Origin of the sequence: Bradyrhizobium zhengyangense (assembly GCF_022012435.1) — a bacterium.
GTDB lineage: Bacteria > Pseudomonadota > Alphaproteobacteria > Rhizobiales > Xanthobacteraceae > Bradyrhizobium > Bradyrhizobium zhengyangense.
In genome coordinates, this window is record NZ_JAKLUA010000003.1 from 397,137 (window position 1) to 452,099 (window position 54,963).

57 protein-coding genes (2 of these 57 running past the window's edge) are annotated in these 54,963 nt (G+C 63.0%); 24 read left to right on the forward strand and 33 right to left on the reverse strand.

The features are described 5' to 3' along the window. A protein-coding gene (locus L6637_RS13335) for an ArsR/SmtB family transcription factor (protein WP_237863996.1) crosses the window boundary here: on the reverse strand, window positions 1-287 show its 5' portion. Its footprint begins 25 nt before the window's first position; the window shows 287 of its 312 coding nt (coding positions 1-287); the start codon lies at window positions 285-287; its stop codon lies beyond the left edge, outside the window. Between the two features lie 96 nt (window positions 288-383). Between L6637_RS13335 and L6637_RS13340 the strand changes: the two genes are divergently transcribed. After that, window positions 384-1,136, forward strand: coding sequence for an SDR family NAD(P)-dependent oxidoreductase (locus L6637_RS13340; protein ID WP_237863995.1), 753 nt, complete (start codon window positions 384-386; stop codon window positions 1,134-1,136). A gap of 261 nt (window positions 1,137-1,397) precedes the next feature. Here L6637_RS13340 and L6637_RS13345 read toward each other — a convergent pair whose 3' ends face one another. Further along, entirely contained in the window at window positions 1,398-1,898 is a 501-nt protein-coding gene (locus L6637_RS13345; protein ID WP_237864360.1) for a hypothetical protein, read from the reverse strand. Window positions 1,899-2,179: 281 nt separating this feature from the next. Here L6637_RS13345 and L6637_RS13350 point away from each other — a divergent pair, with 281 nt between their 5' ends. The 3 genes from L6637_RS13350 to L6637_RS13360 all read left to right on the forward strand — a co-directional run bounded on the left by L6637_RS13350 (window position 2,180) and on the right by L6637_RS13360 (window position 7,256). After that, complete coding sequence (locus L6637_RS13350; RefSeq protein ID WP_237863994.1) at window positions 2,180-5,236, forward strand: ATP-binding protein; 3,057 nt, start codon at window positions 2,180-2,182, stop codon at window positions 5,234-5,236. 269 nt (window positions 5,237-5,505) lie between these two features. Further along, window positions 5,506-6,726 (forward strand): OpgC domain-containing protein, encoded by a 1,221-nt coding sequence (locus L6637_RS13355; RefSeq protein ID WP_237863993.1) that lies wholly within the window; start codon window positions 5,506-5,508, stop codon window positions 6,724-6,726. Window positions 6,727-6,767: 41 nt separating this feature from the next. After that, window positions 6,768-7,256, forward strand: a complete 489-nt coding sequence (locus L6637_RS13360; RefSeq protein WP_237863992.1) for a DUF2059 domain-containing protein — start codon at window positions 6,768-6,770, stop codon at window positions 7,254-7,256. A gap of 6 nt (window positions 7,257-7,262) precedes the next feature. Here the strand turns inward: L6637_RS13360 and L6637_RS13365 are convergent, their stop codons facing one another. The 6 genes from L6637_RS13365 to L6637_RS13390 all read right to left on the reverse strand — a co-directional run bounded on the left by L6637_RS13365 (window position 7,263) and on the right by L6637_RS13390 (window position 16,011). Continuing rightward, window positions 7,263-8,759 (reverse strand): sugar ABC transporter ATP-binding protein, encoded by a 1,497-nt coding sequence (locus L6637_RS13365; RefSeq protein ID WP_237863991.1) that lies wholly within the window; start codon window positions 8,757-8,759, stop codon window positions 7,263-7,265. Next, window positions 8,756-9,853: an SMP-30/gluconolactonase/LRE family protein gene (locus L6637_RS13370; RefSeq protein WP_237863990.1), complete on the reverse strand. Its 1,098-nt coding sequence runs from the start codon at window positions 9,851-9,853 to the stop codon at window positions 8,756-8,758. Before L6637_RS13370 ends, L6637_RS13365 begins: the two co-directional genes overlap by 4 nt. Next, a complete protein-coding gene (locus tag L6637_RS13375; protein ID WP_237863989.1) occupies window positions 9,850-11,973 on the reverse strand; it encodes an ABC transporter permease in 2,124 nt (707 codons plus the stop codon). Before L6637_RS13375 ends, L6637_RS13370 begins: the two co-directional genes overlap by 4 nt. Before the next feature lie 75 nt (window positions 11,974-12,048). Beyond that, window positions 12,049-13,056, reverse strand: coding sequence for a sugar ABC transporter substrate-binding protein (locus L6637_RS13380; RefSeq protein ID WP_237863988.1), 1,008 nt, complete (start codon window positions 13,054-13,056; stop codon window positions 12,049-12,051). Between the two features lie 46 nt (window positions 13,057-13,102). Further along, window positions 13,103-14,074, reverse strand: coding sequence for an ABC transporter permease (locus L6637_RS13385; RefSeq protein WP_237863987.1), 972 nt, complete (start codon window positions 14,072-14,074; stop codon window positions 13,103-13,105). Between the two features lie 41 nt (window positions 14,075-14,115). Next, window positions 14,116-16,011, reverse strand: a complete 1,896-nt coding sequence (locus L6637_RS13390; protein WP_237863986.1) for an AMP-binding protein — start codon at window positions 16,009-16,011, stop codon at window positions 14,116-14,118. Between the two features lie 268 nt (window positions 16,012-16,279). Here L6637_RS13390 and L6637_RS13395 point away from each other — a divergent pair, with 268 nt between their 5' ends. The 3 genes from L6637_RS13395 to L6637_RS13405 all read left to right on the forward strand — a co-directional run bounded on the left by L6637_RS13395 (window position 16,280) and on the right by L6637_RS13405 (window position 19,997). After that, window positions 16,280-17,224, forward strand: a complete 945-nt coding sequence (locus L6637_RS13395) for a helix-turn-helix domain-containing protein (RefSeq protein WP_237863985.1) — start codon at window positions 16,280-16,282, stop codon at window positions 17,222-17,224. Window positions 17,225-17,360: 136 nt separating this feature from the next. Then, window positions 17,361-18,974 carry an acyl-CoA synthetase gene (locus L6637_RS13400; protein ID WP_237863984.1) on the forward strand — a complete coding sequence of 538 codons (1,614 nt, stop codon included), beginning with the start codon at window positions 17,361-17,363 and terminating at the stop codon, window positions 18,972-18,974. A 15-nt stretch (window positions 18,975-18,989) separates the two neighbouring features. Continuing rightward, on the forward strand, window positions 18,990-19,997 hold the full coding sequence (locus L6637_RS13405; protein WP_237870913.1) for a zinc-dependent alcohol dehydrogenase family protein: 1,008 nt from the start codon (window positions 18,990-18,992) through the stop codon (window positions 19,995-19,997). 11 nt (window positions 19,998-20,008) lie between these two features. Here the strand turns inward: L6637_RS13405 and L6637_RS13410 are convergent, their stop codons facing one another. Next, entirely contained in the window at window positions 20,009-21,208 is a 1,200-nt protein-coding gene (locus tag L6637_RS13410) for an MFS transporter (RefSeq protein WP_237863982.1), read from the reverse strand. A 182-nt stretch (window positions 21,209-21,390) separates the two neighbouring features. On the opposite strand from L6637_RS13410, the gene L6637_RS13415 reads away from it, so the two are divergent. The 4 genes from L6637_RS13415 to L6637_RS13430 all read left to right on the forward strand — a co-directional run bounded on the left by L6637_RS13415 (window position 21,391) and on the right by L6637_RS13430 (window position 25,875). After that, complete coding sequence (locus tag L6637_RS13415; protein WP_237863981.1) at window positions 21,391-22,191, forward strand: MBL fold metallo-hydrolase; 801 nt, start codon at window positions 21,391-21,393, stop codon at window positions 22,189-22,191. A 159-nt stretch (window positions 22,192-22,350) separates the two neighbouring features. Beyond that, a complete protein-coding gene (locus L6637_RS13420) occupies window positions 22,351-23,370 on the forward strand; it encodes an alpha/beta fold hydrolase (protein WP_237870915.1) in 1,020 nt (339 codons plus the stop codon). 15 nt (window positions 23,371-23,385) lie between these two features. Then, window positions 23,386-24,357 (forward strand): fatty acid desaturase, encoded by a 972-nt coding sequence (locus L6637_RS13425; protein ID WP_237863979.1) that lies wholly within the window; start codon window positions 23,386-23,388, stop codon window positions 24,355-24,357. Between the two features lie 285 nt (window positions 24,358-24,642). Continuing rightward, window positions 24,643-25,875 (forward strand): EAL domain-containing response regulator, encoded by a 1,233-nt coding sequence (locus tag L6637_RS13430; RefSeq protein WP_237863978.1) that lies wholly within the window; start codon window positions 24,643-24,645, stop codon window positions 25,873-25,875. A gap of 56 nt (window positions 25,876-25,931) precedes the next feature. Here L6637_RS13430 and L6637_RS13435 read toward each other — a convergent pair whose 3' ends face one another. Both L6637_RS13435 and L6637_RS13440 read right to left on the reverse strand, forming a co-directional pair. After that, window positions 25,932-26,165, reverse strand: a complete 234-nt coding sequence (locus L6637_RS13435) for a hypothetical protein (RefSeq protein WP_237863977.1) — start codon at window positions 26,163-26,165, stop codon at window positions 25,932-25,934. A 137-nt stretch (window positions 26,166-26,302) separates the two neighbouring features. After that, window positions 26,303-27,283, reverse strand: coding sequence for a helix-turn-helix transcriptional regulator (locus L6637_RS13440; protein ID WP_237863976.1), 981 nt, complete (start codon window positions 27,281-27,283; stop codon window positions 26,303-26,305). Between the two features lie 86 nt (window positions 27,284-27,369). Between L6637_RS13440 and L6637_RS13445 the strand changes: the two genes are divergently transcribed. Further along, on the forward strand, window positions 27,370-28,014 hold the full coding sequence (locus L6637_RS13445; protein ID WP_237863975.1) for a glutathione S-transferase family protein: 645 nt from the start codon (window positions 27,370-27,372) through the stop codon (window positions 28,012-28,014). A 17-nt stretch (window positions 28,015-28,031) separates the two neighbouring features. Further along, a complete protein-coding gene (locus tag L6637_RS13450; RefSeq protein ID WP_237863974.1) occupies window positions 28,032-28,466 on the forward strand; it encodes a DUF6157 family protein in 435 nt (144 codons plus the stop codon). Window positions 28,467-28,469: 3 nt separating this feature from the next. Here the strand turns inward: L6637_RS13450 and L6637_RS13455 are convergent, their stop codons facing one another. From L6637_RS13455 to L6637_RS13470, 4 genes are all read right to left on the reverse strand, one after another. After that, complete coding sequence (locus L6637_RS13455) at window positions 28,470-29,255, reverse strand: enoyl-CoA hydratase/isomerase family protein (RefSeq protein WP_237863973.1); 786 nt, start codon at window positions 29,253-29,255, stop codon at window positions 28,470-28,472. Window positions 29,256-29,266: 11 nt separating this feature from the next. Then, window positions 29,267-30,376: a cyclic nucleotide-gated ion channel gene (locus L6637_RS13460; RefSeq protein ID WP_237863972.1), complete on the reverse strand. Its 1,110-nt coding sequence runs from the start codon at window positions 30,374-30,376 to the stop codon at window positions 29,267-29,269. Between the two features lie 131 nt (window positions 30,377-30,507). After that, window positions 30,508-30,726 carry a hypothetical protein gene (locus L6637_RS13465; RefSeq protein WP_237863971.1) on the reverse strand — a complete coding sequence of 73 codons (219 nt, stop codon included), beginning with the start codon at window positions 30,724-30,726 and terminating at the stop codon, window positions 30,508-30,510. A gap of 112 nt (window positions 30,727-30,838) precedes the next feature. Further along, window positions 30,839-32,287, reverse strand: a complete 1,449-nt coding sequence (locus L6637_RS13470) for a TAXI family TRAP transporter solute-binding subunit (RefSeq protein WP_237863970.1) — start codon at window positions 32,285-32,287, stop codon at window positions 30,839-30,841. A gap of 405 nt (window positions 32,288-32,692) precedes the next feature. Here L6637_RS13470 and L6637_RS13475 point away from each other — a divergent pair, with 405 nt between their 5' ends. After that, complete coding sequence (locus L6637_RS13475; RefSeq protein WP_057746865.1) at window positions 32,693-33,040, forward strand: DUF3307 domain-containing protein; 348 nt, start codon at window positions 32,693-32,695, stop codon at window positions 33,038-33,040. A 207-nt stretch (window positions 33,041-33,247) separates the two neighbouring features. Further along, entirely contained in the window at window positions 33,248-33,646 is a 399-nt protein-coding gene (locus tag L6637_RS13480; protein WP_237863969.1) for a hypothetical protein, read from the forward strand. Here the strand turns inward: L6637_RS13480 and L6637_RS13485 are convergent. Continuing rightward, entirely contained in the window at window positions 33,643-33,966 is a 324-nt protein-coding gene (locus L6637_RS13485) for a YkgJ family cysteine cluster protein (protein ID WP_237863968.1), read from the reverse strand. The two genes, L6637_RS13480 and L6637_RS13485, sit on opposite strands and share 4 nt — an antisense overlap. Continuing rightward, window positions 33,963-34,661 (reverse strand): helix-turn-helix transcriptional regulator, encoded by a 699-nt coding sequence (locus L6637_RS13490; RefSeq protein ID WP_237863967.1) that lies wholly within the window; start codon window positions 34,659-34,661, stop codon window positions 33,963-33,965. The genes L6637_RS13485 and L6637_RS13490 overlap by 4 nt, the downstream gene beginning before the upstream one ends. 113 nt (window positions 34,662-34,774) lie before the next feature. Here L6637_RS13490 and L6637_RS13495 point away from each other — a divergent pair, with 113 nt between their 5' ends. Both L6637_RS13495 and L6637_RS13500 read left to right on the forward strand, forming a co-directional pair. Beyond that, entirely contained in the window at window positions 34,775-35,038 is a 264-nt protein-coding gene (locus L6637_RS13495; RefSeq protein ID WP_237863966.1) for a hypothetical protein, read from the forward strand. 38 nt (window positions 35,039-35,076) lie between these two features. Continuing rightward, on the forward strand, window positions 35,077-35,805 hold the full coding sequence (locus tag L6637_RS13500) for a glutathione S-transferase family protein (RefSeq protein WP_237863965.1): 729 nt from the start codon (window positions 35,077-35,079) through the stop codon (window positions 35,803-35,805). A 78-nt stretch (window positions 35,806-35,883) separates the two neighbouring features. Here the strand turns inward: L6637_RS13500 and L6637_RS13505 are convergent, their stop codons facing one another. The 9 genes from L6637_RS13505 to L6637_RS13545 all read right to left on the reverse strand — a co-directional run bounded on the left by L6637_RS13505 (window position 35,884) and on the right by L6637_RS13545 (window position 44,688). After that, complete coding sequence (locus tag L6637_RS13505) at window positions 35,884-37,035, reverse strand: ABC transporter substrate-binding protein (protein WP_237863964.1); 1,152 nt, start codon at window positions 37,033-37,035, stop codon at window positions 35,884-35,886. Window positions 37,036-37,124: 89 nt separating this feature from the next. After that, window positions 37,125-37,544: an acyl-CoA thioesterase gene (locus L6637_RS13510; protein WP_237863963.1), complete on the reverse strand. Its 420-nt coding sequence runs from the start codon at window positions 37,542-37,544 to the stop codon at window positions 37,125-37,127. Between the two features lie 12 nt (window positions 37,545-37,556). Further along, a complete protein-coding gene (locus L6637_RS13515; RefSeq protein ID WP_237863962.1) occupies window positions 37,557-38,318 on the reverse strand; it encodes an SDR family NAD(P)-dependent oxidoreductase in 762 nt (253 codons plus the stop codon). A gap of 24 nt (window positions 38,319-38,342) precedes the next feature. Continuing rightward, the gene (locus L6637_RS13520) at window positions 38,343-40,226 is read right to left on the reverse strand and encodes a feruloyl-CoA synthase (RefSeq protein ID WP_237863961.1); all 1,884 of its coding nucleotides are present in this window, start codon (window positions 40,224-40,226) and stop codon (window positions 38,343-38,345) included. Beyond that, window positions 40,223-41,032, reverse strand: a complete 810-nt coding sequence (locus L6637_RS13525; protein WP_237863960.1) for a crotonase/enoyl-CoA hydratase family protein — start codon at window positions 41,030-41,032, stop codon at window positions 40,223-40,225. The genes L6637_RS13520 and L6637_RS13525 overlap by 4 nt, the downstream gene beginning before the upstream one ends. A gap of 259 nt (window positions 41,033-41,291) precedes the next feature. Then, the gene (locus L6637_RS13530; RefSeq protein WP_237863959.1) at window positions 41,292-41,753 is read right to left on the reverse strand and encodes a DUF3237 domain-containing protein; all 462 of its coding nucleotides are present in this window, start codon (window positions 41,751-41,753) and stop codon (window positions 41,292-41,294) included. 12 nt (window positions 41,754-41,765) lie between these two features. Beyond that, window positions 41,766-43,085: a TRAP transporter large permease gene (locus L6637_RS13535; protein ID WP_237863958.1), complete on the reverse strand. Its 1,320-nt coding sequence runs from the start codon at window positions 43,083-43,085 to the stop codon at window positions 41,766-41,768. 2 nt (window positions 43,086-43,087) lie between these two features. After that, entirely contained in the window at window positions 43,088-43,597 is a 510-nt protein-coding gene (locus L6637_RS13540) for a TRAP transporter small permease (protein ID WP_007605289.1), read from the reverse strand. Window positions 43,598-43,671: 74 nt separating this feature from the next. After that, on the reverse strand, window positions 43,672-44,688 hold the full coding sequence (locus L6637_RS13545) for a TRAP transporter substrate-binding protein (protein ID WP_237863957.1): 1,017 nt from the start codon (window positions 44,686-44,688) through the stop codon (window positions 43,672-43,674). Window positions 44,689-44,939: 251 nt separating this feature from the next. On the opposite strand from L6637_RS13545, the gene pobA reads away from it, so the two are divergent. Both pobA and L6637_RS13555 read left to right on the forward strand, forming a co-directional pair. Then, on the forward strand, window positions 44,940-46,109 hold the full coding sequence (pobA, locus tag L6637_RS13550) for a 4-hydroxybenzoate 3-monooxygenase (RefSeq protein WP_237863956.1): 1,170 nt from the start codon (window positions 44,940-44,942) through the stop codon (window positions 46,107-46,109). Window positions 46,110-46,281: 172 nt separating this feature from the next. Continuing rightward, window positions 46,282-46,701: a PaaI family thioesterase gene (locus L6637_RS13555; protein WP_237863955.1), complete on the forward strand. Its 420-nt coding sequence runs from the start codon at window positions 46,282-46,284 to the stop codon at window positions 46,699-46,701. Window positions 46,702-46,703: 2 nt separating this feature from the next. Here L6637_RS13555 and L6637_RS13560 read toward each other — a convergent pair whose 3' ends face one another. After that, window positions 46,704-47,588, reverse strand: a complete 885-nt coding sequence (locus tag L6637_RS13560) for a LysR family transcriptional regulator (RefSeq protein WP_237863954.1) — start codon at window positions 47,586-47,588, stop codon at window positions 46,704-46,706. 124 nt (window positions 47,589-47,712) lie between these two features. On the opposite strand from L6637_RS13560, the gene L6637_RS13565 reads away from it, so the two are divergent. After that, entirely contained in the window at window positions 47,713-48,342 is a 630-nt protein-coding gene (locus tag L6637_RS13565) for a pyridoxamine 5'-phosphate oxidase family protein (RefSeq protein WP_237863953.1), read from the forward strand. Here L6637_RS13565 and L6637_RS13570 read toward each other — a convergent pair. Together L6637_RS13570 and L6637_RS13575 are read right to left on the reverse strand one after the other, a co-directional pair. Next, on the reverse strand, window positions 48,339-49,424 hold the full coding sequence (locus L6637_RS13570; RefSeq protein ID WP_237863952.1) for an AbrB family transcriptional regulator: 1,086 nt from the start codon (window positions 49,422-49,424) through the stop codon (window positions 48,339-48,341). The genes L6637_RS13565 and L6637_RS13570 overlap by 4 nt on opposite strands. 100 nt (window positions 49,425-49,524) lie before the next feature. Then, window positions 49,525-49,806 (reverse strand): PsiF family protein, encoded by a 282-nt coding sequence (locus L6637_RS13575; RefSeq protein ID WP_237863951.1) that lies wholly within the window; start codon window positions 49,804-49,806, stop codon window positions 49,525-49,527. A 186-nt stretch (window positions 49,807-49,992) separates the two neighbouring features. On the opposite strand from L6637_RS13575, the gene L6637_RS13580 reads away from it, so the two are divergent. After that, on the forward strand, window positions 49,993-50,493 hold the full coding sequence (locus L6637_RS13580; protein ID WP_237863950.1) for a hypothetical protein: 501 nt from the start codon (window positions 49,993-49,995) through the stop codon (window positions 50,491-50,493). 106 nt (window positions 50,494-50,599) lie between these two features. Here the strand turns inward: L6637_RS13580 and L6637_RS13585 are convergent, their stop codons facing one another. Further along, window positions 50,600-51,148: a TetR/AcrR family transcriptional regulator gene (locus L6637_RS13585; protein ID WP_237863949.1), complete on the reverse strand. Its 549-nt coding sequence runs from the start codon at window positions 51,146-51,148 to the stop codon at window positions 50,600-50,602. A gap of 107 nt (window positions 51,149-51,255) precedes the next feature. Here L6637_RS13585 and L6637_RS13590 point away from each other — a divergent pair, with 107 nt between their 5' ends. The 3 genes from L6637_RS13590 (at window position 51,256) to L6637_RS13600 (ending at window position 53,036) form a co-directional block, all read left to right on the forward strand. Next, window positions 51,256-51,684 carry an acyl-CoA thioesterase gene (locus L6637_RS13590; protein WP_237864359.1) on the forward strand — a complete coding sequence of 143 codons (429 nt, stop codon included), beginning with the start codon at window positions 51,256-51,258 and terminating at the stop codon, window positions 51,682-51,684. Between the two features lie 3 nt (window positions 51,685-51,687). Beyond that, window positions 51,688-52,164, forward strand: coding sequence for a PaaI family thioesterase (locus L6637_RS13595; RefSeq protein WP_237863948.1), 477 nt, complete (start codon window positions 51,688-51,690; stop codon window positions 52,162-52,164). A gap of 212 nt (window positions 52,165-52,376) precedes the next feature. After that, a complete protein-coding gene (locus tag L6637_RS13600; protein ID WP_237863947.1) occupies window positions 52,377-53,036 on the forward strand; it encodes a DsbA family protein in 660 nt (219 codons plus the stop codon). Between the two features lie 83 nt (window positions 53,037-53,119). Here L6637_RS13600 and L6637_RS13605 read toward each other — a convergent pair whose 3' ends face one another. From L6637_RS13605 to L6637_RS13615, 3 genes are all read right to left on the reverse strand, one after another. Further along, on the reverse strand, window positions 53,120-53,326 hold the full coding sequence (locus L6637_RS13605) for a hypothetical protein (RefSeq protein WP_237863946.1): 207 nt from the start codon (window positions 53,324-53,326) through the stop codon (window positions 53,120-53,122). Window positions 53,327-53,411: 85 nt separating this feature from the next. Then, complete coding sequence (locus L6637_RS13610; protein ID WP_237863945.1) at window positions 53,412-54,482, reverse strand: carboxylesterase family protein; 1,071 nt, start codon at window positions 54,480-54,482, stop codon at window positions 53,412-53,414. Between the two features lie 20 nt (window positions 54,483-54,502). Beyond that, a protein-coding gene (locus L6637_RS13615; protein ID WP_237863944.1) for a S1C family serine protease crosses the window boundary here: on the reverse strand, window positions 54,503-54,963 show its final stretch. 529 nt of this gene lie beyond the right edge of the window; only the last 461 of its 990 coding nucleotides appear in the window; the start codon falls outside the window, past its right edge; it ends in the stop codon at window positions 54,503-54,505.

The window sequence follows — 54,963 nt, forward strand, 5'->3', positions numbered from 1 at the left end:
TTGAGCAGCTTCGGAAATCGCGCGTTGATGTCTTCCTCGCGCAGGACGTTGCGGTGCTGGACGCCTTGCTTTGACGTCCGGACCAGGCCGGCCTCCCGCAGAATGCGAAAATGGTTCGATAGAGTCGACTTCGCCATATCGGGGCAAGGCGCCGCCTCGGTGCACGACATGCAATCCTTCTGCGCGGCCAGACTCTTGACGATACGCAGCCGCTTGGGATCCGCGAGCGCGCCAAGCACCCCCGCCAGTGTGATCTCCTCCCGCGCCGGGTGAACGAACTGCGCCATGCCCAAAAATATAGCACGTCCCTTGAATGAGTTCAATAGTTCACTAGTATTGAACTATTGAATGTCGGCATCCCGCCGAACAATGGAAGACATGCGATGACCAAGAGACTCGAAGGCAAAGTTGCGCTGGTGACCGGCGCATCCAAGGGCATAGGTGCCGAAATCTCCGCCCGGCTTGCGGCCGAGGGTGCGGCGGTTGCCGTCAATTACAGCTCGAGCAAGCAGGCCGCGGACCGGGTGGTCGCCGCCATCATCGCTAAGGGGGGCAAAGCTGTCGCGGTCCATGGCAATCTGGCCGACGCCAAGGACGTGAAGAACGTTGTCGCGGAGACGGTGAAGGCGTTCGGTGCGATCGACATCCTCGTCAACAACGCGGGCGTCTACGAGTTCGCCCCGCTCGAGGCCATCACGCCTGAGCATTTCCACAAGCATTTCGACCTCAATGTGCTCGGCCTGCTGCTGGTCTCGGGTGAAGCGGCGAAGCACTTCAACGCCAATGGCGGAAGTATCATCAACATCAGCTCCGGCGTATCGACCATCGCACCGGCAAACACCGCCGTGTACACCGCGACCAAAGCCTCGGTGGATGCGATCTCCGCCGTGCTGTCGAAGGAGCTCGCGCCGCGCAAGATTCGCGTCAACGCCGTTAATCCCGGCATGATCGCAACCGAAGGTGTCGTGTCGGCGGGCCTGCACGAGGGCGACATGCGCAAGTGGATCGAATCCACCACCCCGCTTGGCCGCATCGGCAACGTCGAGGAGATCGCTGCCGCGGTGGCCTTCTTCGCATCGGACGATGCGTCCTACGTCACCGGCGAGACACTTCACGTCACCGGCGGCCTTCGCTAGCGAGGGGATTGTCCCGCCGAGGAGACACCCTCTCCCCAACCCTCTCCCATAAGCGGGTGAGGGAGCAGTGCCGATGTCGCCGCGTCGTGCAATCATAAGCGATTGCCCTGCATGACGGGGCAGGCATGGAGACATCCCGCCGCACCGCGATGTGGCGGGTGCATCGATCGCACGCAGCAAAAACGCGGGCCGGCGAAATGCCGTCCCGCGCAATTCAGATCAGATGATGGTGCTGCGATCCAACCCTGGATCAGCTCAAGCTCAGCCCTTCTCCGGCCTGTGCGGACAGACCATCGTCAGGTGGAGCAGCGTCGGCTTGTCCGAGCCCCTCTTGTATTCCCACTCCAGCCGGATCTCGTGCCGGTCTGCCAGCGCATCGCTCGGTGCGTGCATAATGATGTTGGTCTTCATCGGGATCGGCGGCTCTGAGTTGAAGCACTTGCGGACGCAGGCATCGAGCAGGTCGCATCGCGTCAAGGGAATCACCCCGGGCTCGTCCCTGGACAGGGGTACCGTGTTCAGCTGGGCGCTGAGGTCGACGCGAGCGCGGCCCTTCTCCTTGTGCCAGTGCTTGGCGCTGCCCTCGGGCCACTTTGAGGCCGGCGTCAGAATCAGGTGGTACTGGCCGTACTCCAGCGTCGGCACGTCGATGTCGTCGGAAGCCTTGAGCTTGGCGACGCTCTTTTTCATGTTTGCCAGAGGGAAGTAGTTGCTGTTCATCAAATCTCTGAATGGCTTGCCTCTGTAAGGTCTCGAGCCCATCGCCTTGTCCCTCAAAATGTCATTGGCGGCGTGAAAAATACATACAGCTCCGCCACGCTGGCCGGCCTGGCTGACCATGCGCTGCCGAAATATATGCCCCCTTGCCGGGATTTTTTGACGCTACCACTCAGGGCTGTGTTTCGTCCAGATCGCCAACTGTGCTGTGCCCAGCTTCCTGCGAGCAGCGGGCCGGATTGCTAAGTGGTTCTCGATGGGTATTCTCGTCAAAGTCGCTCGCGGATTCTGATCGACAGACGGGCCGCGACCTTTGAGGCGCAGGAATGCATTGCTTCGCATGTCAGTCCGCGATCGATCCGGACGATAGCTGGTGCTCCAAATGCGGGGCTGCAGTGCGTCAACGAGTCGATCCCGACAGCGAACGTCGATTTGTGACGATTCTGCGCGCTGACGTCATCGACTCCACGGGTCTGGTTGCTGAATTGGAGCCGGAGGATGCCGTCTCGCGGCTCGAGCCTGCGCTGGCAGCCATGAGAGCCTCCGTACGTCAGTTCGGCGGCATCGTCAGCAAGGAGCTGGGAGACGGACTCGCGGCGGTCTTCGGCGCCCCGATTGCTGACGACAACCATGCGCCGCTGGCCTGCCATGCGGCCATCGAGCTGGTCCGGCGCGTCGCCAGTCTCGGCGATCCCGGGCTTCAGGTCCGGGTCGGCCTGCATTCCGGCCATGTCGTCGCCTACATGGTCGCCAGCGAATTTTCCAAGGTCTACGAAATCGGCGGCGCCGCCCAGCATCTGGCCGCGCGGCTGGAGCAGGTCGCCGAGGCGAATCAGATCTACGTCTCGGAGGCCTGTCAGAATCTCGCCGACGGGCATGTCAGGTTCGAGCATCTCGGCAGCAAATCCCTGCGCGGCTTCAGCCAGCCCGTGCCGGTCTACCGGATCGTGGGTGCCAGCGACCTGTCGAGCTGGCGCGTGCGACGGGCCCGCAGCGTCTCCCGCTTCGTCGACCGTGCGATCGAGCGGGCCTTGCTGGATCGCAGCGCCGGACAGGCTCGTGCCGGCCGGCAGACGGTGCTGCTGCTGGGCGATGCCGGCATCGGTAAATCGAGGCTCGCGCATGAGTTCGCCCAGAAGCTCAAGGGCGAAGGCTGGCGGTTGATCGACGCCGAGTGCAGCCCGAATCTCCAGGGGGCGCCGTTCAGCACGCTCAAGCGAATCCTGTTGTCGGCCATGGACGCGGCCGCAAAGGACCCCGGCAATCCCCGCGATCCCCGGGCCGAGCTGTCCACGATTCAGCAAAGCGCCCTCGATGCGGTGCTCGATGTGCCGATCTCGAACCCGCAATGGGACGAGCTCGAGCCGCATGCGCGGGGGCGCGTGATCTCCGACGCGAGCTGCGCCGTCATCCAAAGCGTGGCCAGTCGCCAGCCGACGCTCCTCCTTCTGGAGGATTTGCACTGGATCGACCGGGCCAGCGACGTCGTCGTCGCGGCCATTGCCGCGCTGGCGGTGCCCGGCCTCCTCGTGCTTCTCACCACCCGCCCGAACGGCATGCCGGTCTGGATTGCGCGCTGCCACGCCGAGGTGGTCGCGATGCGGCCGCTCGACGACGATTCCGGGCTGGAAATGTTGTCCGACATGCTCGGGTCCTCACAGACCAATGCCGATCTGAAGAGCCGGATCATTTCCCATACGGCCAACGTGCCGCTGTTCATCGAGGAGGTCTGCCGCGGGCTGAAGGACAGCGGCACCTTGCGCGGCGAATGGGGCGATCTGGCGCTGATGCGCCCGATCGACGAGCTCGGCATTCCCACCAGCATTCAGGGTGTGATCGCGGCGCGCCTTGACCGGGTGTCGCGGCAACAGCGTCTGGTGTTGCAGGTCGCGGCCGCTTTGGGGCCGCGATCGAGCGAAGCCGTGGTGCGGAAAGTCTCGCAGTTGGCCGAAGACGTCCTTCAGGATTGTCTCGTGTCACTCGACCGGGCCGAGCTGCTCGTCAGGATCGATAGCGACCTCGAGAACTCGCTCGAGTTCAGGCACGAGATGGTCCGCCAGGTGACCTATGAGTCGATGGTCGAGAAAGTGCGCGAGAGCATTCATGCGCGCGTGCTTGCGGCTTTCGAAAGCGACGAAACGTGGCGAGATGATCCCGACGCCCTCTGTTACCATGCCATGCGCGCCAAGGACTGGGCCAAGGCATTCAACTACGGGAGAAGTGCCGCACAGAAATGCCTCGCGCGCTCGGCCTATGCCGATGCGGTCGACTACTTCCGGACCGCAATGAATTCGCTCGACAAGACGCCGTTGACGCGCCCGCGGGAGACCAACGCGATCGATCTGCGGATGGAGGCGCGCATGGCGTTTCAATGGTCCGGTCGCGTCGCCGAGTGGATCGATCTCGGAAAGGAGGCCGACCAGCGGGCCAGCCAGATCGATGATGTCGGCAGAAAGATCGCTGCCATGACGGTCATGGCGGGTGGACAGAACTTCTATGGGACGCCGGCCGAGGCCGTCGTTCTTGGCGAGGAAGTCGTCGGCCTCGCCGAGCAGTCGGGCAATCCGGGGTGGCGCAACCTTGCGCAATACAATCTCGGACAGGCTTATTTTCTTGCTGGGCGGTATCGCGAGGCCGAGCAGACTTTCGCACGGGCCCGCGCACATCTCATGGAACCAGAAGCGAGCGCGCCGTACGGCACGCCGCCGAAATACACACTCCTCCTCTGCTGCATGATGAAGAGCTTCACCCACACCGTCATGGGTGAGTTCGATGCCGCCGAGCAGCTTCAGCGCGAGGCTGCCGCGATCGCGGACGAGACCGGCCGTCCCCATGACCGCGTCGCTGCCGCCTCTGGCAGCGGCTGGCTGATGCTGGGACGGGGCGATCCGGCCGCGGCCGCCGCCGTTCTCGAAGGCGGTCTTGTGCTGGCGCAGAAGCATGGCATCCGGCTGTTCGTGCCGGTGCTCGCCTGCCATCTCGGCATGGCCTATCTTGAGCAGGGCTTGTTCGATCGGGCCCGCCGCATGCTGACTGAAGCGCGCGAAGAGGCACGTGCCGTCGGCTATACCTCGGCGGTGCTGCGCTCCTCGATCTACCTCGCCTTGGCGGTCAATCAGCTTGGCGATGTCCGGGCGGCCCAGAACATGCTGCGCGAGGCGCGCAACACCGCGCGCCAACAGGGCTTTTCCGGCCTCGAGGCTGAGGCCCTGTTCGGCGAGGCCGTGGTGACGCCGCCTGCGAGCGGTGACAACCGGACCATCATCCTTGCTGCGCTCCGCGCCGCGATCGCGATCGCCTCAGAAAGCGGTGCGAGGCCGCTGCGGGAGAAAGCCGAGGCGATGCTGGATCGCATGTTCGCCGGAGGCGATCAGCCTGCCTGAGGCGGAATCGGGCCTCGCCGCGCTCTCGCCCGACGGACCGAACGATTTTTGCAAGCGATGCAAGGGTTTAGCTACTGTGCATGGGGTTGTTCTGACTTTTCGCGACGCGGCCGAGGCGCTGTGACGACAAAGTCCCTTGCGCGAGCGAAAAGGTCGGCTACCGTTCGCGCTCTAACCGCAGGGTTAGGTGACCTTTTGATTGATTCTTTTTAGCATCCGATTTCGCCGGCGCCGCATTGGCGCGACGCCCACCAGACGAGGCGGGGGCCATGATCATACGGGACCAGGCAGCACTGTTGGCGCCGGTCGAGCGCGATTTGCGGCTCGACCTGTTCCGCGGCATCGGCTTGTGGATGATCTTCCTCGATCACATCCCGCACGACGTCGTGGCCTGGCTGACGCTGCGCAATTACGGCTTCAGCGATGCCGCCGAGTTCTTCGTCTTCATCTCCGGCTATCTGGTCGGCTGGATCTACGGGCCGATCGTCGCCGGCGGCTGGTTCCTCGCCGCGCTGAAGCGGCTGTGGCGGCGGACGGCCGAGATGTATGTCGCCCACATCATGCTGTTCCTTCTGTTCACGGCGCAGATCGCCCGCACGATCAGGAGATTCGACAACCCGATGTATGCGGACGAGTTCAACGTCCACAACTTCCTCGACCATCCGGACATCCTGATCGGGCAGGCGCTCACGCTGCGCTACAAGCCGGTCAATCTCGACGTGCTGCCGCTCTACATCACGCTGATATTTGCCTCGCCCTTCATCGTCTGGTGCCTGGTCCGCCGGCCGAACCTGACGCTTGCGGTGTCCGTGGTGCTCTACGTGCTGTCGCGCTGGTTCGACTGGAACGTCGCCTCCTACCCGCCGGGCACGACCTGGTATTTCAATCCGTTCTGCTGGCAGCTCATGTTCGTCGTCGCCGCGTGGTGCGGTGTTGGCCAGATCGAGAAGATCGCCAAATGGGTCTGGTCGAAGCCGGTGATGGCAATCGCGGCGGCTTGGATTGCGTTCGCCCTTCTGATCGTGATGACATGGCACATTCATGCCCTCGAGGCGCTGATTCCGAAATGGATGATCAAGGCGATCTATCCGATCGACAAGACCGACCTCGACATGCTGCGCTTCACGCATTTCCTGGCGCTGGCGATCTGGGTGACCTATTTCGTCCCGCGCCGCTGGAAGGCGCTGCAATTGAAATGGCTGCGCCCGCTCATCCTGTGCGGCCAGCATTCGCTGCCGATCTTTTGTCTCAGCGTGTTCCTGTCGTTCTCGGCGCACTGGATCCTGATGCAATACACCAGGGGCGCCTGGGAGCAACTCGCCGTCTCGTTCGCCGGCTTCGCCATCATGGTCGGCGCCGCGTGGCTGCTCGACCGCGCTGGGCGGGTGCCCAGCCTCTTCGTCAAGGTGACCGATGTCGACGACGAGCCGGGGCCCGCTGCCGAAGGCGCACCGGTTAAGGTCATCGCCGCAGCTCCCGCTAGCCGCTGAGGGTCCATCGCGTCGCGCGGACGATTTTTCAGGAGATATCCATGTCGAGACGCTTGTTGACGATTGCCGGCGCCCTGCTGCTCCTCATCAGCAACGCGTCGGCACAGGCGCCGTCGCCCGAGGCGATGGATGCTGCGCGCAAACTCGTCACCACGCTGAAGATCGCGGATCAGTATCGCGCGGCGCTTCCGCAGCTCATGCTTAAACTGAGACCCGTGGTCGCGCAGGACCGACCGGAGATCGAGCACGAATATGATGCGTTGACCGCGCCGGGCTCCGACATCTACGCACCGTTCGCCGCCACCATGATCGACCAGATCGCCGCCCTCTATGCCGCCAGCTTCACCGTGGAAGAGCTGCGTCAGATCGAAGCGTTCTACGTCCAGCCGGCCGGCCGGAAGCTTTTGGAGAAATCGGATGCGCTGGCGCAAGCGAGTGCGCAGATCGGCCAGGACGCGAACCAGAAGGCTGTCGATGAACTGAAGCAGCGCCTCACCGAGGCGCTGCGCCAGAAGGGGCACAAGCCGTAGGCGCCTTCAGTGGATCGCGGCGTACATGATCTTCTCCTCCGTCGCTTCCAGCGCGGAGAACTCTTCCACCACCTTGCCCTGGCGCGAGACCAGGATGCGGTCTGACAGCGCCATGATCTCGGGCAGATAGGACGAGATCACCACGACCGCCTTGCCCTCATCGGCGAGCCGGTTGATCAGCTCGTGGATCTCGACGATGGCGCCGACATCGACGCCGCGGGTCGGCTCGTCGAAGATGATCAGGTCAGGCTCCTGCACCAGCGATTTCGCGATCACGACCTTCTGCTGATTGCCGCCGGACAGCTCGACCACCTTGCCCTCGTCGCTGATGGCACGAACCTTCAGCCGCTCGATCCAGGTCTTGCCGACCGCATCGGTCTCCCGCCGGGACAGCATCATGCGCCCCCGCGGAAACTTCGAGAGCAGGCCAAGATAGATATTGCGCGCAATGGAAGAGGTCTCGAAGAAGCCCTCGACCTTGCGGTCCTCCGTGACATAGGCGATGCCGGCCTTCACCGCCGGCGCCGGCACACGGTAGCGCACCGGCTGGTCGTGCAGCAGGATCTCGCCGCCGTGGAAGAAGTCGCGCTTGAGCACGCCGGCAACGATCTTGAAGGTTTCGGTGCGGCCCGCGCCGACGAGACCGAACACGCCGGTGATCTGCCCTGAAAACACCGATAGCGAATTGTTCTTCACCATCGGCGCCATCTTCAAGTTTTGCACCGTGAGCACCCGCGCGCCGGCCGGCCGCGCGCTGCTCTTGCGTGCGCCGTAGAGCGTGTTGGAGAGGTCGCGCCCGACCATGGCCTGCACGATCGCGGCGCGGTCGAACCTGGCGACATCGTCGGTGACGACATGCTTGCCGTCGCGCAGCACCGTGATGCGGTCGGCGAGCAGCAGCGCTTCTTCCAGAGCGTGCGAGATGAAGACGATCGAAACGCCGCGCTTCTTGAGATCGCGGACAAGGTCGAAGAAATACTTCTTCTCCTCAGGCGTCAGCGATGCGGTCGGCTCGTCGAAGATGATGACCTTGGCACGGTGCAGGACCGCGCGCGCGATCTCGACCATCTGCTTCTTGGCTGCGCCAAGACCGCTGACGGTCGCCGTCGGCGTCACATCGAAATTGAGCGATTGCAGAAATTGCTGCGCGGCGATGTAGATGCCGCGCAGGCGGTTGTAAAACCTTTCCTGCCCCAGAAACAGGTTTTGCGCGACCGTCATGGTCGGCACCAGGCTGTTCTCCTGGAACACCATGGCGATACCGAGATTACGCGCCTCGAGCGGAGTCTTCGGCGCGACCTCGGCGCCGTCGACCGTCATGGTGCCCGAGGTCAGCGTCACCACGCCCGCCATCACCTTGGTGAGGGTCGATTTGCCGGCACCGTTCTCGCCGACCAGCGCGTGAATTTCGCCGCGGCGCAGATCGAAGTCGACCCCGTCGATGGCGGGGACGCCGGCATAGAGCTTTGTCGCCTTGCGCAGCGAGAGTGCGATGTCGCTCATGCCCGAAACTCCTCGGCAAGGCCGGCGAGGGCCAGCTTCAGGACTCGGCCCGGTCCCTTCGCGATCAGCACGAGATCGCCACCCATCTCGACCGCCGCGACGACGCCGTGATTGATGCCGTCGACCCGGCTATGCAGCGAATAAAGCGGTTGGCCGTCAGCGTCGAGACGGATGACGAGGCCGTAGGAGCGCGGCGGCGCCCAGGGCTTGATGACGCCCATGGTCTTGATATGCGCGCCCTGCATCGGCTCCTTGAACGAGCGCCCGGAGCGCAGCCGCGGTGCAACCCAGTGTTCGGGCGCGATCTCGGCCATCATGCGGCGGCGATAGCCGGGCTCGCGCAGCACGAACTCGACCAGCTGCGTCCGAGCGGTGAATGCGGTGAGCCAGTAGCCCCCGCCTGAAGCCTTCGACAGCCGTGATGGATAGACCGGCAGGTGAGCGAGCACGATCTTCGGCGTTGCGCCGGGCGAGACAAGAACGAGGCGATGGCGCCAGCTCTCGCTGACCAGCATGGCGCTACCATGCGCGCAGGCACCGAAGGCATAGCCGAGGCCCTGGGCCAATCGCGTCACGGTCCTGCTGCCGGGATCGAGCCGGTACACGCGGCCGCTCCGGTTGAGCTCCAGCAGGTCACGCGCCCAATCGTCGACGCCTGACGTCGCCGAGCCGTCCGTCGCAATCAGCGAGTTGTCACCCGCCAGCGCGAGCGCATTGATCGCATTGAACGCCGCATCGGCAAAGGTTGCGCTCGGCTGCTCGGCCGAGGGGCCTTCGTAAACACGCACCTCGCGCCCACCGAGTGCGACAGCAAGGCCGCCGCCGGGCAGGGCACAGAGTGCCGAGATCGGTTGCTCGAAGCTGCGCAATTCCGAGGCCGAGCCGTTGTTCAGCAACAGCAGTCTTCGCCCGTCTGCAATAAAGAGCTTGCTGCCGTCAGTTGCAAGATCCGCGGGCGAATCGCAGGTCAGCAAGGTCTCGGCGGCTTCCAGCTTCTGGTTCGGCTTCAGCGCGCCGTCGAAGGACGGCACGGTGATGGTGGCGTCGCCGCGCCCGAGAAATCGGTTGGCGAAGTCTTTGACGGCCGCGATCACGACTGCTTCCCCCACCTCTTGTCATACTGGACGAAGTTCGGATCGGCATTGTCGAGCTTGTAGCGGCCGATCCGGTTGTTGAGAATGCCGCCGAGATAGAGATAGCCGCGATGCTCGCGCATCGAGGTGATCATCGGATGGTTCTCGCCGTGCAGGTCCCAGAACGATTCGACGATCTTGCCCTGTTCGTTGAACTTGACCACGCAGCCAGTGTTGATGTTGGGGAACAGCCATTCGTCGACCGGCACGCGCTTGGCCATGCGGCGGCGGAAGCCCGGCATCTTCCAGGCGAGGTCGAGCGAGGGACTGCGCATACCGACCAGTGCCAGCCAGTAATTGCCGTCGGAGGCGAGATTGATGTTGTCGGGGTATCCAGGCAGATTGTCCATGACGACCTCGACCGCGCCTTTCTTCGGCCCAGCAAACCAATAGCGCTTGATCGAGCAGCCAAAGGTTTCGGCGAACAGGATCGACTGGCCGTCACTGGCGACGCAGATGCCGTTGGGGAATTTGAGTCCGCGCAGCTCGGTGCGTGTCGTGCCGGTCTTGGTATCGTAGGAGATGATGCGGCCGTTGCCGCGTGCCTCTAAGCCATCGATGGGCCATTCGTCCATCTCGTAACGGACCGTCGCTTCGGAGAAGAAGATCAGGCCATCGTCGGTGATATCGAGGTCGTCGGCAAGCCGCAGGCGGCTGTCGTCGTTGACCGAGCGCAGGCTGCGGTTGGTCTCGTCGGTCGCCTTTTCCACGGTGCCGTCGGGCTTGATGCGATAAAGCCCCATGCCGCCGATGCAGACGTAGAGATTGTCCTCGCGATCGAAGGCCATGCCGAGCGGCTGGCCGCCGATATGGGCGAACACCTCCATCTTCTGATAGTCGGGCGCGAGGAAGCGCATGATGTCGCCGTGGCGCGAGCCGGCATAGAGATTGTCATGGCGATCGAGGATGACGTCTTCCGGCGCCTCGATGCGGCCAAGGCCGATCGCCTCGACGTCACGCAGCTTGTCGTTCTGCTCGAATGGCCCGCCCTGTCCGATCTCGGTTGGCGGCGGCGGCGGCAATTCGTGATAAGTCGGCGCGACATAGACCTTGCTGATGATGCGAGTCCGGTTCTTCTGCCAGCGGATGTCGACCATGGCCGCGACAAGCAGAATGCCGGCCAGCGCCATGCGGTTGACGCCCCCGCGCGCGTTCATGGTGGTGAGGCCGTTGGTGATCAGGAGTACGATCAGCACGCCCACTGCCGATTTGGCGACAGAGCCTTTGCCACCGCCGAGCGTGATGCCGCCGAGTACGGTCGCGGTCAGCACGATCACCTCGAGGCCAACGCCGATGTCGCCGCCGACGGTGCCGAGCCGGGAGGCGAAGAACAGCGCGCCGATGCTGGTCAGCACGCCGCTTGCGACGTAGCAGAGCGCGATGGTGCGGCGAACGGGAATGCCCGAATTGTAGGCCGAGCGGCGCGAGCCGCCTATTGCGGTGATGTGCCAACCTGGGCGCAGCCGCGTCATGAAGATGTGGCCGAAGATCGCGATGACGATATAGGCCAGCGCCACGGTCGGAATGCCAAGGACAGAGCCGGCGCCGATGAAGTCCCAGGACGGGATGTCGGGGAAGGCCGAAGCGATCGCGTTGGAGTAGCGCTGGATCAGAAGATCGTAGGCCGAGCGGTAAATGATCAGCGTGATCAGCGTGGTGATGAAGGCGCGCAGTCGCAGATATCCGACCAGGATGCCGTTGACGGCCCCGAGCAGTGCGCCACACAGCAGCGTGGCGACCACAACGGCCGGAACCGGCCAGCCGGCGACGTCGAGCAGATAGAGCGCACAGAAATCGGTCAACGCGAAGATCGACCCGACCGAGAGATCGATGCCGCCGACGATGACGACCAGCGCAAGCCCGAGCGCAATGAAGCCGATCTCGCCGGCCTGGCGCGCGGTGTCGGCGAGGCTTGCCGGCGACAGGAAGTTGTCGATGGACCGGCTGAAAGCGAAGCCGACAATCAGGAGAAGGATGACCGGGATGGCCGTCTCGGTCCATCGCTTGGACAGGATCTCACCGAGAAGATGATCAGGCCAGTAGCGGTAACGCAGGCTTGTGATTGTGTCGCGCATCGGCATTCCAGCAGGACATGGAAACTGTTGAGAGCGTGATCCCCGGACATTGATCCCGGGGATCACGAGCGTCAGCGCGGACTATTTTTTGAGATCGCTGAGATTCCAGCAGGCCGTCGGACTATCGGCGTTCTCCTTGGTGATCGGAATCAGCGTGGTGTATTCCGAACCTTTGATCGAGCCAGGCTTGGCACCCGAGGACAGCAGCCACTTGATCGTACCGGCCATCTGCGCAGCCTGGGTCGGCACGTCGTAGCTCATGTTGAGATCGAATGCGCCTGACTTCACCAGCTCGCAGGCACCCTTGCGCTCGCCGCCGCCCGATGTGGCGAGGAACACCTTGCCGGTGAGGCCGGCTTCCTTCACCGCGGCGGCCGTGCCGATATCCATGCCGTCCCAGAAGCCGACGATGCCGCAAAGATCGGGATTCTGCTTCAGCACCGTTTGCGTGATCGCCTTGGCCTTGGCGGCATCCCAATCGGCGGCCTGGCTCGATACCACCTTGATCTCCGGATGCTTGGCGAGGACGTTCTCGACCCCCTTGAGCGTATAGGCGCTCGCCGCCGCCGACAGCGCACCCTGGATGATCGCGATCTTGTTCGACTTGCCTTCGCAGGCCTTGACCACGCCTTCGGTCTGGCGCTCGCCGATCTCGACCCAGTTGGCGCCGACGAAGGCGGAGCTGCGATAGGCTGAGCCCATGTTGATCTGGATGACGTAGATGCCTTCGTTCTCGGCGCGCTGGAGCAGTTTGGCGTAGGTCTGTACGTCAGGATTATGGACGACCATCACCGCCGGCTTCTCGGTAATCAGCGAGGTCACGGCCTGCGCGCCGGCATTGGTGTTCCAGTTGGCGTCGCGGATCACGAACTTGACGCCGTAGGGCTCGAGCTCCTTCTTCAGGCCGGCATACCAGCCCTCGGTGAGGTCGAAGTTCATCGCGACCGGCACATAGGCCACGGTCTTTCCGGCGAGCGCTTCCTTGAACGGTTTCTGAAACGGCTCGTCCAGGCCCTGCTGAGCGAGAGCGGGTCCAGTCAGCGCCGCGAGTGCCAGTGCGGCGAGCGTTGCCTTTGTCGGGTTGTTCATTGCTTCCTCCTTGGTTGTAGTTGCCGTTATGGTTCTTGTCGGTCGTTCAGATGTCGCCCTGCTGTGCCGTTTCTTCGTTGCGCGGATTCAGGAAGGAATCCGTGATGACGGCGAGCAGCAGGACCACGCCCTTGATGAGATTTTGCCCGGCGTAGGAGATGTCCATGATGGTCATCCCGTTGAGCATGGTACCGATCAGCAATGTGCCGATGATGACGTTCAACACGCCGCCACGGCCGCCGGAGAGTCCGATGCCGCCCAGCACGACCACCAGGATCACGTCGTAAATCAGCGTCGAGTTGAAAACGCGCGTCGGCATCGAATTGACTGATGCGGCCATCACCAGACCGGCGAAGCAGCCGATCAGGGCCGCGATCACGTACTGCAGCACGATGATCGGGCGGGAGGGAATGCCGGTGACACGCGCGGCGTAAGGGTTGTCGCCGATCGCGTAGATGTAGGCACCCCAGCGCGTCTGGCGCAGCAGGAAAGCCACCACGATGCAGGCGACCGCGAACATCACGATCGAGGTGGGAATGCCGAGAATGGTGCCTTGTCCGAGCCGCTCGAAGCCGTTCATGCCCTGGCTCCACTGCACGACATCGAGCTGGAACAGCGCGGCCTGCCCGAGACCGGCGAGCAGCAAGCCGGTTGCCAGCGTCGCAAACAGCGAGGGCACCTCGGCATAGGCGATCAGCCAGCCATTGATAAGGCCGAACGCGATCGTGATCAGCACGGCGATCAGCAGCGAGAACGGCAGCGAATGGCCGTTCTGCACCATTTGCAGCACGAGCCCGGGCGGCACCGCGAGCGCTGCGATCAGCGAGATGTCGATACCGCGGCCGATCACGACGATCGCCATGGCGAGGCCCAGGATGCCGAGCACTGCCACGTTCTGGAGCAGCGTCAGCATGTTCTCGGCCGTCAGGAAGCCATTCAGGAAGATCGAGAATACCAGGAACAGCAAGGCGAAGACGGCAAAGACGATCTCTTGTTGATTGAACCGAAAGCGCTTCATCCCTTCGTTGCCTTTCTTCGACCTCGGGCTCTGCGGGTCCGTTATGACGATCGGGTCTCGATGCGGTAGGTCTGTGGAAGCAGTGTCAGGCTCTCAGTGAGCGCCTTCACCCGGTCCTGGTCGTTGGAGACGATCGAAACGGTGACCAGCGTAGTCAACCTGACGTCTTTGTCGACGACAATGTCTGCCCTGGTGGCTGGACCGAAGATACGATCGATCTCGGTCCTGACTTTCTCCTGGATAGCGAGGTCGCGAAGCGTGGGCTTGAATATCTTGCCGACCGCGGTCACGGGAAGGGCCTCGAGCAGGACGACGCGCTTGGGCCGAGCAGGAGGCTCATTGACGTTGCGTTCGAGATGCTCGCATAGCTGCGGAAGGTTGATGATTTTTCCGGGAGACGGAACGACGAACAGAATAGGCACCTCGCCGGCGTAGGCATCCGGCATGCCGACGGCCGAGCTCATCTGGACACCGGGGAAAACATTCGCGACGTCCTCGATAGCGGCGGGATCGATGTTGTGGCCGCTGCGGACGATCAGATCCTTCTCGCGGCCAGTGAGCACCAGCCGCTGATCGGCCGTGAGATAGCCGACGTCGCCTGTGACAATCCAATGGTCGTCGGTGAGCACGCCCTTGTTGTGCCGGGGATCGAGATAGCCTGGAAACACCTGCGGTCCCCTGACGAGGACGAGGCCGCTGGTAAGCGGCGGACACTCCGTCCTGAGGTCGATATCATCAAGCGCGACGATTTTCGTCTGTGCAAACGGCGCCCTGAAGCCGACGCTGCCTTGCATGGGTGTGCCGCGGCCGGGATTGAATGCAATCGCGGCCGCGGTCTCCGTCATGCCATAGGTCTCGAACAGCGTGATGCCAGTCCGGGCCTGAAACCTCTCGCTGACGGCTTTCGGCGCCACTGCCCCACCGGTAAGGGCCATGCGAAGGGAGCTGACATCGGATGAGCCGATCGGCACTTCGGCCAGCGCCGCGATCGAGGTCGGCACGCCACTGACGATGGTCGCGCCAAACCGTTCGACGGTGTGCCAATAGTCGCGGATCGCATCCGGGCTTCTGAGGCTGTAGGGCGAGGGAATGATCACATGGCCCCCGGCCGCCAGGATCGATAGGCCGATGGTCATGGTGCCGCCGACGTGAAACAGCGGGAAGCCGTTGATGGCGGCATCCAGCTCATCAAGTCCATGAACCTGCGCGAAGCTCCAGGCTGCGTGGATCTGGTTGCCATGTGTCAGGCGGACGAGTTTGGGTCGTCCGGTCGTGCCGCCGGTGTGGAAAAGCGCACAGACCGTGTCACGATCCCGCGATGGCGCGAAGTCCATGGTGCCGCGCATCGTCGCGACCGCCTCGTCGAAGCTGAGGGCACGCCCGGTCAGGCGACCTTTCGCGCCGATCACGACAATCGTCTTGAGCGAGGCGACGCGGCTCGCGACATTGGCCGCCTTGGTCCAGATCGCGCGATCGGCCGGTTCGGAAGCAACCACGAGAACGGTCGCGTTCTGTGCTTCGAGCAGGTCGGCAATGGCATCTTCGTTCAGGAGATAGTTGATCGAGCTGGCGACGCCCGCGATCTGGGCGCCCAGCAGAGCCGGGAAGAGCTGCGGCAGGATCGGGCAGAGAAACGCGACCGTACCTCCGTTCAGGTTGATGCCGAGCGACCGGAAGAGGTTTGCCGCCCGCATGATCTCCGTACGCAATTGCCGATGCGTCAGCGTGACATCGCCGGGCTCGCGCGAGCCCTTGGTCAGGACCGTCAGTGCGGGCCGGTCGGGATGCAGGCGCGCGGTGGCCTCGAACAGATCATGCAGATTGTGGGCAGGGATGAGGGAATCGTAGGGCAACCGTTCCAGCGCCTCGATATCGGCGATGGTTTCGATCGGCTGCGTGAAGCGCGTCGTGATCGGTGGGGGCGATGTCGTGCTCACGGACGCCGCCATTCAAGCGGCACGGTGAATTGCGCAGCAGCTGATCTGTCCTGACGCAAGCGAACGTTTCCTGCCTGGCTCGTTGACCGATTTTTGTTCTTCATAGGCCACATGCCCGCAGCCTGCTTGCTCCGGAGCGCAAAGCTTTTGCTTGTCCGCGCAAACCGGTCTTGCGTGTAGGCGGCGGCCATCTAGAATCCCGCCGGCGGGCCAGCTTGTGCGATGCACAAACGGCGTTCATCATGGCTGTGCGACGGGTGGGCGGACGATGAACCTGGTATTCTCGACAGACGATCTGGAGCCGTCGAAGCGATATGCCGCCTGGCAAGGCGCGATCTGCGATGTCTACGTTCATGTCGACGTCAATGCCGACGAGCGATCCGACTACCAGGGCTTCATCCGCGAGGCGCATTTCGGCGCCGTCACGATGACGGACGTGCTGCTGTCGGAGCAGCGCATCTCGCGGCGCGAGCGGCACATCGCAAAACTCGACAAGGATTGCTACTACGTTGAATTCGTCCAACAGGGCCGGGTCAACGTGCTGCAGGCCGGCCAGACTTTGCTGTCGAATCCGGGCGTCGGCGCAATTTTTTCGGCGTCTGAAGCCTATGATCTCGAATGCGTCGGCAAGGTCCGGTCGCTCTATCTCGAGATCCCACGCACGGAGTTTTCGGCCCGCTTCAGCGAGGGGCGCCTGCCGGTCGTGACCACGATGGCGACGGGCCGCGGTCTCGGGCGCATCGCTGCCGAGTTCTGCGCGACGCTCGCCGCGGAAGGTGCTTCCCTGGATGAGATCGCCAGGACGCGCCTTGGCGCTGAACTGATGGATGTGCTGGCGTTGACGCTCGACATGGGCGACCGGGACGAATTCTCCGAGGATGCAAGCGCCCAGCAGGCACGCCTGCGCTCGGTCAAGACCTGGATCGAAGCGCATCTCACCGACGCCGATCTGTCGCTGGAGAGGATCGCGAAGAGCAACGGCGTCTCGCTCAGGCATCTGCACTATCTTTTCCGGCTCACCGATGTCTCGGTGTCCGAATGGATTTTGGATCGCCGGCTTCAGCGTTGTTACGACGTCTTGACGCGTCCCGAGTTACGGTCCCTGTCGATCACCGAGGTTGCCTATCAGCTGGGCTTCAGCTCATCGTCCTATTTCAGCACGGTGTTTCGCAGGAAGTTCGGCCACAGCCCGTCGGACCTGCGGCGCCGCTAGCAACACGCGAGGCCGTGCCAGGTTCGGCGTTGGCGGCGGGTACGCCCACGCAGCTCGGCACAGATGCCGCAAACCCACAAGACGCAAGATTTCAAACAAGAAATCGAACAAATCAAGACATCACACGGAGGGACACATGACCGGCGACATCGCAGCCACCATCTCGAAAGCGCGCGAGCATTCCATCGGCGATCTTCTGCGCCGTTCGGCGGCCCGCGAGCCGGCCAAGCTCGCGGTGAGCTGCGGCAGCGTGAGCTGGACCTTCGCGGAGATGGACGCGGTCTGCAACCGGCTCGGCCGCGGCCTGCTCGGGCTCGGCGTGAAAAAGGGCGACCGCCTCGCCGTGCTCTCGCGTAATTCCCACGCCTTTGCCGCGCTGCGCTTCGCCGTGGCGCGGATCGGCGCGGTGCTGGTGCCGATCAACTTCATGCTCAATCCGGACGAGATCAATTTCATCCTGAAGAGTTCCGGCGCCAAGCTGCTTGCGGCCGGCCCTGACTTCGTGGAGCCTGCGAAGGCCGCAAGCGCGAAGGATTGCGCCGTCGAGAAGATGATCTGGCTGCCGGGCGAGGAGCCCGCCATGGCGCCCGCGGGACTCACCACCTTCGACGATCTCCTCCACGCCGATGGATCGTACCTCGAGGCTTCCGTCGATAGCCGCGGTCTCGCGCAGATCGTCTACACCAGCGGCACGGAATCCCTGCCCAAGGGCGCGATGCTGACCCATGAAGCGGTAATGTGGCAATATGTCAGCTGTGTCATCGACGGCGGCATGAGCGTGGACGACAAGTTTCTGCACGCGCTGCCGCTCTATCACTGCGCGCAACTCGACGTGTTCCTCGGGCCGCAAATCTATCTCGGGGCCTCCGGCGTCATCACGGGCAAGCCGACTGCCGACAACATCCTGGCGCTGATCCAGGCGCACAAGATCACGTCGTTCTTCGCGCCGCCGACCATCTGGATCGCGATGCTGCGCTCGCCGAACTTCGACAAGACCGATCTGTCGACGCTGCAGAAGGGCTATTATGGCGCCTCGATCATGCCGGTGGAGGTGCTGCTTGAGCTCCAGCGCCGTCTGCCAAATGTAAAATTCTGGAATTTCTACGGCCAGACCGAGATCGCGCCGCTCGCGACCGTGCTGCGGCCGGAGGACCAGTTGCGCAAGGCCGGCTCGGCCGGCAAGCCCGTGCTCAATGTCGAGACGCGGGTGGTCAATACGTCGATGGAGGACGTTAGGGTTGGCGAGGTCGGCGAGATCGTGCACCGCTCGCCGCATCTGCTGTCGGGCTATTACAACGATCCCACGAAGACCGCAGCGGCTTTTTCGGGCGGCTGGTTTCATTCCGGCGATCTGGCCACCGTCGACGAAGAGGGCCACATCACCGTGGTCGATCGTGTCAAGGACATGATCAAGACCGGCGGCGAGAACGTCGCCAGCCGCGAGGTCGAGGAGATGGTCTATCGTATTCCCGCGGTCTCCGAGGTTGCCGTCGTCGGCCTGCCTGATCCGCGTTGGATCGAGGCGGTCACGGCTATCGTTGTGGTCAAGAGCGGCGAGAAGCTGGATGAGGACACCGTCATCGAGCATTGCGCCGGCCAGATGGCGCATTTCAAGGTGCCGAAGCGCGTGATCTTCGTGGATAGCCTGCCGAAGAACCCCAGCGGCAAGTTGCTCAAGCGCGAGCTGCGCCAGCGCTTCGTCGGCGGCGAGACACTCGACAAGGCCATCCAGAAGAATTTCGGCACCTGAGTTGGAGTGATCGCCATGAAAGCCTGGCAAGTCGCGCGTGACTGGTCGATCGAGGGGATGGAGCTGGCCGACCTGCCTGAGCCGGTACCCGGCCCGGGCCAAGTTGCAGTTCGGATGAAGGCGGCGTCACTGAACTATCGCGATCTGCTCACGATCCAGGGTAACGGCGGCGTCACCCGATTGCCGCTGATCCCGTTCTCTGACGGCGCGGGTGAGGTGATCGCGATTGGTCACGGCGTCAGCCGCGTCGCAGTCGGTGATCGTGTTTGTCCAATGTTCTTCCAGTCCTGGATCGATGGAAAGGTCTCGGCGAGCAGCCGCCGCTATGCACTCGGCGGCACGCGGCCGGGGGTGTTGCAAGAGGTGATGGTGCTCGATGCCGAGGGCGTCAGCCGCATTCCAGCGCATCTCTCCTTCCAGGAAGCCGCAACGTTGCCCTGCGCCGGGCTTACTGCCTGGCGCGCACTGTTCGAAGAGGCAGGAGTGCAGCCCGGCGATACGGTGCTGGTGCAAGGCACCGGCGGCGTCTCGATCTTCGCGCTGCAATTCGCAAAGCTCGCCGGCGCGAGCGTGATTGTGACCTCGTCGAGTGATGCGAAGCTCGAACGCGCCAAGGCGCTCGGCGCCGATCACACCATCAATTATCGGTCGGTGCCGGAGTGGGGCAAAGCGGCGGCGGAATGGACCGGCGGCGGTGTCGATCATGTCGTCGAAGTCGGCGGCAGGGATACGTTCGGGCAATCGCTCGAAGCGGCGCGCGTCGGCGGCACCATTCTCGTGATCGGCGTACTCTCGGGCTTCTCGCAACAGATCGCGATCCCAAGCTTGTTCTCCAAGAATTTGCACGTCATCGGCCTGTCCGTCGGCAGCCGCCGAATGTTCGAGGGCATGGCTGCTGCCATCGGACGCAATGCGATGAAGCCGGCGATCGGTCGCGTGTTCGGCTTTGATGCCGTGCCCGAAGCGCTGCGGCTGATGCAGCAGGGCGGACACTTCGGCAAGATCGTGGTGGAGTGTCCGTAAGGCCTATCGCCTCAATACTTCTTCACGTGCGCGCCGAACGCTAGCCACAATGCCATCGAGGCGAGGCCAAAGCTCCCGAGCAGCAAAAACGTCGGGCCGTAGCCGATCCATTGCGCGATCCAGCCGCCGAGCGCGGGGCTCAAGCTCGCGCCGACGCCTTGCACGGTGATGACGGCACCTTGACCGAGGTTGATGCGACCAGTGCCGTCCAGCGAGCGCGCGACCATGCCGGGGACGGCGACCGTCTGTAGTCCGGTGCCCATCCCGTCCAATACCTGCATGGGGACCACGCCCCACCATCCCGTCACGAAGAACGCAAGCACGCCGCGTACGGGTAAGAACATGAAGGAGACCAGGATCACCGGCCAGTAGTTGCGCTTTCCCGCGACTTGCATGGCAACCAGCGACGTCACCACCATGACGCCCTGCGCAATGACCACGGTGGTCGCAACGAAGCTCGGGCCGTTGGCCTGTCCTTTGGCCACCGCTGCAAGGCCATAGAGCGGGACGATGGCTGCATTGCCGAGATGGAAGATGGCAAGCGCAAGCGCCAGTACGAGGAGCGGCTTGTGCTTGAGGAGGACGGACATGGCGTCCGGTGGATTCTTGCTCTCGTCCTCCTTGCTGCCGCGCGCCTGACGATCATCGATGGCCTTGGCGGGGATCATCAGCACGCAGGCGATCGCGATGGTGCCGAACACGGCCGCCAGCACGAACACCGCGACATAGCCGAATTTGTAACCGAGATAGCCCGACAGCGCTGCGCCGACCATGTTGCCGGCGTGGTTGAAGGCCTGGTTGCGCCCGTTCAGCGCATTGAAGCCCTTTTGCTTGGCGATGCCGAGCGTGATGCCGGTCACCGCCGGCACGATCGCAGCGCTCGCCAGCGATTGCGCGACTTGCGAAAACGTCACCGCCCAGAAATTTTGCGAGATCAGGATGATGGCGGAGGCAAGGACTACAAAGATTCCGGGAATGACCACCCACAGCCGCTTGTTGCGGCTGGAATCGATGAAGCCGCCGATCGGCGTCGTGACCAACATGCCCGCGACATTGCCGATCGTCAGTGCTGTGCCGATCAAGCCGGTGGCCCATCCGCGTTCTTGCAGGAAAACGCCGACGAATGGCCCGATGCCCGACTGCATGTCGGCCATGAAGAAGTTGACGGCGTAGAGAGGCCAGAGACCGGGTGAGGATGGGCGCGATGTCATCTAGACGCTGGACGGGATGCTGCCGATCGAAAATTGTCTCGTGCAGGTGGAAATGGCCGGTCATTGTGCCGGAACGGACTGAAAACTAACATGTGCTGTCAGCGTTGGTTCCTCCGGACTTGCGACCGGAGGGCTGCGATGTCACCTCACGGGTGTCCCGCTCTCAATTCTGGATTATGGCCATGCCTCTCTGGACGTGCGAAACCTGTGGCGCGCAATTCCCGGATAGCGGGACGCCCATATCCTGCCCGATTTGCGAAGATGAGCGGCAATATGTGAACTGGAAAGGTCAGGCCTTCCTCACGCGGGATGCGCTGGCAGAGCGTCACCGTCTCCTCTGGCGCGACGATCTCGGCCTGACCGGCATCGCGCTCGAGCCGAGCTTTGCGATCGGCCAGCGCGCGCTGCTGGTCCCGGATGGCGCGGGCTACGTGATGTGGGACTGCATTCCGCTGGCAACGCCGGAGGCGATCGCCCATGTCAAATCGCTCGGCGGCCTGACGGCGATCGCAATCTCGCATCCGCATTACTATGGTGCGCTTGCGGACTGGAGTGAAGCGTTCGACGGAGTGCCAGTCTATCTGCACGCTGACGACCGCCGATGGGTGACACGTCCGCATCAGTCCATCGTGCATTGGACCGGCGATCAGCATCGCATTTCGGACGATGTGCTGCTGTTGCGGACCGGTGGCCATTTTGCCGGCGCCACCATGTTGCACGACGCGCGCGGTGCCGACGGCAAGGGCGCACTTCTGACCGGCGACATCGCGCAGGTCACGATGGATCGCCGCTTCGTCAGCTTCATGTACTCTTATCCGAACTACATGCCGCTCAACGCCGCCGCGGTACGGCGGATTGCGGCTGCGGTCGAGCCTCTCGCCTTCGACCGCATCTACGGCGCCTGGTGGGGGCGCAACATCGCCAGCGGTGCCAAGGCCGCCTTCGCGACATCGGTCGAGCGATACATTGCCGCCATTGCCTGAGCTGGCCGGCGGCCGGAATACTGTTGCCTTTCGCTAATAAATGTACTACTAGTACAGATATTAGGCGCGACGCAACGATGCGTTTGCTGGTCCGGCACGATCAATGCATCGTGGTTTCGGCGGCCGCGTTGTGTGGCCGTGTGAGAGGGAGCCGGACGCATGACCGGACAGCGCGACTACGAAATCTTTGAGGCCGGCAACGTCGTGCTTCAGTCCGGCGCTGTCTTCCCCGCGATGAAACTCGCCTACAAGACTTATGGCGCACTAAATTCGGCCAAAGACAACGTCATTCTCTATCCGACATCGTTCAGCGCGCAGCATTTCGACACCGAGTGGCTGATCGGGCCCGATGGTGTGCTCGATCCCACCCGCTATTTCATCATCATCCCGAACCTGTTCGGCAACGGTCTGTCGTCGTCGCCATCGAACTCCGGCAACGGTCCATTCCCGCAGCTCACCTATCACGACGCCGTTGCGGTCCAGCATCGCCTGCTGACCGAACGCTTCGGCATTACAAAGCTCGCGCTGGTTTACGGCTGGTCGATGGGCGGCATGCAGGCGTATCACTGGGCCGCGCTTCACCCCGATTTGGTCGAGCGGGCAGCGGTCGTCTGCGGCAGCGCGCGATGCGCCGCCTACAATTACGTGTTTCTGGAAGCCGTGAAGGCTGCGCTATCAGGCGATCCTGCCTTCCGTGACGGCCGCTTTGTCGAAAGGCCCGTTGCCGGTTATCGCGCCATGGGGCGTGTCTATGCCGGCTGGGCCATGTCCCACGGCTTCTATCGCGACGAGATCTGGCGCGAGGCCGGCTTCACCTCGCTCGAGGACTATCTCACGCGTGGCTGGGATACGACCTTTGCCCGGCGCGACGCCAACGATCTGCTGGCGCAGATCAGTATCTGGCAGGCTGGCGATATCAGCCGGTGCGCTGCCTTCAGCGGCGATTTCGATCGCGCGCTAGGGGCGATCAAGGCGCACATGCTGCTGATGCCGGGTGCCACCGATCGTTACTTCGACGTGCGCGACAACGAGGATGAGCTCGGTCGCCTCGTCAATGCAAAATCAGCCGTGCTGCATCCGATCCCGTCGCTGCACGGTCATCGCGCCGGCAATCCTTTCAACAATCCGCGCGACCAGGCCTTCCTGAAGGCCGAGATCGCAGAACTTTTCAACAAGTAATGCAGGTCCCTGATCATGACTGACGCGACCGTTTCCGTTTCAGAGCCTGGCCATCGTCTGAAGCCGTTGACACCGGCGATGCTGCGCGAATTGTCTGAACGCTCCGATCACAAGGGCGCGGTGCGCAGCCTCTGCCACTACGCCGTGGTCGTTCTGGTCGGGGCGTTGATCTGGAAGGTGAGCTCGAGCTATGGCGTGCTTTGGGCGTTGCCGCTGATGGTGATACAGGGCTATTTTCTCGCGTTCCTGTTCATGGCGTTGCACGAGACCGCGCACAAGACTGCGTTCAGGAGTCGCGGCCTCAACCTCGCGGTCGGCTATCTCTCGGCCTTCATCATCGGGCAGCCCTATGAATATTACTGCCTGTTCCATTGGGACCATCATCGCTACACCCAGGATCCAGAGAAGGACCCGGAGCTGATCGTCGGCGTGAAGCCGAAAACCGACACCCAGATCGCGCTTGCCTATAGCGGTCTGCTCCAGGTTGCGGGCCGCCTCCGGCTGATGCTTGGACACGCCGTCACTGGCAGGGTCACGGTGCCCTGGATCCCCGAGAACAAGCGCGCCATCATCGTGACCGAAGCGCGCGTCTATGCCGCTCTCTATGTCCTGCTGTTAGCGCTCTCCCTGTGGTTCTCCTCGACGTTGCTGCTCAAGGTTTGGATCGCCCCTCTGGTCATCGGGCAATTCTTCCTGCGGCCCTATCTCCTGGCCGAGCACACCGGCTGCGAGCGCACCCGCAGCGCCTTCCAGAACACCCGCACCACCTACACCGGCGCGATCGTCAAATGGATTGCGTGGAACATGCCCTATCATGTCGAGCACCACGCCTACCCCTCGATTCCATTTCACGCGTTGCCGAAGTTGAACGAGATCGTCGATGGCGAGATCGTCCATCGCGGTAACGGCTATATCAGGACGACACTTGAGACATGGGCCTGGTTTCGCCGGCAGCGGAACGGTGACTCGCAAAAGGTGCTCCAGTAGCGGCTCTTTCGAGGCCTGTCGTGCGTTTGCCGGCTTTCGATAGAGGGCTTTACTGCGTGTTCATCGCATGTGCCGATGGCGTGGATCACTCCCTTACCGCGCGGCCACACCAGGTCGAGCGAAGCAAAAATGCCGATTGAAATCAATCATTTGGCCGCCGCTAAAACATGACTAACGAGTCCTTCCAGATCGAGAAAGTTTTAGCAGTCTTGTATTCACCGCGAGGTGAGCCCGCCGGCCTAACGTTGTGTCCATCGAAGCATCCGGTAGCGGGAGAGATGGGCAATGAGCGCGATGGGAAGCCGCCTTCTGGTGGTTGACGACGACCTGGTGCAACGGGTCCTGATCAGCAAGATCGGCGCGAAGCTCAGCTACGACACTGTTGTGGCTCCGTCCTTCGAGGCTGCAACCGAACTCCTGGACCGAGAAGCCTTCCAGACCATGGTGCTCGACCTGTCACTCGGAGAGCGGGACGGGGTAGAGCTGCTGCGCTTCGTTGCCGAGCGAAACCTCAAGGCGATGTCGATCGTGATCATCAGCGGTTGCGATGATCGCATCATGAAGGCGACGCGCCGGGTCGCAAACGGCCTGAAGCTGTCGGTCGGCGGCTGCCTAACCAAGCCACTCGATCTCAATCGTCTGCGGAGCGCGCTCGAATTGCCTCAGCGCTCGCCGTTGGCTGCAACAACTGCTTCACCGTTGCTCCCGATCACGCCGGACCGTATCGCGCAAGGTCTCGCCGCCGGCGAGTTTTTCGTCGAATTCCAGCCGAAGATCGCACTCCAGACCGGGAGGGTCATCGGCGCCGAGGCGTTGGCGCGCTGGCGCAGCGCTGATTTCGGCATGGTGTCGCCGCTCGTCTTCATTCCGATTGCCGAAGAGGCCGGTCTCATGAGCGAGCTGACCGACTGCATCCTGTCATCGGCGATGTCGCAGGGCCGTAAGCTGATCGAGCGCAATCCGGGCTTCACCATCGCCGTCAATATCTCGGGCTCGCTGATGTCGGATCTGGCGCTGCCCGAGCGGATCGAGGAAATCCTGCGCCGCGAGAACATCCCTCCATCTGCGCTGACGGTGGAGATTACCGAGACAATTGCGATGGCCGACGTCGATCGCGCCAACGATATTCTGGTGCGGCTGCGGATCAAGAAGATCGGCACGGCCATCGATGATTTCGGCACCGGCTATTCGTCGCTTGCGGCGCTGGCGCGGCTGCCGTTCAGCGAACTCAAGATCGATCAATCGTTCATCAAAGGCTGTGTATCCGACGAGGACATGATGAAGATCGTCGATGCCTCGGTCGCCCTGGGGAAGGCGTTCAACATGAAGGTGGTGGCCGAGGGGGTCGAAAGCCCCGAGGCCCTCGAGATCATACGCCGCGTCGGTTGTGACGTCGCCCAGGGTTTCTTCTTTGCGCCTTCGCTGCGGCGCTCGCGCGCGGAGCGATGGATATCGCAGCGCAATTCCAGTGCGAACGGGCTGATCGCGTCGCCAGCGGAGACCGCGCTTGCGAGCTGAGACGACGAACCCCGGCCGCGAAGCAGCCGGGGTTACGCCAATCGAAGCAGTCGCGCTCAGTAGACGGTGTAGCCGCAGACATTCACGACGCGGACACGCATGCCGTGACGGGTCTGGACGACGCGCTCTTGATAGCAGTTGTTGATGCCGGTGTTGACGTAGACGCCGCCAAAACCCCAACCGGGACCCCAATAGTGGTGGAAGCCGTGAGCCGAAGCGGCGGTGGGCACGAGAGCGGCAGCGCCGAGCGAACCGGCGGCGATCAGACCAATTGCAAGCTTACGAAACATTCTCATTCTCCAGTGTGGCGCGAGGCCGTTGTTGTGTCCCTGCTTCTCGGTCGAACCGAAGCGCGATTGCGTTCACGCGGCGAGGTGAGAATCGTGTTTCAGAATTGTTTCGTCAGTCGCGGCGAAATGCGCCGCCGTTAGGCTTTGCGCGCCGCGCGATAGCGTGCCGCCATTGCCTGCGCCATCTCGGCCATCTTCTCGCGGAGATCGGCGGGCTCCAGCACTTCGGCTTCCGCGCCGAGCCGCAACAATTCCGAGGCGGCATGCCATGACGTCTTGCCCGTCGGGACTCTGGCGATACGCCAGCCGTCCGCATCAGCGGCCTCTTCAATCTGCATGCGCGCCCTGACGTAAGGTTGGCTCAGCGCATCGAGCAGTTTTACGCCGAACGGCGAGAGTCGCACGACCGCGACATTCGGGTGCATCTCGGTCTCTAATCGCAGCGTCGCATCCCGCCAGTAGGCTGCGAGATCGAAATCGGCGGGGCGATCGAAGCGGTCGTCGAGCGCCGTGCAGTCGAGCACGCGCGCGACACGATAGGTGCGCACGCTGCCATCGACTTGGCCTGCGAGATACCAGCTGCCGCCCTTGAGCACGAGGCCGAGCGGAGCGACGTGGCGCTGCTTCTCGGCGCGCCAACTCTGGTAGCGAATCCTGATCAATGTTCCGCGCAAAGCGGCACCAGCAATGACGCGCAGATGCTTTGGTTCCTCCGTTTCGCCAAACCAGCCCGGCGCGTCCAGATGAAAGCGTTCCTGCATCCGGCCGGCGTCTTCGCGCAAATTTGCGGGCAGTGCGGCCATCAACTTGTTCTGTGCGGCGATCATCGCTGCGTCCAGCCCCAGCGCTGCTGCCGGCCCCGGGAGCCCGGCGAGGAAGAGTGCGCCCGCTTCGCTCTGCGACAGCCCGTTCAGCCGCACGCGATAGCCGTCGAGCAGGCGATAGCCTCCCTCCGCACCACGGTCGGCATAGACAGGGACGCCGGATGCCGCGAGTGCGTCGATATCGCGATAGATCGTGCGCACCGAGACCTCGCAGGCTTCTGCAAGCTCGGGTGCAGTGACCTGTCCCTTGGCCTGGAGGGTGGTGAGGATCGACAACATTCGGCTCGCGCGCATGATCCCTTAAACCATACCTGACACAGGATGTCAGGTATGGTTCGCTACAAGGTGCCTATCGAAAGCCGATCCGAGGGAGACCCGCCATGACCGATCAGAACCGCGTCACGCTGTATTATTCGCCGCAGAGCCGGGCCACTGGCACACGGGTGCTGCTGGAGGAGCTGGGAGCACCCTACGATCTTCATGTCCTCAACATGAAGGCAGGCGAGCAGCGAAGACCTCCCTACCTCGCCATCAATCCGCTCGGTAAGGTGCCGGCTGTCAGGCACGGCGAGGCGCTCGTGACCGAGCAAGTCGCGATCTACGTCTATCTCGCAGACCTTTTTCCTCAGGCGGGCCTCACGCCCGCGCTGAATAACCCGTTGCGCGGTCCTTATCTGCGCTGGATCGCCTATTACGGCTCCTCCTTTGAGCCCGCCTTGATCGACAAGTTCATGCAACGTGAGCCCGCCCCGATCACCCAGTCGCCCTATGCCGATTACGACACCATGCTGGGAGCCCTCGAGGCGCAGCTCTCGAACGGGCCCTATCTTCTCGGCGAGCGGATGACCGCCGCGGATATCCTGTGGGGTGTCGCATTCAGCTGGACCATGATGTTCGGCATCGTGCCCAAAAAGGACGTCTTCGTTCGCTATTGCGAGCGCATCACCTCGCGACCGGCGTTCCAGCGCATCAGCGCGGCGGACGATGAGATGGCCGCGCAGCATGCTGTGGCCGCTGGAGGATGAAGGGGCCTGAACCTCGCATGACCAAGCCGATCCATACGACCAACTGTGTCGACACGTTCATCCAGGTTGCCGAGGACTGTCCGGCGCGCTCCGGTGAGGAGCCGCCGCCGCGCGCGGGACGGCCGACGGTGGCCGGACTGCAATATGCGATGATCGCGAACGCACCATATAGGTACACGTCCGACGACGTGATCTTCGCGACCTCAGCGCCGGGACGCGAGCTTGGCGCCAAGGCGACCAAGTCGGAAAGGAACGCCGCACGCGCCGCGTTCTTCTCGCGCGGACAGGCCTGCATGCGGGCCTCAGGCCTCGGCAAGCGCTACGGCTGGGGTGTGCATGCCGACAAGGAAGGCCGTATCGCGATCTACGCTGTCGAAAGCAACCGCTATCAAGCGCTGTCGCACGATAAAAAGCTCACACAAACGCGCGCGATGCGGTCGAAGCGGAGATGAGCCTCAAAACCGAGGTGCCCGCTTCTCCGCGAACGCCTTGATGCCTTCCTTGATCTCGTGGCCGCGCATGCTGTCGCGGTGACGCTGGTCGGCGGCAGCTTCGTCCAGTTCGCCGCGGGCGAATTCATTGATGGCGCGCTTCATGCCGCGCATCGCGTTCGGTGCATTGCCGGCGAGGATGTTGGCGAGCTTTTCGACTTCCTCGTCCAGAAACTCGACCGCCACCATGGCGGTGAGGTAACCGATCCGCAGCATCTCCGGCGCGGTTATCTTTTGAGCGGTGAGGAACAGCTTCTTGGCATTGTCGACGCCAAGCCGGGTTACGTAGCGTTTGATACCGCTCCTGTAATAGTGCAGCCCGAGCCGGGCCGCCGGCATGAACATCTCCGCGGTGTCGACGCCGATACGAAAATCACAGGCGAGCGCGAGGTCGGTCGAGCCGCCATAGACGCCGCCATTGAGCCGGCAGATCGTCGGTACGCCGAGATCTTCGAGTCTGTTAACGACGACCTCGAAGGCCGAGCCCGCGCTCTGCTGCTCGTTGGCGCTGACTGCGCGCTCGGCGACCGAATTGAGGTCATAGCCGGCCGAGAAGGCGCGTCCCGTGCCGGTCAGCACGAGGACGCGGATATCGGGATCGGCCTCGACGCGGTCGAACAGTTTTAGCAGCTCGCCGAGATCTTCAGCCTGGAGCCGGTTGAGATGCTTCGGCCGGTTGAGGCGAATGGTCGCGCGGGCACCGTCGATTTCGAGCACGGGGCCAGAGGCTGCGTCGGCTGCATCCGACATTCTTGTCTCCATTACCTGTTTTCGAGCGTGCGCCGTTTGGCTTCGGCGTCGATGGTCTCGGCGAGATCGGGATGCCGTGCCATCAGCACGCGGAAGTCGACGAGGTCGAGCACGAGGAGCCGTGACACTTTCGTGGTCGAAACGTTGGCGCCGCGCATGTTGTTGCCGAGCAGCGCCATCTCGCCGAAGAAGGCGCCTTCCCCGAGTTGGACTTTCTTGCCGGGCAGGTCGACCTCGACCTCGCCGGCGGCAATGAAATACATGCAGTCGCCCTGCGCACCCTTGCGAATGATCATGGTGCGCGCCGGCAGCTCCATGGTGCGCAGCATGTGTGTGACGTCGGCGATGGCTGCTGGCCCCAGCGCCGCGAAGAACGGCACTTTGCTGACGGATTCCCAAGTCTTGAGGAAATTGTCACGGCGGGTCTCTGCCGCAAACCCGGTCGCCAGAATACCGGTCCAGAGGCCGAACACGCCGAGGCCGGAGATCATCACCAGCGCCGCCACCACGCGGCCGAGCGGCGTGACCGGCACGACGTCGCCATAGCCTGTCGTGGTCAGCGTGACGACCGCCCACCACAGTGCGGCGGGGACGCTGCCGAACGTTTGCGGCTGCACGTCCCGCTCCAGGAAATACTCGGCGACGGAGGCAAGAAAGACCACCATCAGGAAGATCACGAGCACGCTGAGCAGCGGCCCCGATTCCAGCACCAGCACGCGGCGAAGCTGGCGCAGGCCGGGAATGCCCGGCACGACCTTCAACACCCACAGCACGCTCAGCAGCCAGGCCGTCTTGGGCTCGGCGCCGAGGACCAGCGCGATCGGGACGGCCAGCGCCCCGACGGTGTCGACCAGCCCGGCGGAGGAGGACATATAGAGTCCCAGCCGCCCTTGACGCTTCATATGGCGCAGCCGGACCAACCATTCGAACACGAAATAGACGAGGCTGGCCCACAACAGAAAATCGACCCAGCGGTGCGCCGTCTCATAGGCCGGGTCGAGCGTCAGCAGCACCATGCTGAGCACGCCGACGGTCACGGCCACATAGGCCGCCTTGGTCATATTGCGGCCGGCGGTCGCGGCCACGAACTGGGCCAGGGCGGGAAACATCGGCTTCGGCATGCGGGATGGCGGCTCGGTCTTGGCTCTTGCAGGGCCTGGAACTTCGGCGCCAAAGTGCCCGTCCGCACGGAGGCCGTCAACGACAGGCGCCGGCCTTCGATGCAAGTGGCTAATCCGGGCAGGTCAAGCCGTTACTTGAAATGGGGTGGCTCGTCATAGCCGCGGCGGCTGCTTAAGAATAGCAGCATCATCAAGCCGATGCCGACCACCACGGAGAACCCCGCTCCGAGCGCCAGTGCCACATAACCTTCCGTCGGGATCGGGTCGCCTCCGACTGACATGGCCGAGTAAGCGAAGTATCCAACCGCGGCCAGCATTCCCAGCAAGAGGATGAGGAGGAGCATACGCATGGTGCGTTCTCCGGTTGTACTCCTAACCAACGGTTGCGTAGGGGCACAGTTCCGCAGGAGGCCGGCCGCGATCAGCCAGAAAACACCAGCGCGAGGGGCGCGGATCGATAGGTCAGGCACTCTGAGCTGTCTTCACGGTCACGACGTTGGTGTCGTCATTCGGGGGAGGGAGGGCCTGACGGGTGGCCTTCTCGAGCTCGCTGGCGTGGCGCTTCAGGTAGTCGCGACGCATGCCGATCTCGTCGCGGACAAATTCGTAACCGAGCTTGAAGGTATCGAGCCCGTCGGTACTGATCGTGCCGTCGCGCAAGCCGATGACCGCGCCGCGCAAGATGCTCTCAAGCTCGTCCTGGAGGCATTCGAGCTGATCCAGCGAATGGGCGTGCTCGATGCGCTCGCCGATGCAGAGGATGGCAGTGGAGAGCTCGCTCGCCTTCTCCGGCGCGATGCGGGTGATCTTGGCGTAGATCGCAGCGAAGATCGAGCCGATGACGCTGAGCGCGGCGGCGCCCAGATACATCATGTCGCTGTATTTATCCATGAACGACTTGGTGTCGTCGTTGATGTAGTCGGCCGCACCCTGATGCGCCATCACGTAGGCGTCCTTCTCGACGGAGGCCGGTTCAATGTGGGTCGCAAAGCCGTTGTCGAGCCCGAGCGCGGATTTGTTCTCGTAGACGATGCGCGCAATGTCGCCGGCGGTGCTCCCCGACATTTTGGATTGCGCGACCAGGAGCCATTCGAGTCCGATGGTGTCGAGATCGTCGTCGGGAATTTCGGGCGACGCAGACAGCGTGCCGGCCGTCAGAGTCTCGTCGGAAATGCCCGGGAATTTGCGCGCCAGCGCCTTGGCTTCATCGATCGCATTCAGCGTGAAGCCGCCGCGCTTGGCGACCTGCTCATAGGCCTTGTCGCGCACGGCCCTGGAGGCGTGGACGATGGCGATCACTGCGCTGAAGCCACTGGCCGGCGCGAATAGCTTGTCGAGGGTCGCGCCCTGCGGCGCCATTTGGATCTTGGCGGCGTCGGGACTGTCGGGGGCGATATCGAGGAGGTTGCGAACGAAGGCGAGCGATGATTCGCCGTCGGCGAGAACCGCAACCTTCTTCTTCTTCAACTCGGACAGCGACTTGATCTTTTTGTTGCCGGGACCGAGCAGAAGCACGAAATCGTGCTCCAGCAGTGCCAGCGCGCGTGCCCGCACCGGCACCCTGGCGTCGGTGCGCAGGATGGCGAGATCGGCCTGCCTGCGGTCGAATTGCGCGATTGCCTTGGCGTTGTCGGGGTTGTTGACGATCTTGATCCGGAAACGCGAGCCGTTGTTCTTCAGCAGCGTGGCGAGCTTGTTCGCGAACAGGGCCTCGTCTCCGTTGGGGCCGCCAACAGCAAAGGTCAGCGTCTCCGAGTTGTGCAACCAGGCGCGCCCCGCCCAGACGGTCGCCAGCGACAGTAGCAGGGTCAGCACGACATACAGCAGGACCTGCTGCTGATTGGTCTTGATTACTTTGGGACGCCGTGGCGGCGGGGGTTCGGTCGACGAGGTCGGGCCTTCAGCACTCATGGCGGCACCTGGCCTTATTCCTTGAATGGCGGGCGAGGCGACCATTGCCGGCGGCCCACGCGAAAATTTCGGTAAGCGTTTAAAAAAGAACGATAATCCTCTACCCTAGGATGATAGCGCTCCAGTTCCGGAAAGCAAATTCCGCGCCGGAGGTAACCTTACTCGGGGCGAAGCCGGGCGTTGTCGATCCTATCACCGTTTAGCCACACTTGGCGATTTTCCGGTTCCCCCGGCTGCATTCCGGCGCGGGAAATGTCATAAATCGTCGGTCCCGACGGTTTTGACGGGTCCAAGAAGAAGTTGCGCTGAACGCTCCATTTTTTTCTTTTCGAGTCAACGAGGGCGTCAGCTTTGTCGTTTCCACCCCTGTCATCGGCGGTTCCGGTCGAAGCGCTCATTGGCTGGATGCTGCTGCTTACCTTCAAGCACATCATCGCCGACTTCGTCCTGCAAACGGCCTGGATGGCGCACGGCAAGGACCAGAAGCACGGCTGGGCTTTGCCGCTCCTCGTGCATTGCCTGATTCACTTTGCGGTTGCGTTGCCGCTGATCCTGATCGTGGCGCCAAAGTTCTGGTTCGTGGCGCTGATCGATTTCGTCATCCACATCACGATCGACCGCGCCAAAGGATTTGTGTCGGCCAATTTCGGCGTCAACCAGGAGCACCCCTGGTTCTGGACGCTGATCGGCGTGGACCAGGCGCTGCATCACCTGACTGGCTTCGGCCTCTCCATCTTCATGGCGGCGAACTGAGGCTCAGGCCTCTATCCTGAGGCGCCCGCCAGTGGCGGGGATCGTGAAGGACGGCCGCAAGGACGCCCCCACCCCCGTATTCAACCCGGTAGGGCTGCGCTCCGATTCGCGGCATAAGGGCAAGGACACCGGGTGACTACCGCCCAGGGTGGTTAACCTTTCATTAGAGAATTGCGCGGCATCTTCCTGACACGAGGGAGAACTGCAATGTTTTCAAGCCGCGACGCTTTTGAAAGCGATTTCTGCCCGGTTCGTGACGAGCTTCTTGGCGAGATGTACCGCGCCAATGAAGGCGGCCTGCCGAGGCTGGTTGAGAGTGTTTCCCCTGACGTCCGCGCCAGGCTGGCGCTGTTTTGCTATCGCCGTAGCCATCTGCACTCATTGGCCGTCGCGATCGCGAGCAGCTGCAGCGAGCGCGACCTGATCGAGCACGGTGGTCGTGTCGGCTCGACGCTCTACGCGCTCTCGCGCGAAGGCTCGGCCAAATCGTCGCCGTCGCTGTCGGGGGGCCGCAAGCCGATCACACTGTCGACCAAGCCGCTCTCGGTGCTCGCACCGCTGGACGACGAAATCGACGACGAGATCAGCGAAGCCATTCCCGCTTAAGCGCTCTCGATAACAGGTAGCCCGAACTTCCGCCGCGCCATCGCGCATTCGGCGTCGCCGGGCATGCAGGTGCGGCACACCTCCGGCCGCACAGCATAGATGCCGCACTTGGTCGACTTGCCGATTTCTCCCTGCAACGCGGAACAGCGATCGCCCTCGCAGCGCATGCCGGACTGGCGCGCGTTGACGAGCCCTTCCGGGATCAACGCAAGCTCCTCGTCGCTCTCGATCGAGAAGCGCGGCCAATTCTGCGAATAACCGCAGCAGGCGCCGCAGCTCTGGCAGTAGCTCGACTGATCAATCTCCTCCGTTGGCATCATGTGTCTTTCGGCGGGCCCCAGACCAGGCTCTGCCGCCATTTCGCGCGCAGCACGTCGCGCCTTTCCGGATATCTTTCGTCGAGATAGGTCGCCTCGACGACGCGGTCGGTGCGGAAGCTTCGGAAATCGCTGCGTAGCTCGCACCAGGCTGCGAGCAGGCGCACGGCTTCGAGATAACCGACCGAGATCGGCCAGATCATGCGCTCGCTGGGGCGCCCTTGTTCGTCGCGATAGCGCAGCATGATCTTCTTGCCTTCATGGATCTGCGTTCGCGTGCGCGCCATGTCCAGGCGGTCAGGCTCCCTGTTCCAGCTTGGCCGCGCGCGGCTCGCCGGCTCCAGCACGAAGGGTCGCAGCCGCTCAGGCACGGTGTCGGCGATCTTGGCCATCAAATCTTCGGCCGCGCGCGCCAGCGTGGAATCGGCGTGGCCCGCGACCCATTGCGCGCCCAGCACCGCCGCCTCGATCTCGTCGGGTGTCAGCATCAAGGGCGGCAGGTCGAATCCTTTTTCAAGGATGTAGCCCATGCCGGCTTCGCCACGGATCGGCACGCGCTGGCCCATCAACGTTGCGATGTCGCGATAGATGGTGCGCTTCGAGGTCTCGAGCTCGGCCGCAATCGCGTCCGCCGTCAGCGGCTTACGGGTGCGCCTCAGCACCTGGATGATCTGAAACAGCCGGTCGGCGCGTCTCATGACAATTCTCTCATCAAACGGCGGATCAGAAATCGGCGCGCGGCTGCTGACAGGATGTTGGCAGCAGGGGAGTTCTATACCGGGACAACACATCGACTGAAGAGGGTTTGTCCATGATCACTCCAATCCATCTTGGCCTGGTTGGTCCGCTGTGGCGAGCGCAGGCCTCGTTGCATGCCAGGGTCTACGGCCGCTTCACGTTTCTCGAACTCACTGCCGTCGACCTCCGCCTCGCGCTCGCGACCGTATTGGCACGTTCGCTGATCCAGGCTGCGGACGCGCTGGTCCGCCACGTGATGGGCCGCGCCTGGCGGGGGGCCCGTTTCGCAGAAGATATCACGGCTGCTGCCACCATGGTGGCAGCAGCGCGGCACTAGGTTCCGTCAACTCTTTCGGCAGGTTCAGGAGAGCTCGCATGATCACGCTTTACGGCTTTGGCACCGGCTTCGGCCTGCCGGAAATCAGCCCCTTCGTCACCAAGACCGAGGTGCAGCTCAAGATGGCGGGACTGCCCTACCGGAAGGAGCGGGCCATGCCGCCGGCGTCACCCAAGGGGCAGCTGCCATTCATCGACGATGGCGGCGAGGCGGTGGCCGATTCGACCTTCATCCGCGCCCATATCGAGCGCCGCTATGGATTCGACTTCGATGCCGGCCTGTCATTGGCGGAGCGTGCGCAGGCCTGGGCGTTCGAGCGCATGATCGAGCATCACGTCTATTGGGCACTGGTCGGCGCCCGCTGGGTCGATCCGGTCAATTTTGCCAAAGGGCCTGCGCATTTCTTCGACGGAGCGCCGGAGCACAATCGCGAGAAGCTGCGCGAGGATGCGCAGTTCCGCGTCGCCGAGAACTATCTGCTCTCCGGTCTTGGCCGCCATGGACCAGACGATGATGTCGATCTCGCGGTCCGCTCGCTGTTCGCACTGTCGGTGCAGCTTGGCGACAAATCCTATCTGATGGGCAACAAGCCCAGCGGTGTCGATGCGACCGCGTTCGGCGCGCTCGCCGGCATTTTGACGCCATTCTTCGAGTCCAGCCTGCGCGACCGCGCCGAGGGATTTCCGAACCTCACCGCCTATGTCGACCGGATGATGGATACCTACTATCCCGAGTTCGCCTGGACGCCGCTGCGGCAAGCGGCCTGACGTAAGCGCGCGGAACGCACAAAAGAAAAGAGCCGGCCTGATGGGCCGGCTCTCGTCATTTTGGAAACCGTAGCCGCCTTACCTCACCAGCGCGTACTTGCCATTCTTCACCGTCAGCAAGATGCGCGAGCGCTCGTCGAGGCCATAGCGATCCTTTTCGGTGAAGTTGTAGACGCCCTGGCTCGCGGCCAGCTCCTTCTCGGACAACAGGGCCTGGCGGATCGCTTCGCGGAATTCCGGCGTGCCGGGTTTTGCGGTCTTCAGCGCCGTCGGGATGATGCGCTTGAGGATCTCGAAGGCATCGTAGGAATGACCGGCGAACTGGCTGCGGCTGTTCGGGCCGTACTTGGCTTCATAGGCCGAGTTCAGCGCGAGGCCCGGCTTCTTGGTGGCGGCTTCGTCCGGCTGGTCCTCGGGGTCCATGACCGGGCCCGACGCCATCAGCACGCCTTCGGCCGCCTTGCCGGCGATGCGGATGAAGTCCATGCTGGCTGCGCCGTGGGTCTGGTAGATCAGGCCCTGATAGCCGCGCTCGCGCAGTTCGGTCTGTGGCAGTGCGGCCGCGGTGCCGGAGGCGCCAACCAGGATCGCATCGGGATTGGCGGCCACGAGCTTCAGCACCTGGCCAGTCACCGAGGTATCCGGACGGGCGAAGCGCTCCTCGTCGACGATGGTCATGCCCATCGGCACGGCCTGCGCCTTCAGGTCGTTGAACCAGAGGTCGCCATAGGAGTCGGAATAGCCGATATAGCCGAGGGTCTTGATGCCCTTCGACTTCATGTGCTCGTACAGCACCTTGCCGACGATCGGGATCGGCTGCGGCATCGCCACCGACCACTTCATGCGTTCGGGCGTGATCGGGAAGGGGGCCAGACCAAAGTGCGGAATGCCGGCTTCATTGGCGACGTTGGAGACCGCGATCGTCGGCGGCGTCAGCGCCGAGCCCATGATGATGTCGGCCTTGGATTCCGTCACAAAGCGGCGGGCATTGGTGGTCGCGGTGGTGGGATCGCCGCCGTCGTCGAGCACGATCACTTTCAGCGGAACGCCAGCGATTTCCTTCGGCACGAATTCCAGCGCGTTGCGCTCGGGGATTCCGAGGGCGGCGCCCGGGCCGGTCGTGGTGGTGGTGATGCCGATGGTGATTTCGGCGGTCTGAGCGAGCGCGGGCAAGGCCGGCAACGCCAGCGTTGCAGCCGCGATGGCGGCAGTCAGGTAAAAGCGTTTCATCAATTCCTCCCTTGACGTTTTTCTTTGAAAGCAGAAATCGGGGATGAATTCAGCCCCGTCTTTTGGCGATGCGGCGATTTAGCTCCGGATTATCTCCCTGTGAATTTGGCTACCATTTCCGGAGGGAATGGTGCCGATTTCAGTTTGTCGGGGTTAACGGGGTCGCGGCCGACCAGAACGCGCGTCTCAAAACCTTCGATGGCGAGCGCCTCGCCCTTGTAGACGTTGTGCTTCACCTCGAAGCTCGAGCGCTTGATGCTCTCGATCTTCGTTTCGATGGTGATCCAGTCGCCATAGGTCGAGGGGATGTAGAACTTGGACCGCGTATCGACCATGGGGATACCCACCAGGCCGTATTTGCGGACCAGGTCCTGCTTGGAGAAGCCGGCGACCTCGAACAGGGTCGACGTCGAATCGTCGAACATCGCGAAATAGCGCGGATAGTAGACGATGTTAGCGGGGTCGCAGTCGCCCCACTGGATCTGAACGTCACGCCGGTTCACGAACATGCGTTGAGCGCCTTATTTCGGCGCCATGCGCAGCGAGCCGTCGAGGCGCACCACTTCGCCGTTGAGGTAGGAGTTCTCGACCATGTGCAGCGCGAGCGCAGCGAACTCGTCGGCGTTGCCGAGGCGGCGCGGGAACGGGATCGCGGCAGCGAGCGAGTCCTGCGCTTCCTGCGGCAGATTGGCGAGCAGAGGCGTCAGGAACAGGCCGGGCGCAATCGTCAGCACGCGGACGCCGAACTGGGCGAGTTCGCGCGCGATCGGCAAGGTCATGCCGACGATGCCGCCCTTCGAGGCTGAGTAGGCCGACTGGCCGATCTGGCCGTCATAGGCGGCGACAGAGGCCGTGTTGATGATGACGCCGCGCTCGCCGCTCGCCTGCGGCTCGAGCTTGGACATCTCGGTCGCGGCAAGGCGCAGCATGTTGAAGGTGCCGATCAAATTGACCTTGATCACCTTGTCGAAATCGGCGAGCGCCATCGGGCCGTCGCGGCCGACGACACGCTTGGCAACGCCGATGCCGGCGCAATTGACCAGCACGCGGGCCGGGCCGTGGGCCTTGGTAGCCTGTGCGATCGCAGCTTCAGCAGAGGCCGCGTCGGAGACGTCGCAGGTGACAGCGACGCCCTTGATCTCGGCGGCAACGGTTTCCGCGAGCTTGGCATTGAGATCGAACACCGCGACCTTGGCGCCCTGCGCGGCCAGTTTTCGTGCGGTGGCAGCGCCCAGTCCCGATGCGCCGCCGGTGACGATGGCTGCCTGATCCTTCAACAACATGGCGTTCTCCTTCGATGAGCTTCTTTAGCCGACCGATATCACACGGTCGGACGGATTGGCAGCGTAGAGCTCTTCGATCAACGCGGTGCGCTGCTCGAGCACGGCGCGCTGGTTGATCGAGCCCTTGTCTGTGACTTCGCCCTTGTCGATCGAGAGCGGGGTGTCCATCAGGATCGCGCGCGTGACCCGTGTCGAGGAGCCGGTGGCCTGGCCGAGGAAGCGCGTCAGCCGCTCGCGAAAAGCCTCCCGTACCAGGCGGTCGCGCGCAGTGACGGTGAGATCGTCAGCCGGCAGCGTCGGGTTGACAAGGCGGCAGCCGTCGAGGTCGAGGACGACGAGGGCGGAGATCTCGTCGCGGTTGATGCCGGCGATGACGACGTCGCGCACCAGCGGCGCGCAGGCCGCGGTGAGGCGCGCACGCAAAGGCCCGACGCTGACCCAGGTGCCGCTCGCGAGCTTGAAATCCTCGCTGACGCGGCCGTCGAAATCGAAGCCGGCGTTGAGATCGTCAGGGTCGGACGGCTTCAGCGCATCGCCCATCTTGTAAAATCCTTCCTCGTCGAAGGATTTTGCGGTGATGTCGGGCTGGCGCCAGTAGCCGGGCATCACGTTCGGTCCCTTGGCGCGCACTTCCATCTTGCCGTTGTTGGGCACGAGCTTGGCGTCATTGCCCGAGACCGGGAGGCCGACATGGCCGGAGCGGCTGGTGCGCGGATTGACCGACATGAAGAACGGCGCCGTCTCGGTCGCGCCAAGGCCCGTGAGCATCGGCACGCGGTAGCCTTTTTCCTTCACCGCGAGCTCGTCGAGACTGTTCCAGACGAACGGCGACAGGGCGGCGCCGGAGAAGAACATCGCATGTAGCCGGTCGAAGAATTTCGCGCGCAGGCCCTGGTCGTCGCGCAAGTACGGCAGCAGCGATTCATAGCCCTTGGGCACGTTGAAATAGACCGTCGGCGAAATCTCCTGGAGATTGCGCACGGTCTCCTCGATGCCGCCGGGCACCGGCTTGCCGGCATCGAGATACATAGAGCCGCCATTATACAGCGTCAGCCCGATATTGTGGTTGCCGCCAAAGGTGTGATTCCAGGGCAGCCAGTCGATAATGACGGGCGGCTCATCCTTGAGGAAGGCAAGCGTCTCGCGCAACATCACCTGGTTGGCGCAGATCATGCGCTGGGTGTTGATGACGGCCTTGGGATTGCCTGTTGAGCCCGAGGTCAGCAGGAATTTTGCGATCGTGTCGGCACCGATCTTCTCATGGACCTCGTCAAGATCGCTACGGATCGGCGTCGCCATGAGGTCGGCGAGCAGGGTGACGTCGCGACCCGGCACATGGCCATAGGACGCGGCGATCTCGGTGCCGAGCGAAACATTGGCGGCGAGCGCATCCGCGAACTTGTCGGCATCCTCAGCGAAAACGAGGCCGGGCGTCAGCAGCTTCATCAGATAGGACAGCTTGCCGTAATCCTTCGACACCAGCGAATAGGCCGGCGACACCGGGCAGAACGGAATGCCGGCATAGAAGGCACCGAAGGCGAGCAAGGCGTGGTCGATCGAATTGCCGGAGAGGATGACGACCGGCCGCTCCGCCGACAAGCCGCGCTGGATCAGGCCTGAAGCGATATGTTGGCTCGCGATGAGCAGCTCGGCATAGGTGATCTTTCGCCAGCCGCGGCCGCCTTCGCGCTCGGCCATGAAGATGCGGTCCGGCGTCGTCGTCGCCCAATGATGCAGACGATCGGTGATGCGGACGGGATAGTCGCCGAGCGGTTGCTTCGGCCGCAGATAGATCGTGCCATCGGCGCGACGCTCGACGTCGACGACGGGGTCTCCGAACGAGATCGGCCGCAGCGGAGAATGGCTCACGCCGCGCTCTGTGCTGGAAGAGGACGGCTGTGCGCTCATGACTTCGGCTTTACCTTGGCGGTCTTGTGCTCGAGGAATTCACGGATCCTGCGTTTTGCTTCCTTGTCGCTCTGCGCAACGGTGGCCATCAACGATTCCATCAGAAGGCCCGTCTGCGGATTGGCTTCCGCGATCATCGGCAGCGCCTGGAGCACGGCGAAATTCGTCAGCGGCGCGTTGGACGCGATCTTGGTCGCAAGCTCCAACGCCTTGGAAAGCCCGTTGCCAGCCTCGGTGACATATTGCGCAAAGCCGTAGGACGCGCCCTCGGTCGCGCTATAGACGCGCCCGGTCAGCATCATGTCCATCATCCTGGCAACGCCGATCAGCCGCGGCAGACGCACTGAGCCGCCACCGCCAACGAAGATGCCGCGTTGCCCCTCGGGCAGGGCGAAATAGGTCGAGGGTTCGGCGACACGGATGTGCGCCGCGCAGGCAAGCTCCAGCCCGCCGCCGATCACGGCGCCCTTCAGCGCGGCGATGACGGGGACGCGGCTATACTGGATACGATCGAACACCCGGTGCCACATTTGGGAATGGAGAAGGCCGCCGGTGGCGTCGTGGTCCTGAAGTTCGGAGAGGTCGAGGCCGCTGGAAAAATGATCGCCGATGCCGTGAATGACCACCGCGCCGATATCCTCGGGCAGGGACGCAAAGCATTCGCCGATTTCGAGGATGATGCCGTCATTGAGCGCATTGCGCTTGGCCGGCCGGTTCAGACCCACGGTCAGAACCCGGTCCACCCTCCCGATTTGAAGCAGCCCGGAGGCGCCCGCGCCAGCGGTCTCGGCGTTTCCCTGTGTCATTTGCGTCCTTGTCAGAATAGTTATGTTGTATAACGAATTTGGGAGGAGTCAAGGCGGAGGCGCCTTCGTCGTTCCGGAAACCGCTGGTCAGGAGGGCAAAATCCGTCCTCAAATTCGGTGTCGTCCCTGCGAAAGCAGGGACCCAGAGCCCTAGGGAGTGATTTGGCGAAGACTCGCGGTCCGGCACTCAGACCGTACAAAATCGACAGATCGCGCGGTATGGTCCCTGCTTTGGCAGGGACGACAGCGAACTGTGTGCTCACACCACCTGATGCACGTCGATTACCACGCGATCTGCGTGCCGCGCTGCTGAGCCAACAAAGATGTGCTCCATCAGCCAGCGATAGTCTTGGTGCCCGGTCTCGAACTTCGGCACCGTGCGGAAATAGATCAGCTTGGGATCGACCGGCTCGCCGCGTTTGAGCTTTTGCAGCAGCTCGACCGGGCCAAAGCGCATGCCCTTGTTCTCGACATAGACGGTGGCGCCGTCGTCGGTCTCAAAGGCGTATTTGGCCTCGAGATCGATCAGCTCGTTGGGTCGGATGGTCTGGAAGTCGGCGCCAAAGGGAAGCACCTTGCCTGATATCGCGCCCTTCACCTCGCCGCCGATGATCGGGATGATGCGGCGGACGCCGATGCCGGTCTCGCCGACGGTGATGACGTCACCGATTTTAGCGGTGATGGTGAAGACGTATCTTGTCTCGAGCGTCGGTGTGATCATCACTTCGCCTCGCTAGTGCGCCATCATCCGCATCGGTAGCCATGTCGCCAGCAGCGGGAAGGCGATCAGGATCACGAGGCGTACGAGATCCGTTGCCACGAACGGGATCACGCCCTTGAAGATAGTGGAGAAGGAGACATCCTTCACCACGCTTTTGATGACAAAGACGTTCATGCCGACGGGCGGATGGATCAGGCCGAGCTCGACGGTCATGACGATGATGACACCGAACCAGATCGGGTCGAAGCCGAGATGCGTGACGACGGGGAAGATGATCGGCACGGTCAGGATGATCATTGCCATGGCGTCCATCAGGCAGCCGAGCACGAGATACATCACCATGATCAGCGCCAGCACGCCGTAGGGGCCAAGGCCAAGGCCAGTGAGGAATTCGGTCACCTTCTGCGGGGTCTGCGTCACGGTCAGGAAGTAGCCGAAGATCAGTGCGCCGATCAGCACGGTGAAGACAGCGGCCGCGGTGCGCGTCGCCTGGAGCAGCGATGCCAGGATCTTCTCGCGATCGAGCCGGCCCGTAACGACGCCGATGATGAACGCGCCGGTCGCGCCGACGCCGCCCGCCTCGGTCGGGGTGAAACGCGGCAGGAAGGGCAGGCCGTAGAGGCCGCCAATCACGAATACGAACAGCAGCACAGGCGCCCAGATGTCTTTCAGTCCGGCGAAACGCTCGCGCCAGGGCAGCACCTTGCCCTTGGGCAGGAAGTCGGGGCGGAAATAGCCGATCAGAAAGATCGTGATCATGTACATGGTCATCGCCAAGAGGCCCGGGATAATACCGGCGATGAAGAGCTTGCCAATGTCCTGCTCGGTGATGATGCCGTAGACGGCGAGCACGGTGGAGGGCGGCAGCATCGCACCCAGTGTGCCGCCGGCCGCGATCACGCCGGTGGCAAAGGATTGCGGATAGCCGAAGCGGCGCATCTCTGGGTATGCGACGGCGGAGAAGGTCGCTGCAGTCGCAACCGACGAACCGCAGATCGCGGCAAAGCCGCCGCAGGCGCCGACGGTCGCGATGCCGAGCCCGCCGCGCAAATGTCCGACAAAACCGTTGGCGGCGCGGAACAACTCCCGGCTCATGCCGGAATTGCTGACGAACGAACCCATCAGCAGGAACATCGGGATGACGCCGAACGTGTAGTCGGTGACCGTGCGCATCGAGGTCTGGCCGACCAGTTTCAGCGCCGGCGTTGCGCCGACCAGATAGGAGAAGCCGGAGACGCCGACGAGACCCATGGCCATGCCGACGGGCACGCGCAGCAGCATCAGGGCGAACAAAGAGATGAAGCCGATTACGGCGACGGCATCTGTGCTCATGACTATTCCGTCGCCTTCAGCTTGGGGTCGTGCATCTCTTCAGGATGGAAGATCAGTCGGTACGTGCGGATCGCGATCAGCAGAACGGCCGAGACATCTCCGATCCAGGCGATCGCGAAGAACGGCCAGGTCGGCATGTGCATGTCGAACGTCTGAACGTTGTCGTTGTAGGTGCCGCGCACCTTGTCGAACAACGTCCAGGTCTGCACCGTGACCACGAACAGCAACACCAGCGTCGCGAACACGTCGATCCAGCGCTGGTAGCGCGGCCCGACATTGCCCCAGACGAGGTCGACCGTGATGTGCGTGCCGCGATAGGAGGTTGCCGCGATGCCCCAGAAGATCAGGATGCCGAGCAGCATGCGACCGATGTCGAAACTGTCGGGGATCGAATAGTTCAGCGTGTTGCGCAGCAGCACCGATAGAAAGATGTCGAGCGCGACGATGCCGACGAACGCGGCGGCGATCCATTCGATCGAATCGATCACGCGGTCCATCCAGGAGCGCTTCATGGGTGAAGGGTCCTCAAGTTTGCAGGAAAACGGCGGCGGAACAATTCCCGCCGCCGCCTCTGTTTCGATGGGAACTATTCTGCCAGCGCGTTGTACTTCTTCAGCGAGGCCTTCAGCTCGCTAAGCGCCGCGTCGGGATCGATGCCGGCCTTCTTGGCGCCCTCACTCCAGGTCTTGACCAGCGGCTCGGCGGCCTTCTTCCAGGCGGCGGTCTGGTCCGGAGTCAGCTTGTAGACCTCGTGACCTTCTTCCGCCTTCACCTTGTCGATGCCGCCGTCCTCGAATTTGCCCCAGTACTCGCCGACCACGCCGGCCATCTCGGTCGAGCAGTTTTTGTCGATCGCGGCCTTCTGCTTGTCGGACATCGCATTGTACTTGTCCTTGTTGATCACGAACACGAAGGTCGTGGTGTAGAGCGGCGCGTCCATGTCGTACTTGGTTACCTTGTCGATGCCGAACAGCACCAGCGAGCCCCAGGGGAAGGTCACCGCGTCGGCGACCCCGCGCTCGATGATGTCGCGCACTTCCGGGGCGGAGGACTGCACATTGGTGCCACCAAGCGCAGTGACGAAGTTCGCCATGGTGGCGTGCGCAGGGCGGATCTTCATGCCCTTCACGTCCTCAGGCATCACGATCTTCTTGGTGCGGGAGTGGAAGGACGACGGCGAATGGACGAAGGCGAGGCAATATTTGACGTCCTTCATCTCCTTCTCGGCATATTTGCGGTACCAGGCGTCCAGACCTTCCGAACCACCCTTTGCGTCCGAGATCAGGAACGGCAATTCGCCGGCGCCGATGATCGGGAAGCGGCCGGGCTGGTAGCCGGGATTGACGTAAGTGACGTCGGCAATGCCGTCGCGCGCCATGTCGTAATGATCGAACGCCTTGCCGAGCTGCTGAGCCGGGAACACCTTGCCGGTGATGGTGCCGCCGGAATCCTTGTTCACTGCGGCCACCCAGTCCTCGAGAGACTTTTGCAGCGGATGCGACGCCGGCACCCAGTGCGAGACCTTCAGGTCAACAGTTTTGTCCTGCGCGAACGCAGGCGTCACGCTTGCTGCCAGCAGCAAAGCCAGACAGGCCTTCCTCATCTCGTGTCTCTCCCTTTTTGTGACGGCGGGCTTCGATGGCCCGGTCTCGTTAGTTAACATGTTATCTAATTGGCCGGCACGTTCAAGCCGGAACTGCTGCGTCATCTACGTCAGCGATGTTGCATGGATTTGTCGCCGCCCGGGCGACCAGCCTCCCCTTTTGCCCAACCGTTATATGTTATAATTATCCTGCGCGGATCATTGCGACAAGCGACCGCGACGAAAGCCTACAGGATCGGGAGTAGCAAGTATTGCGGACAAAAGTCGCAATCATCGGGGCCGGGCCGGCGGGATTGTTGCTTGGGCAACTGCTGCACCGTCACGGCATCGACAACGTCATTCTCGAGCGGCAGAGCCCGGATTACGTGCTTGGGCGCATTCGCGCGGGCCTTCTCGAGGAGGGTACTGTCGCACTGCTGGACCAGGTCGGTGCCGGCGCACGAGCGCATGCGGAAGGCCTGTTGCATGAAGGCATCGAGCTCGCCTTCGCCGGCCGTCGTCACCGCATCGACATGAAGGCCGCCACCGGCAAGACAGTGATGATCTACGGCCAGACCGAGGTTACGCTCGACCTCATGAATACGCGCAAGGCCGCCGGTCTCACCACCGTCTATGAGGCCAAGGATGTGCAGCCGCAGGATTTCGACGGCAGTCACCCGCGCGTAACCTGGGTCAAGGACGGCGTCACCCACACGCTCGATTGCGATTTCATTGCCGGTTGCGACGGCTTCCACGGCGTCAGCCGCGCCAGCGTGCCGGCTTCGGCGATCGAGGAGTTTGAGCGGATCTATCCGTTCGGCTGGCTCGGTATCCTCTCCGAGACGCCGCCGGTCAGCCACGAGCTGATCTATTCCAACCATGCCCGCGGCTTTGCGCTCTGCACCATGCGCTCGATGAAGCGCAGCCGGCATTACGTGCAGTGCTCGCTCGACGACGATGTCGATCGGTGGCCGGACGATCGCTTCTGGGACGAGCTGAAGCGCCGGCTCGACCAGGAGGCGGCCGACAGTCTCATCACCGGCCCCTCGATCGAGAAGAGCATTGCGCCCTTGCGCAGCTTCGTCGCCGAGCCGATGCGTTTCGGCAAGATGTTCCTGTGCGGCGACGCCGCCCACATCGTGCCGCCGACCGGCGCCAAGGGGTTGAACCTTGCCGCAAGCGATGCGCATTATCTGTCGGGCGCGCTCCGCGAGTTTTACGACGAGAAATCGAACGCCGGCATCGATGCCTATTCCGCCAAGGCGTTGGCGCGCGTCTGGAAGGCGGTGCGCTTCTCCTGGTGGATGACTTCGATGCTGCACAAATTCCCTGACAATGGCAGCATTGGCGCGCGCATCCAGGTCGCCGAGCTCGACTACGTCACGCAGTCGCAGGCCGCGATGACGTCGTTGTCTGAGAATTATGTGGGGCTGCCGTTCTAGGGAGGTGCCGTAGGTTGGGTTAGCGCAGCGTAACCCACCCTACGGGTCCGTCATTGCGTCACCGCGCGTTTCAAACACCCGCGCAATTCCCGTTTAAAACTTTGTAATTGATGCGTCCGTCATGTCCATCGCGTTCAATGCCGGCAAACATTGCAACGGACGTGAGACACGCATGACCAGCATCGACATCCCAGCAGGCTTCGAACCGCATCTGCGCAGCGGTCCGCTCACGGAGCCCTGGAAGCCGATCTACGCAAAGAAGACCGAGAATGCTTTCATCCTCGGTCTACGGCTGGCCCGGCCGCACACCAACGGTCGTGGCATGATCCACGGGGGCCTCATCGCAGCACTTGCGGATAATGCGATGGGCTACAGCTGCGCGCAGGCGACGGGCTGGACCACCTCGTTCGTGACGGTCACGCTCACGGTTGATTTCGTCGGCCAAGCGGGGATCGGCCAGTGGCTTTCCATCGAGAGCGACGTGATCAAGACAGGCAAGACGATCTGCTTCGCACAGTGCTTGGCGAAGGCCGATGACGCCGTGATCGCGCGGGCCAGTGGCACGTTCCGCGTGGTGCCCAAGAAAAGCTGAGCCTAGCCAAACCTCCACTGCGTCGTCTCCACCACGAGATCGATGAAGGCACGCACCTTGGCGGAGAGCAGGCGCGAGGTCGGGTAGACGATGTGGATCGGCAGCGCCGGCTGCTCGTATTTTGCCAGCAGGATTTTCAGCCGTCCGCGCTTCAGGCCCTCGGCGGCCTGATAGGCCAGCACGCGCGTGATACCGCCGCCGGCCTCGGCATATTGCAAGGCAGCGTCGGCGCTGTTGCTGGTAAAGCGCGGTGATGGCGTTACCTCGATGTCGTGTCCGTCCTGCGTGAAGCGCCACGCCGTTGCGGGGCCGAACAGAATGGTCTGGTGCTCGGCCAGCGCCTCCGGCGTCCTCGGCTCGCCATGACGCTTGAGATAGCCCGGCGTTGCCACCGTAATCCGTCGCATCTCGCCGACCTGGCGCGCGACCAGCGAGGAATCGGCGAGATGACCGATCCGCACCGCGGCATCGACGGCGTCTTCCACGAGGTTGACGAGGTTGTCTGAGAGCCTGAGTTCGCAGGCCACCTCGGGATAGCGCTTGAGATAGTCGGTCATGACAGGCCCGACATGGAGCCGGCCGAAGCCGACCGGGGCCGAGACCACCAGGCGCCCGCTCGGCCGGTTGCGCTCCTCCTGCGCCGAGCCGTCGGCTTCCTCGACGTCAGCAAGAATCCGCCGGGCGCGCTCCAGATAGCGTGTGCCAACGTCAGTCAATCGCACCTGCCGGGTGGTCCGTTGCAGAAGTCGCGCGCCCAGATGCTCCTCCAGCGCCGCGATCAGCCGCGTCACCGCCGAGGGCGACAGCCGCAGCTTACGCGCCGCCGGCGCGAAGCCGCGCAGATCAGCGACGGTGACGAAGACATGCATGGCCTCGAGGCGGTCCATGAGCATTATTGCATATATCGCAACGATGAAGTGTCAAGTGAACTGATTGTTTTGAGCACCGGAAGATCCATTTTATCGTTCGAAAAGACGCAGACATGCGCCGGAATTTTCAGGAGATGTTCCGATGACCGCAGTTCTCACCTATGCCAGCGACGTCGCCTTCACACCCGCGGTGAAGGCGATCCAGGCGCGCAAGGGCTCGCGCGAGGCCTATGGGCGTGTCGAGCAGCGCGGCTGGCGCACCGAGGTCGACGAGAACCTCGAAGCCTTCCTCAGTGAGGCCAACAGCTTCTATTTCGCCACGGCTTCGGCGGACGGACAGCCCTACATCCAGCATCGCGGCGGCCCGAAGGGATTTCTGAATGTGCTGGACAAGCAGACCCTCGCCTTCACTGACTATGCCGGCAATCAGCAATATCTGACTCAGGGAAATCTCTCCGAGAACCCCAAGGCCTACATTTTCGTGATGGACTATGCTCATCGGCGCCGGGTGAAGATCTGGGGCGAGGCGCGCGTTGTCGAGGATGACAATGCGCTGACGGAGGCGCTGATGCCGAAGGGCTATCGCGCCCGGCCCGAGCAGGTCATCCTGTTCAAGATCACGGCCTGGGACACCAACTGCCCGCAGCACATTCCGCAAAAGTTCGATGCTCCGGATGTGGCGGCGGCGCTAGCCGCAAGAGATCAGCGGATTGCGGAGCTCGAGGCGCAAATTGCCGCGCTGAAGGGACAAGCGGCCGCAGAGGGCGGCTAGTCGTCCACGTCGTCCTGCGTGCGGCCGAACAGGTGCACGATGCCGGGCGTCGCAATCGTCACGAACACGAAGCGCGACAGATGGTGGGCGCCGACGAAGATCGGATCGATGTGTAGTGTCAGCGCCAGTGCCAGCATCGCGTCCATCGCGCCAGGCGCGAAGGCAACGACGACGTCCGAGAACTTCACCTGCGTGGTGAGCGCGACGATGCCGACGAAGACGGCGGAGACGGCGATGGCTACGGCAAACGAGCCGAGCGCGGCATTGATGTGGCCGGCCAGCGTCTTGATCCGCATCCGGGCAAAGCGGCTGCCGATCAGGGCGCCGATGCCGACCAGCGACACGCCGCGCACCCAATTCGGCAGGCCGCCGTCGACCCAGCCGGCGCCGTGTAGAACGCTGGAGGCGATCATTGCCCCGAACATCCAGCTCGCCGGAAACTTGATCAGCCGCAGGATGAGCGACGCTGCCAGCGAGGCGGCAACCAGCTCCAGAAGATCGAGCGGCGAGGCGATCGTGGTCGTCAGAGACGGCGAGACGGATGGCGCGACGCCTGCGATCGCCAGCACCATCGGCAGCGCCGCGGTCAGGATGATCACGCGCATGGTCTGGACCACCGCGATTCCCGGCAAATCGGCGCCGCGCTCAACCGCCAGGATGGTGATCTGCGAGAGCGCGCCGGGGCTGCCGGCCAGGAAGGCCGAGGTTCGGTCCCAGCCATGGACGCGCTGGAGGTAATAGCTGGAGCCGAAGGTCGAGCAGAAGGTGGCGAGTGCCAACAGCCCGATGGTCAGCGGATAGGCGCTGACCTGCTGTATTAGGTGGCGCGATACGACCGAGCCTAGCGAAATTCCGAGCAGCACCAGCACGGTCTGGGTCAGGAGCGGTGGTACCGAGAGCTGACGTCCGGCAATCGCGGCGATCCCGACCGCGATCATCGATCCCGAGATCAACCCGCCTGGAAGTCCCGCGACCAGGAAGACCAGGCCGCCGGCGGCGCCGATGATGAGCGTCTCCGCGGTGCCTAAAACCTTGGCACGGCTCGGCCATTCGAACGGAAGGGAGGCGGTGATTTGCTTCACGCCGCCTTATCGCAAATCGGCGAGAGGCACACAATTGCAGGCTCGTCATGCCGCAATGCGTGTGCCTCTCGACAAACGCGAGGAGAGGATTGTGACGGATCTACTTCTTGTCGGCGGCGGGCGCAGGCGCGGCAGCGCCGCCGGCCTTCGCGGACTTGATGCATTCGGAGCGGAATTTCTTGCGCTCCTTGCCATGCAGGCCCTTGGCATCCGCCTGCTTGGAGCATTCCAGCGACTCGGCCGAGTGCTCCTTCGGCGCCTTCTTGTCAGCGGTGGTAGCAGCATCGGTCTTGGCAGCCGGCGCCGCTGTCTGGGCGAAGGCGGTGCCGGTGGCGAACAGGGAGGCGATCGCGACGACGGCAAGGCGGGAGGCGAGGGTCATGATGTGGCTCTTCTTGCGAGAGTTGCGGAGGGCCGCGAACGTCGGCCCGCTTTGCTGAACGCCACATGAATAACCCGAACGCAGCGGCCACTATATTTTGGCCCCGACCACCATCGCTTTCTTGTCCGAGGTCGCCGACACGCTAGGATAGCAATCCTCGTTTTGCTTCCCTGAGGGAGACCAAGGATGACCATTCAAGCGAAATTGTTGTGTGCAATTGCGGTAACGGGCGTTGCCGCGCTGGTGGCGAGCGCACCGGCCCAGGCGTTGACCTCGCAGGAGTGCAGCGCGAAATATCAGGCCGCCAAGAAGGACGGCTCGCTCGGCACCATGAAGTGGAATGATTTCCGCAAGGCCCAGTGCGGCGCCGACGCCATGCCTGCTGCTGCGCCGACCGCAGCTGCCCCCGCCGCACCTCCGCCTGCCCCAGCGCCGACCACGACGGCGAAGAAGGAGGCCGCGCCCGCTGCTGCTCCGGCGCCGACCATGCCGGCCGGTCCCGCGATCTTCCCGAACGCCGTCGACCCGAAATACGCCAAGGAGACCGCCGGCAAGGCCCGCCTGCACACCTGTGTCGACCAGTACAATGCCAACAAGACCACCAACGGCAATGGCGGCATGAAGTGGATCGAAAAGGGCGGCGGCTATTACAGCGAATGCAACAAGAAGCTGAAGGGCGCGGCCTGAGGCTTCACGATGACGTCGAGGCCGGAGCCAGGCTCCGGCCTCTTGCAGATTATTGTTTGAGCATGATCTTTTCGGAAAGCCGCTGCACACTTTTCCGGATCATGCTCTAGTTCAGCAGTTTCTCGGCCGATTTCGCCACGAGCTGTGACCGCTTGCGTGGGCCGCGCTCGACGAACAACAGGCTCTGGCCGAAGATAAAGCAGTAGAACAGGAAGGCCTGCGCCTCGGCCTCCTCGGCTTCTAGGCCGGTCGCGCGATAGAGTTCGGCGACGTGCTTGAGCCGCGCCGCATCGACACTGGCGACCGCCGCCGCAGCGCTATCGTCTGAACGCGCCCACTGCCTGATCGCGAGCTCGATCGCCATGCCTTCCGGATTGAGTCGCTCGGAGTAGAGCTGGATCACCGCCTTCAGCCGCTCGCGGGGGGCTTCGCCGTCGAGGCTGGTCTGTTGCGCGATCGAGGCCGAACGGCCCTCGCGCCAGTGCACCAGCATGGCCTCGAGCAGCGCAGCGCGGTCGGCGAAGCGGCGGTAGAAGCCGCCTTTGGTGACGCCGAGATTCTTGGCGAGCACCTCGACCCTGACACCCTCGACACCTGCACGGGCAAGCTCCTTGAACCCTGCCTCGACCCAGACGTCGCCTTTGCCGTCGTTCATGAAAGAAGCCTCACCGGTTCTTGATACGCTGCCGTATTGCTAACGCGTCCCACGCTTGATACGCTACCGTATCAAAAATCTAGACACGGGCAGGGCGGGGAATGATGGTGGAGCAGGAGGCGACCTATCGCGGCACGGTCTATCCCTGGCAGTGCGATCATGTCGGCCACATGAACATCATGTGGTATGTCGGCAAATTCGACGAAGCCAATTGGAATCTGTTCGCCCGGCTCGGGCTGACGCCCAGCTATCTGCGCATCTCCGGCCGTGGCATGGCCGCGGTGCAGCAGAACATCACCTACAAGCGCGAGCTGCTCGCCGGCGACATCATTCAGGTCCGCAGTCACCTGCTCGAGCTGCGCGAAAAGTCGATCCGCTTCCGGCACGAGATGACGAACGCCGAAACAAGCGAGATCGCCGCGCTCTGCGAGATCACGGCCGTGCATATGGACCGCAGCCTGCGCAAATCCGCACCGTTCGCGGAAACCGTCCGCGAGACAGCGCTGCGATATCTTGTCGAACCGGTCGAGGCCTGAGCCATGGCTGCGTTCGAGCCGAAGAACCCAGGCTATCGTGCAGCGGCCATCGCGATGTTCGAGGGACAGTCGGCGATGCACACGCTCGGCATCGTGATCGTCCGCCTCGCGCCAGGCGAGGTCGAGCTCGCCATGCTACATTCGGCCGCCCTCACGCAGCAGAACGGTTTTGTCCATGCCGGCATCATCACCGCGGGGCTCGACAACGCCTGCGGCGTCGCCGCCTTCACGCTGATGCCGTCAGAGGCTGATATCCTCACGGTCGAGTTCAAGACCACGCTGCTTGCGCCCGCCCGTGGCGAACGCTTTGTCTTCAAAGCCGAGGTGATCAAGCCCGGCCGTACGCTGACCTTCTGCGAAGCCAGAGCTTTTGCCGAACACGAGGGCAAGACCACGCTGATCGCCACGATGACCGGCACGCTGATGGCGATGTTGCCTCGTGCAACCGCTTCGCATGAACCGCGCGCAGACCGCGCCTAGCGGCAATTGACAAGCCCCGCGGCGCATCCCTTGATGCGCCATGCTCACCAGCATCGCCATGAGTCTGAACGCTTTGGTGACCGCGTTCCTAGTCCCCCTGGTGGTGACCCTACCGGTGCGATGACATCGTCCCCGTGACACTCTATATGGTCTGTAGCAACTCCCGGTCCCGACGCGTATTTGCGAAAGATGGGACCGAAAGGGGACAAGATATGGCTGGATACAGGAATAAGGGACTTTCGCCGACGCGCCGAACGGCGCTGACGTTGATGGGCGCGGGCGCCCTTGCGGCCGGCAGGATGACGTTGGCGCGCGCGGCCACCGGTGGTGACGAGGTGCTGACCGAAGCCAAGGTGCTGCGCGATCCCGACGTTCCCGTTGCCGGCAATCCCGATGGCAACATCAGCATCATCGAATGGTCCGACTACAATTGCCCCTATTGCCGCAAGCTCGAGCCGGAGCTGCGCCAGGTCATCCAGGACGACGGCAAGGTCAGGCTCGTCTTGAAGGACTGGCCGATCCTCGGGCCGGTCTCGGTGACGGCCGCCCGTATCGCGCTCGCCGCGAAATACCAGGACAAGTATCACAAGGCCCATGACGCCATGATGGGCGTCAGCTCTCGCCTGACCGAATCGCGCATCAGCGAGTTGCTCGCCTCCGTCGGCGTCGACATGGACCGCCTCAAGGGCGACCTCACCGCGCACGCCAAGGACATCGACGCGATCCTCAAGCGCAACAACGAGCAGGCCGAAGCTTTCGGCTTCAACGGCACGCCGTCCTTTATCGTCGGCAAGTACCGCGTCCCCGGCGTGCTCAGCATGAACGAGTTCGAGCAGGTCATCGCCGACGCCCGCAAGGCCAAGATGAACTGATCTGTTGCCGCGCTGATCGCGGCCGAGACAAAGGCGCCGCCGCGGATCCGCGACGGCGCCTTGTTCATGTCCGGTCGATCGAATCACTTCGATGAAATGCGGACCCAGTCCTTGTGCGCGCGATCGCGCAGCAGGTCCCAATCGGCCTTCGCAACGTCCCAGTTCACGATGGTGCGATTGGTGATCGCGACCTCGCCATTGGCGACTGACGACGTCTGCATGGAATCATAGACATAGACGCCGCAAGCAAGCAGCAGCGCGCCCAGGATCATTCCGAGAAAAGTCTGCATAGCGAACCCTCCGGTGTGTCGGGCGGATAACGTCGGCCCGGAGTGATGGTTCCGCGACAGTGCGGCGCGGGTAAGGACACTTCGTTCACGCCCCGTTCAGCCACTCCAACAGCTCCGCGTTGATCTCGCGCGGATAGGTGTGACTGAGATCGTCGATTTCGCGATAGAAGACATCGGCGCCCGCGGCAGTGAGTGCCGCCTGCGTTTGTCGCGCGGTCTGCACCGGAAACATCCAGTCGAGCTTGCCGTGGGTGATGAAAACAGGCAGGCTCTGAAGCCGCGTAGCATCGGCCATCTCCGCCATCAACGGATGGAATGTCGCCGACACCGGCGCGAGATGGGTGAAGGGCGAGGCGCCATCGAGTCCGCTGACATAGCAGAAGGTGCCGCCGTCGCTCATGCCTGATAGCAGCATGCGTGAGGCGTCGACGGTCCAGCGACCGCGGACGGCTTCGAGGATGCGCATCAAATTGGGCGTGTCGGTGTCATCACCCATCAGCGCCCAGGTCTGCCCCGTCGCCGTCGGCGCCACCAGGATTGCGCCTACGCTGCGGGCATCGCGCAGCCAGCTCCACAGGAAGCCGCGGCCATTGCCGCTGCCGCCATGCAGCGCCATCACCAGCGGCCAGGCGCGATCCGGCGTGTAGTATTCGGGCACGTAGACCGAGAAGCCGCCACGGCTGCTGGGCTCATTGTGATCGTGGAAGATGCCGGTGTGCTCGCTGGCCCCGGCCTCTAGTCGTGATAGCAGCTCCTCATTCCCGCGATTGGAGATGTTGAGGAAGAAATTGCTCACTGGCGGGAATTGCACCGACAGCGGATAAAGCGCCTCTTGCGCGCGCGGCAGATGGCGCATCGCGCGGAAGACAGAGACGAGATCGCCATTGCCGCGCTCGACATCGCGGATGCCGGCAAATGCAGTAAGCGTCTCTTTGCAGGCGAGATCGAGCCGCTCGCGAAGCCCGGTGAACTGCTCCGGCCATTCTCCGATCGCCGCGTGCGCACTTTGCAACGCATCGTCAGGCGCGCCGATTGCGTTCATCACCGAGCCGAAGGCCGGCGGATGCAAGTGCCGGGCGAAGTAGCCGAGCGCTTCCAGCGCATTGAGCAATGGCGGCAGCACGGCCACGATGTCGTCAACGACGGCCTCGGTCATGGCTGCTTCCTTTGGCTGGATCAATGCAGCTTCGGCGCCTTCAGAAGCTTGAAGCGATCGGTCGACGTCACCGTGACGTCGAAGGTGACGCCTTCATGATGCGCGCTGCCCTGATGATGCACGGTGAGAGGCACGTCGACGCCGGCAGCGCCGAGCGACCACATCTTCTTGTAAAAGCTCGTCTGGCTCGTGACCTTCTCGCCGTCAACGGCAAGGATCACGTCGCCGGTCTTGAGCTCGGCGCGGGCAGCCGGACCGTTGGCGGAGATGCCGATCACCACCACGCGGTTGTCGATTTCGGTCGAATAGAGCCCGAGCCATGGCCGCGCCGGCTTGTTGACGCGACCGAATTTGCGCAGGTCGTCGAGGATTGGCTTCAACAGGTCGATCGGCACGACCATGTTGACGTGTTCGGCCTTGCCGTCGCGTTCACGATCGAGTTGGAGCGAGCCGATGCCGATCAATTCGCCGCGCTCGTTGA

What these genes read in the sequence shown, in the direction of transcription:
- L6637_RS13455 (WP_237863973.1), bottom strand. Translation starts at nt 29,255, where the DNA reads ATGTCGGATGCAGCCGACGCAGCCTCTGGCCCCGTGCTCGAAATCGAC.
- L6637_RS13525 (WP_237863960.1), bottom strand. Translation starts at nt 41,032, where the DNA reads ATGACACAGGGAAACGCCGAGACCGCTGGCGCGGGCGCCTCCGGGCTG.
- L6637_RS13610 (WP_237863945.1), bottom strand. Translation starts at nt 54,482, where the DNA reads ATGACCGAGGCCGTCGTTGACGACATCGTGGCCGTGCTGCCGCCATTG.
- L6637_RS13565 (WP_237863953.1), top strand. Translation starts at nt 47,713, where the DNA reads ATGACCGCAGTTCTCACCTATGCCAGCGACGTCGCCTTCACACCCGCG.
- L6637_RS13380 (WP_237863988.1), bottom strand. Translation starts at nt 13,056, where the DNA reads ATGAACAACCCGACAAAGGCAACGCTCGCCGCACTGGCACTCGCGGCG.
- L6637_RS13410 (WP_237863982.1), bottom strand. Translation starts at nt 21,208, where the DNA reads ATGACATCGCGCCCATCCTCACCCGGTCTCTGGCCTCTCTACGCCGTC.
- L6637_RS13450 (WP_237863974.1), top strand. Translation starts at nt 28,032, where the DNA reads ATGACCAAGCCGATCCATACGACCAACTGTGTCGACACGTTCATCCAG.
- L6637_RS13560 (WP_237863954.1), bottom strand. Translation starts at nt 47,588, where the DNA reads ATGGACCGCCTCGAGGCCATGCATGTCTTCGTCACCGTCGCTGATCTG.
- L6637_RS13540 (WP_007605289.1), bottom strand. Translation starts at nt 43,597, where the DNA reads ATGAAGCGCTCCTGGATGGACCGCGTGATCGATTCGATCGAATGGATC.
- L6637_RS13490 (WP_237863967.1), bottom strand. Translation starts at nt 34,661, where the DNA reads ATGAGACGCGCCGACCGGCTGTTTCAGATCATCCAGGTGCTGAGGCGC.
- L6637_RS13430 (WP_237863978.1), top strand. Translation starts at nt 24,643, where the DNA reads ATGAGCGCGATGGGAAGCCGCCTTCTGGTGGTTGACGACGACCTGGTG.
- L6637_RS13575 (WP_237863951.1), bottom strand. Translation starts at nt 49,806, where the DNA reads ATGACCCTCGCCTCCCGCCTTGCCGTCGTCGCGATCGCCTCCCTGTTC.
- L6637_RS13345 (WP_237864360.1), bottom strand. Translation starts at nt 1,898, where the DNA reads ATGGGCTCGAGACCTTACAGAGGCAAGCCATTCAGAGATTTGATGAAC.
- L6637_RS13375 (WP_237863989.1), bottom strand. Translation starts at nt 11,973, where the DNA reads ATGCCGATGCGCGACACAATCACAAGCCTGCGTTACCGCTACTGGCCT.
- L6637_RS13470 (WP_237863970.1), bottom strand. Translation starts at nt 32,287, where the DNA reads ATGAGTGCTGAAGGCCCGACCTCGTCGACCGAACCCCCGCCGCCACGG.
- L6637_RS13505 (WP_237863964.1), bottom strand. Translation starts at nt 37,035, where the DNA reads ATGAAACGCTTTTACCTGACTGCCGCCATCGCGGCTGCAACGCTGGCG.
- L6637_RS13355 (WP_237863993.1), top strand. Translation starts at nt 5,506, where the DNA reads ATGATCATACGGGACCAGGCAGCACTGTTGGCGCCGGTCGAGCGCGAT.
- L6637_RS13510 (WP_237863963.1), bottom strand. Translation starts at nt 37,544, where the DNA reads ATGTTCGTGAACCGGCGTGACGTTCAGATCCAGTGGGGCGACTGCGAC.
- L6637_RS13385 (WP_237863987.1), bottom strand. Translation starts at nt 14,074, where the DNA reads ATGAAGCGCTTTCGGTTCAATCAACAAGAGATCGTCTTTGCCGTCTTC.
- L6637_RS13545 (WP_237863957.1), bottom strand. Translation starts at nt 44,688, where the DNA reads ATGAGGAAGGCCTGTCTGGCTTTGCTGCTGGCAGCAAGCGTGACGCCT.
- L6637_RS13580 (WP_237863950.1), top strand. Translation starts at nt 49,993, where the DNA reads ATGACCATTCAAGCGAAATTGTTGTGTGCAATTGCGGTAACGGGCGTT.
- L6637_RS13425 (WP_237863979.1), top strand. Translation starts at nt 23,386, where the DNA reads ATGACTGACGCGACCGTTTCCGTTTCAGAGCCTGGCCATCGTCTGAAG.
- L6637_RS13350 (WP_237863994.1), top strand. Translation starts at nt 2,180, where the DNA reads ATGCATTGCTTCGCATGTCAGTCCGCGATCGATCCGGACGATAGCTGG.
- L6637_RS13415 (WP_237863981.1), top strand. Translation starts at nt 21,391, where the DNA reads ATGCCTCTCTGGACGTGCGAAACCTGTGGCGCGCAATTCCCGGATAGC.
- L6637_RS13600 (WP_237863947.1), top strand. Translation starts at nt 52,377, where the DNA reads ATGGCTGGATACAGGAATAAGGGACTTTCGCCGACGCGCCGAACGGCG.
- L6637_RS13395 (WP_237863985.1), top strand. Translation starts at nt 16,280, where the DNA reads ATGAACCTGGTATTCTCGACAGACGATCTGGAGCCGTCGAAGCGATAT.
- L6637_RS13520 (WP_237863961.1), bottom strand. Translation starts at nt 40,226, where the DNA reads ATGAGCGCACAGCCGTCCTCTTCCAGCACAGAGCGCGGCGTGAGCCAT.
- L6637_RS13420 (WP_237870915.1), top strand. Translation starts at nt 22,351, where the DNA reads ATGACCGGACAGCGCGACTACGAAATCTTTGAGGCCGGCAACGTCGTG.
- L6637_RS13605 (WP_237863946.1), bottom strand. Translation starts at nt 53,326, where the DNA reads ATGCAGACTTTTCTCGGAATGATCCTGGGCGCGCTGCTGCTTGCTTGC.
- L6637_RS13585 (WP_237863949.1), bottom strand. Translation starts at nt 51,148, where the DNA reads ATGAACGACGGCAAAGGCGACGTCTGGGTCGAGGCAGGGTTCAAGGAG.
- L6637_RS13555 (WP_237863955.1), top strand. Translation starts at nt 46,282, where the DNA reads ATGACCAGCATCGACATCCCAGCAGGCTTCGAACCGCATCTGCGCAGC.
- L6637_RS13535 (WP_237863958.1), bottom strand. Translation starts at nt 43,085, where the DNA reads ATGAGCACAGATGCCGTCGCCGTAATCGGCTTCATCTCTTTGTTCGCC.
- L6637_RS13465 (WP_237863971.1), bottom strand. Translation starts at nt 30,726, where the DNA reads ATGCGTATGCTCCTCCTCATCCTCTTGCTGGGAATGCTGGCCGCGGTT.
- L6637_RS13500 (WP_237863965.1), top strand. Translation starts at nt 35,077, where the DNA reads ATGATCACGCTTTACGGCTTTGGCACCGGCTTCGGCCTGCCGGAAATC.
- L6637_RS13495 (WP_237863966.1), top strand. Translation starts at nt 34,775, where the DNA reads ATGATCACTCCAATCCATCTTGGCCTGGTTGGTCCGCTGTGGCGAGCG.
- L6637_RS13530 (WP_237863959.1), bottom strand. Translation starts at nt 41,753, where the DNA reads ATGATCACACCGACGCTCGAGACAAGATACGTCTTCACCATCACCGCT.
- L6637_RS13475 (WP_057746865.1), top strand. Translation starts at nt 32,693, where the DNA reads ATGCTGCTGCTTACCTTCAAGCACATCATCGCCGACTTCGTCCTGCAA.
- L6637_RS13340 (WP_237863995.1), top strand. Translation starts at nt 384, where the DNA reads ATGACCAAGAGACTCGAAGGCAAAGTTGCGCTGGTGACCGGCGCATCC.
- L6637_RS13360 (WP_237863992.1), top strand. Translation starts at nt 6,768, where the DNA reads ATGTCGAGACGCTTGTTGACGATTGCCGGCGCCCTGCTGCTCCTCATC.
- L6637_RS13400 (WP_237863984.1), top strand. Translation starts at nt 17,361, where the DNA reads ATGACCGGCGACATCGCAGCCACCATCTCGAAAGCGCGCGAGCATTCC.
- L6637_RS13440 (WP_237863976.1), bottom strand. Translation starts at nt 27,283, where the DNA reads ATGCGCGCGAGCCGAATGTTGTCGATCCTCACCACCCTCCAGGCCAAG.
- L6637_RS13365 (WP_237863991.1), bottom strand. Translation starts at nt 8,759, where the DNA reads ATGAGCGACATCGCACTCTCGCTGCGCAAGGCGACAAAGCTCTATGCC.
- L6637_RS13445 (WP_237863975.1), top strand. Translation starts at nt 27,370, where the DNA reads ATGACCGATCAGAACCGCGTCACGCTGTATTATTCGCCGCAGAGCCGG.
- L6637_RS13515 (WP_237863962.1), bottom strand. Translation starts at nt 38,318, where the DNA reads ATGTTGTTGAAGGATCAGGCAGCCATCGTCACCGGCGGCGCATCGGGA.
- L6637_RS13480 (WP_237863969.1), top strand. Translation starts at nt 33,248, where the DNA reads ATGTTTTCAAGCCGCGACGCTTTTGAAAGCGATTTCTGCCCGGTTCGT.
- L6637_RS13595 (WP_237863948.1), top strand. Translation starts at nt 51,688, where the DNA reads ATGGCTGCGTTCGAGCCGAAGAACCCAGGCTATCGTGCAGCGGCCATC.
- L6637_RS13485 (WP_237863968.1), bottom strand. Translation starts at nt 33,966, where the DNA reads ATGATGCCAACGGAGGAGATTGATCAGTCGAGCTACTGCCAGAGCTGC.
- L6637_RS13405 (WP_237870913.1), top strand. Translation starts at nt 18,990, where the DNA reads ATGAAAGCCTGGCAAGTCGCGCGTGACTGGTCGATCGAGGGGATGGAG.
- L6637_RS13435 (WP_237863977.1), bottom strand. Translation starts at nt 26,165, where the DNA reads ATGTTTCGTAAGCTTGCAATTGGTCTGATCGCCGCCGGTTCGCTCGGC.
- L6637_RS13460 (WP_237863972.1), bottom strand. Translation starts at nt 30,376, where the DNA reads ATGCCGAAGCCGATGTTTCCCGCCCTGGCCCAGTTCGTGGCCGCGACC.